The sequence below is a fragment of the Alphaproteobacteria bacterium 33-17 genome (genome assembly GCA_001897445.1).
Classification (GTDB): domain Bacteria; phylum Pseudomonadota; class Alphaproteobacteria; order Rickettsiales; family 33-17; genus 33-17.
In genome coordinates, this window is the sequence record MKSX01000024.1 from 1 (window position 1) to 49,582 (window position 49,582).

At 33.5% G+C, this 49,582-nt stretch carries 37 protein-coding genes, 1 tRNA gene and 1 pseudogene; 15 read left to right on the forward strand and 24 right to left on the reverse strand.

Translation table 11 applies throughout. From position 1 onward, the window contains the following. From BGO27_02695 to BGO27_02725, 7 genes and pseudogenes are all read left to right on the forward strand, one after another. Positions 1 to 2,806, forward strand: a pseudogene (locus tag BGO27_02695) (hypothetical protein). A gap of 147 nt (positions 2,807 to 2,953) precedes the next feature. Then, positions 2,954 to 3,244, forward strand: coding sequence for a 50S ribosomal protein L28 (locus BGO27_02700; protein ID OJV13117.1), 291 nt, complete (start codon positions 2,954 to 2,956; stop codon positions 3,242 to 3,244). A 27-nt stretch (positions 3,245 to 3,271) separates the two neighbouring features. Continuing rightward, positions 3,272 to 5,197, forward strand: coding sequence for a 1-deoxy-D-xylulose-5-phosphate synthase (locus BGO27_02705; protein OJV13118.1), 1,926 nt, complete (start codon positions 3,272 to 3,274; stop codon positions 5,195 to 5,197). A 420-nt stretch (positions 5,198 to 5,617) separates the two neighbouring features. After that, a complete protein-coding gene (locus tag BGO27_02710; protein ID OJV13119.1) occupies positions 5,618 to 6,304 on the forward strand; it encodes a cyclase in 687 nt (228 codons plus the stop codon). 146 nt (positions 6,305 to 6,450) lie between these two features. Beyond that, positions 6,451 to 7,377 (forward strand): hypothetical protein, encoded by a 927-nt coding sequence (locus BGO27_02715; GenBank protein ID OJV13120.1) that lies wholly within the window; start codon positions 6,451 to 6,453, stop codon positions 7,375 to 7,377. Further along, positions 7,361 to 7,828: a hypothetical protein gene (locus BGO27_02720; protein OJV13121.1), complete on the forward strand. Its 468-nt coding sequence runs from the start codon at positions 7,361 to 7,363 to the stop codon at positions 7,826 to 7,828. The genes BGO27_02715 and BGO27_02720 overlap by 17 nt, the downstream gene beginning before the upstream one ends. 13 nt (positions 7,829 to 7,841) lie before the next feature. Further along, positions 7,842 to 8,882 carry a hypothetical protein gene (locus tag BGO27_02725; protein ID OJV13122.1) on the forward strand — a complete coding sequence of 347 codons (1,041 nt, stop codon included), beginning with the start codon at positions 7,842 to 7,844 and terminating at the stop codon, positions 8,880 to 8,882. A gap of 130 nt (positions 8,883 to 9,012) precedes the next feature. Here the strand turns inward: BGO27_02725 and BGO27_02730 are convergent, their stop codons facing one another. Next, entirely contained in the window at positions 9,013 to 10,041 is a 1,029-nt protein-coding gene (locus BGO27_02730; GenBank protein OJV13123.1) for a hypothetical protein, read from the reverse strand. 29 nt (positions 10,042 to 10,070) lie between these two features. Then, a complete protein-coding gene (locus BGO27_02735; GenBank protein ID OJV13124.1) occupies positions 10,071 to 10,502 on the reverse strand; it encodes a type II 3-dehydroquinate dehydratase in 432 nt (143 codons plus the stop codon). 130 nt (positions 10,503 to 10,632) lie between these two features. Here BGO27_02735 and BGO27_02740 point away from each other — a divergent pair, with 130 nt between their 5' ends. Both BGO27_02740 and BGO27_02745 read left to right on the forward strand, forming a co-directional pair. Next, the gene (locus BGO27_02740; protein ID OJV13125.1) at positions 10,633 to 11,985 is read left to right on the forward strand and encodes a hypothetical protein; all 1,353 of its coding nucleotides are present in this window, start codon (positions 10,633 to 10,635) and stop codon (positions 11,983 to 11,985) included. After that, positions 11,978 to 12,631 (forward strand): hypothetical protein, encoded by a 654-nt coding sequence (locus tag BGO27_02745; protein OJV13126.1) that lies wholly within the window; start codon positions 11,978 to 11,980, stop codon positions 12,629 to 12,631. The genes BGO27_02740 and BGO27_02745 overlap by 8 nt, the downstream gene beginning before the upstream one ends. Positions 12,632 to 12,723: 92 nt before the next feature. On the opposite strand, the gene BGO27_02750 is transcribed toward BGO27_02745, so the two are convergent. The 10 genes from BGO27_02750 to BGO27_02795 form a co-directional block, all read right to left on the reverse strand. Beyond that, positions 12,724 to 12,990 carry a hypothetical protein gene (locus BGO27_02750; GenBank protein ID OJV13127.1) on the reverse strand — a complete coding sequence of 89 codons (267 nt, stop codon included), beginning with the start codon at positions 12,988 to 12,990 and terminating at the stop codon, positions 12,724 to 12,726. Between the two features lie 93 nt (positions 12,991 to 13,083). After that, a complete protein-coding gene (locus BGO27_02755; GenBank protein OJV13128.1) occupies positions 13,084 to 13,566 on the reverse strand; it encodes a GNAT family N-acetyltransferase in 483 nt (160 codons plus the stop codon). Between the two features lie 4 nt (positions 13,567 to 13,570). Beyond that, complete coding sequence (locus BGO27_02760) at positions 13,571 to 14,074, reverse strand: hypothetical protein (protein OJV13151.1); 504 nt, start codon at positions 14,072 to 14,074, stop codon at positions 13,571 to 13,573. Next, the gene (locus BGO27_02765) at positions 14,067 to 15,266 is read right to left on the reverse strand and encodes a hypothetical protein (GenBank protein OJV13129.1); all 1,200 of its coding nucleotides are present in this window, start codon (positions 15,264 to 15,266) and stop codon (positions 14,067 to 14,069) included. The genes BGO27_02760 and BGO27_02765 overlap by 8 nt, the downstream gene beginning before the upstream one ends. Before the next feature lie 6 nt (positions 15,267 to 15,272). Further along, a complete protein-coding gene (locus BGO27_02770) occupies positions 15,273 to 16,064 on the reverse strand; it encodes a hypothetical protein (GenBank protein ID OJV13130.1) in 792 nt (263 codons plus the stop codon). After that, entirely contained in the window at positions 16,048 to 17,052 is a 1,005-nt protein-coding gene (locus BGO27_02775) for a phosphohydrolase (GenBank protein OJV13152.1), read from the reverse strand. The genes BGO27_02770 and BGO27_02775 overlap by 17 nt, the downstream gene beginning before the upstream one ends. Positions 17,053 to 17,197: 145 nt before the next feature. Further along, the gene (locus tag BGO27_02780; GenBank protein ID OJV13131.1) at positions 17,198 to 18,277 is read right to left on the reverse strand and encodes a hypothetical protein; all 1,080 of its coding nucleotides are present in this window, start codon (positions 18,275 to 18,277) and stop codon (positions 17,198 to 17,200) included. Between the two features lie 180 nt (positions 18,278 to 18,457). Next, the gene (locus BGO27_02785; protein OJV13132.1) at positions 18,458 to 19,081 is read right to left on the reverse strand and encodes a chloramphenicol acetyltransferase; all 624 of its coding nucleotides are present in this window, start codon (positions 19,079 to 19,081) and stop codon (positions 18,458 to 18,460) included. 105 nt (positions 19,082 to 19,186) lie between these two features. Continuing rightward, on the reverse strand, positions 19,187 to 21,340 hold the full coding sequence (locus BGO27_02790) for a hypothetical protein (protein OJV13153.1): 2,154 nt from the start codon (positions 21,338 to 21,340) through the stop codon (positions 19,187 to 19,189). 105 nt (positions 21,341 to 21,445) lie between these two features. Next, complete coding sequence (locus BGO27_02795; protein ID OJV13133.1) at positions 21,446 to 22,765, reverse strand: hypothetical protein; 1,320 nt, start codon at positions 22,763 to 22,765, stop codon at positions 21,446 to 21,448. 188 nt (positions 22,766 to 22,953) lie between these two features. Here BGO27_02795 and BGO27_02800 point away from each other — a divergent pair, with 188 nt between their 5' ends. Further along, on the forward strand, positions 22,954 to 24,243 hold the full coding sequence (locus BGO27_02800) for a sodium:proton antiporter (GenBank protein ID OJV13134.1): 1,290 nt from the start codon (positions 22,954 to 22,956) through the stop codon (positions 24,241 to 24,243). Then, the gene (locus tag BGO27_02805) at positions 24,236 to 25,063 is read left to right on the forward strand and encodes a hypothetical protein (GenBank protein ID OJV13135.1); all 828 of its coding nucleotides are present in this window, start codon (positions 24,236 to 24,238) and stop codon (positions 25,061 to 25,063) included. Before BGO27_02800 ends, BGO27_02805 begins: the two co-directional genes overlap by 8 nt. A 421-nt stretch (positions 25,064 to 25,484) precedes the next feature. Here BGO27_02805 and BGO27_02810 read toward each other — a convergent pair whose 3' ends face one another. The 3 genes from BGO27_02810 to BGO27_02820 all read right to left on the reverse strand — a co-directional run bounded on the left by BGO27_02810 (position 25,485) and on the right by BGO27_02820 (position 30,026). Beyond that, a complete protein-coding gene (locus BGO27_02810) occupies positions 25,485 to 26,861 on the reverse strand; it encodes a hypothetical protein (protein ID OJV13136.1) in 1,377 nt (458 codons plus the stop codon). Positions 26,862 to 27,212: 351 nt separating this feature from the next. After that, entirely contained in the window at positions 27,213 to 28,433 is a 1,221-nt protein-coding gene (locus BGO27_02815; protein OJV13137.1) for a hypothetical protein, read from the reverse strand. 135 nt (positions 28,434 to 28,568) lie between these two features. Beyond that, on the reverse strand, positions 28,569 to 30,026 hold the full coding sequence (locus BGO27_02820; GenBank protein OJV13138.1) for a hypothetical protein: 1,458 nt from the start codon (positions 30,024 to 30,026) through the stop codon (positions 28,569 to 28,571). A gap of 185 nt (positions 30,027 to 30,211) precedes the next feature. Here BGO27_02820 and BGO27_02825 point away from each other — a divergent pair, with 185 nt between their 5' ends. After that, positions 30,212 to 31,132: a hypothetical protein gene (locus tag BGO27_02825; GenBank protein OJV13139.1), complete on the forward strand. Its 921-nt coding sequence runs from the start codon at positions 30,212 to 30,214 to the stop codon at positions 31,130 to 31,132. Between the two features lie 90 nt (positions 31,133 to 31,222). On the opposite strand, the gene BGO27_02830 is transcribed toward BGO27_02825, so the two are convergent. The 7 genes from BGO27_02830 to BGO27_02860 all read right to left on the reverse strand — a co-directional run bounded on the left by BGO27_02830 (position 31,223) and on the right by BGO27_02860 (position 42,018). Then, positions 31,223 to 35,086 carry a hypothetical protein gene (locus BGO27_02830; protein ID OJV13140.1) on the reverse strand — a complete coding sequence of 1,288 codons (3,864 nt, stop codon included), beginning with the start codon at positions 35,084 to 35,086 and terminating at the stop codon, positions 31,223 to 31,225. Then, complete coding sequence (locus BGO27_02835) at positions 35,086 to 37,404, reverse strand: hypothetical protein (GenBank protein OJV13141.1); 2,319 nt, start codon at positions 37,402 to 37,404, stop codon at positions 35,086 to 35,088. The genes BGO27_02830 and BGO27_02835 overlap by 1 nt, the downstream gene beginning before the upstream one ends. 215 nt (positions 37,405 to 37,619) lie before the next feature. Next, entirely contained in the window at positions 37,620 to 38,153 is a 534-nt protein-coding gene (locus BGO27_02840; protein ID OJV13142.1) for a hypothetical protein, read from the reverse strand. 188 nt (positions 38,154 to 38,341) lie between these two features. Then, entirely contained in the window at positions 38,342 to 39,598 is a 1,257-nt protein-coding gene (locus BGO27_02845) for a hypothetical protein (protein OJV13143.1), read from the reverse strand. 84 nt (positions 39,599 to 39,682) lie between these two features. After that, the gene (locus BGO27_02850; protein ID OJV13144.1) at positions 39,683 to 40,120 is read right to left on the reverse strand and encodes a hypothetical protein; all 438 of its coding nucleotides are present in this window, start codon (positions 40,118 to 40,120) and stop codon (positions 39,683 to 39,685) included. Beyond that, entirely contained in the window at positions 40,083 to 41,210 is a 1,128-nt protein-coding gene (locus BGO27_02855) for a succinyl-diaminopimelate desuccinylase (protein OJV13145.1), read from the reverse strand. The genes BGO27_02850 and BGO27_02855 overlap by 38 nt, the downstream gene beginning before the upstream one ends. Further along, positions 41,203 to 42,018 (reverse strand): 2,3,4,5-tetrahydropyridine-2,6-dicarboxylate N-succinyltransferase, encoded by an 816-nt coding sequence (locus BGO27_02860; protein ID OJV13146.1) that lies wholly within the window; start codon positions 42,016 to 42,018, stop codon positions 41,203 to 41,205. Before BGO27_02860 ends, BGO27_02855 begins: the two co-directional genes overlap by 8 nt. Positions 42,019 to 42,079: 61 nt before the next feature. Between BGO27_02860 and BGO27_02865 the strand changes: the two genes are divergently transcribed. Next, on the forward strand, positions 42,080 to 45,490 hold the full coding sequence (locus BGO27_02865) for a DNA polymerase III subunit alpha (GenBank protein OJV13147.1): 3,411 nt from the start codon (positions 42,080 to 42,082) through the stop codon (positions 45,488 to 45,490). 68 nt (positions 45,491 to 45,558) lie between these two features. Further along, positions 45,559 to 46,626 carry a hypothetical protein gene (locus BGO27_02870; GenBank protein ID OJV13148.1) on the forward strand — a complete coding sequence of 356 codons (1,068 nt, stop codon included), beginning with the start codon at positions 45,559 to 45,561 and terminating at the stop codon, positions 46,624 to 46,626. Positions 46,627 to 46,805: 179 nt separating this feature from the next. Here the strand turns inward: BGO27_02870 and BGO27_02875 are convergent, their stop codons facing one another. Together BGO27_02875 and BGO27_02880 are read right to left on the reverse strand one after the other, a co-directional pair. Next, complete coding sequence (locus BGO27_02875) at positions 46,806 to 48,332, reverse strand: apolipoprotein N-acyltransferase (GenBank protein OJV13149.1); 1,527 nt, start codon at positions 48,330 to 48,332, stop codon at positions 46,806 to 46,808. Then, complete coding sequence (locus BGO27_02880; protein OJV13150.1) at positions 48,322 to 49,338, reverse strand: hypothetical protein; 1,017 nt, start codon at positions 49,336 to 49,338, stop codon at positions 48,322 to 48,324. The genes BGO27_02875 and BGO27_02880 overlap by 11 nt, the downstream gene beginning before the upstream one ends. A gap of 93 nt (positions 49,339 to 49,431) precedes the next feature. On the opposite strand from BGO27_02880, the gene BGO27_02885 reads away from it, so the two are divergent. After that, positions 49,432 to 49,523, forward strand: a tRNA-Ser gene (locus tag BGO27_02885). The last annotated feature ends 59 nt before the right edge of the window (positions 49,524 to 49,582 follow it).

The following is a 49,582-nucleotide window of genomic DNA, read 5'->3' on the forward strand; positions in this document are numbered from 1 at the left end:
AGTATTGCCATCTGTTTGGAATTCTATTAGGACTGAAGCTGGTTTAACGGCACTTACAAATATTATTGCACACCCTAATTTACGTGAAAAATTGGACTGGAATGCAATTGGTTTTGATGCCAATATTATTGATCATTATGCAGCCGAGAATTTTATTGCAAATGAAGCAGATATTATAAGCAATAGTTTAACTGAAAATGCGGTTAAAGATGCAGTTATCCTGTATAAAAAATCAAAAGGTCTAAATAAAATAAGTGATCTGAATGACCAGGATATTGAAAAGCTTACAAATCTAATCTCAGATGTTTGCAGAAATTTTGCAAAGCCTCAGTTAGAATATATTGTTGGTAATGATGAGGCAGCTAAGCAAATCTCTAATATATTTGTACACTATTCAGATAAATTTAGCATTGCTTTTGATAAGTTAGGTTTAACTGATGCAGCTTCATTTAAAGCAGCTTTTGAAGCAAATCCTGAATTTGTGAAAAAGCCTTTAAAAGTATTAGCGCAGCTTGCAAGTAATGTTTATAACAGAGTTGAATCTGATTTAAATACACCTGAAAAGATTGATAATTATAAAAAGGCTTTAGACTTTATTATAAAAACATATGCTGAATATCAGGGTGCAAGTGCAAACAACGCTGGATATAGTTTTGATGTTAGCAGCTTAACGCCAGAAAGAATAGCAGCGCTGTATAAAGTTGTGCCAGTACTATGGTCAGCACTGACTACACAAGGAAATGCTCAGCTATTGTCTACGCTGCTTACAGATCCGGTTATTACATCGTCAATAAACTGGGATTCTATTGGTTTTGATCCAAGAATTGTTGATAATGATATTTTAACAAGCTTTATTAATAGGCAAGCTGATATACTGCAAAATATTATTACCGAGGATCAGTTAAAAAAAGCGCTTGATATCTTTAAAAATTCTCAGGGTCTTGGCAATATTGAAGTCCTTGGACAAAATGATATTAATATTGCGACCGAAGTTATAGGGAAGTTACTAAATTCCTCTATTAGAGCAGAAATAAACTACGTACAAGATAACGATCGTTTGATAACCCAGCTTGCCGATATATTTGTCCATTATGCTGATAAATTCGGAATTAATTTTGCAAACTACAATTTTAGAGATGTAGCAGATCTTAGAGCTAAGTATGCGGCAAATAAAGACATTATTAAAACCCCACTTAACAATTTTATTAAGATGTTTGATAATTTCTATGCAAATTTTGAACAGGTTGTTGCTAAGGATGCTGAATCTAAGTCTAAATTTGATAGATTTGTAGGATTTATTGTAAAAAATAAGGGTCTCAAGTTTGGTGACTGGACTCAGGATTACTCGGATACGTTATCTGACATTATAGCTAATATTGCTCCGGAAACTTTTGCAACTGATGTTGCCAGATTCTTTATGGATCCGAATGTATTAAACAGACTTCCGCTTAAATCACTTGGTATTGATCCAAGGAAAGTTACTGAACAAGATGTTAAAAACCTTGTAAATACTATTGTGCCAACAGCAAAAGCTATTGTTACACCTGATTTTATTACACAAATGGCAGGGTTACTTAATGAATATGATGCAGCAAAAGCATTACCAAATGCAAATTTACTGCCTGTTCAGCTAAAATTTGGTAAGTTACTTGTAGACAAGGTGCTTATAAATAACTCTAAGGAAGTTCCTCAGCTTATTGATAACTTATATAAAGTTATGGCTACTTCTAATAGTTTTGGTGCGGTACTTACATATTTCTTAAGCCCCGCTGCTGGTGAGTATGTTCTTCCAAAAACATCCTTCCAGTATTCGTTTGATTTAATTGCCGATCAAATAGAAACATATAAGCGCGACTTTTTTGTAAAAATAAATACCATGCGTGATAATGCTAAGGCTTCTATCAACAAAAAGTTAGGTGGAAACTTTATTACGCGTAATTTGTTTGCAAAGCCTATGAATTTCTTTGTTAAATTTAATGCAAAAATTGCTAAATCTATCATAAATATGGTTCCTAAGAGTGTAGATTTACGAAAAATTACAAGTGCATTTTCTCATTTTAACCAGAAGGAAATGGTATTTGTATATAAAAATCTTGGGTTAGTGGCAAATTCAGCGATTAACGTTGCAAACGCAGCTATGAAATATAATAGCAGAGGATCAATCTGGTCTAAGATTAAAGTAGTATTTGATGTTACATGGCAGATGACAAAGTTTAACTTTAGGCTATTTGTAATTACACCACTGAAATCAATTCCTTATGCATTTAAATTTATGCGCACCGCAATTGAAATTACTATGAACATAGTGATGTCGAGGCTTTTAAATGTAAAACCATTTAGGGCTATTTTCAAAAAGCTATATAAAGGCAGAATTAAGAAAATAGTTGAGGAAGTCAATAATCAGGCTCAAAACGGCTCTGTATCGTTTGCAGAGGTTCTATATAATGAAAACTCTAAATATTCGGTTATGTTCTTCTGGAACTGGGCGTTTAAATCGTATTTAGTAACAGCTAGTGTAGATGAGTTTACAAAAGAATTTGGTCTGGATAAAAACATTAACTTCAGAAACTGTCAGATCGATATGCTTTCTTACGTTGCTAAGTTAAAAGATAACCCTAATGGGGAAGCGCTTGAACTCAATTTTGATGGCTCAAGGATTGATGTTACTAAGCTTTCTGATCAAAAAATTACTGAACTTCTAAACATTGCAAAACAAAAAATGGATCCAGAATCGTTCAGAAGTTTTGAAGATAATGTTAATAAACAAAGGCAAATATATAAATCTAAAGATTCATTTCTTGGTTAAGTAATATTTCTAAAATTAACAATAATTTAGGCGTAAGTTTTATAAATTTATATATAAAATTTGCGCCTATTTACTTGACTAATTACTCGTTTGGGTATATAAAGCCATGTAATTGTTGAAAATTATAATATTTTGAAGGGCTAAATCATGGCAAGACGTTGCGATATTACAGGTAAAGGCGTACTAACAGGTAACCTTGTTTCTCACTCTAACCGTAAAACAAGAACAAGATTCTTACCAAACATTAAACGCTTAAGCTTTATTAGTGAAGCTACAGGTAAAACATATAGTTTAGCAGTTTGCATCAGCACGCTCAGAACAATTGAGTCTCATGGTGGCTTAGATGGTTTCCTTATGAAAACTTCAAGCGCAAAGCTTACTGAAGTTGCTAAAAAAATTAAAAAAGAGATTGTTTCTAAATTAGCAGAACAAGCTTAAGTTTATTATGTATCAAGGGTAGGGAACATGCAGTACAGTATCCTTGATAAAGTAAAATTTCCAAGTGATATCAGAAGTTTATCAATAGATGAGCTAAAGATATTGTCAAATGAACTAAGGCAAAAAACAATAGAAGTAGTATCTGAGACCGGTGGACATTTAGGCGCCGGTCTTGGTGTTATAGAGCTTACCATTGCTCTTCATTACGTATTTGACACCCCAAATGACCGAATTGTTTGGGACATTGGTCACCAAACTTACCCCCATAAAATTATTACAGGTCGGAAAGCAGAAATGCTAAGCTTACGCCAAAAAGGTGGTTTAAGCGGATTTACTAAGCGTAAAGAAAGTGAATATGACCATTTTGGGGCGGGGCATTCTTCTACATCAATTTCTGCGGCACTTGGTATGGCTGTTGCTCGTGATATCGAGCATAAGAAAAATCATGTGGTAGCAGTTATTGGTGATGGATCAATAAGTGCAGGTATGGCATATGAGGCTTTAAACAATGCTGGTTATAGTAATACCAAAATGCTTGTTATTCTGAATAATAACGACATGTCTATTGCAGCGCCTACTGGTGCTATGAGCAAGTATTTATCAAGAATTTCATCATCTAAGCCGTATTTATCAATCAGAAACGTTGCAAAACATGCTCTTGAATATTTGCCTGAAAGTGTTGAAAATTTTGCCAAAAAAACTGAGCAGTTTATAAAAAAACTAGGCGGCGAAAATGACATATTTGAAGACCTTGGATTTTATTCAATAGGTCCTATAGATGGGCATTCAGTTGAAACTTTAGTAAGTGTACTTACCAATATTCGTGATGATCATACTGTAACTTCACCTTTTTTGCTGCATATTGTCACAGAAAAAGGGAAGGGTTTTAACTCACCTGACTCTAACAAAGAAAAATACCATGCTGTTCAAAAATATTCGATTGATACTCTAGAGCAGACAAAAGTAACTTCTAATAAGCTAAGTTATACTAAGGTTTTTGCGGAAAGTATGATTAAGCTTGCCGAGACCGATGAAAAAGTTGTAGCAATTACAGCTGCTATGCCATCGGGTACGGGGCTTGATTCATTTGCTAAGCATTTTCCAAAGCGTATGTTTGATGTTGGTATCGCAGAGCAGCACGCAGTAACCTTTGCAGCAGGTCTTGCTTGTGAGGGTATTAAACCATTTTGTGCTTTATATTCAACTTTCCTTCAGCGCGGCTATGATCAGGTTATTCATGACGTAAGCATTCAGGATTTACCAGTAAAATTTGCTATAGACAGGGCAGGATTCGTGGGGGCAGATGGTCCAACCCATGCAGGAAGCTTTGATATGGCATTTTTAGGGGCGCTACCGAATATGGTGATTCTTTGTCCAAGTGATGGGAATATGCTTATTGATAGTGTATACACAGCCAATGAATATAACGAAGGCGCAATTGCTTTCAGATACCCACGTGGAAATACAGAGCTTGAGCATTTTGTGTGGGCGCCAAAGTACTTAGAGATTGGCAAGGGCAGATACATTAGAAAAGCAAGTGGTGACACTAAAATTGCCTTAGTAACAATAGGTACAATACTTGATGAGGCTGTGAAAGCTGCGAAATTTCTAGAGGATCAAGGACTTCAGGTAACTATCTTTGATGCAATATACGCAAAGCCAATTGATAAACTTGAAATTTTAGAAATTGCCAAAACCCATGATGTAATTATCACTATTGAAGAGGGTTCTATTGGTGGATTTGCATCTCAAGTAAGTAAATTACTTACTGACGAAGGGTGTTTAGATAACGGTAAACTTATTTTTAGAAGCCTTATGATGCCAGATGCATACATAGACCAGGCAACCCAAAGCGAAATGCTTAAAGAATCAGGTTTAGATAGTCAGTCTATTGCAGAATTTGTTGTTAATATTAATGAAAAAATCGCTAAATTGAATTTGCAAAAGGCATAATTAAATTTAAAATTTATTGCGAAAAACGCCAAAGTGTTTATTCGCTTAAAAATGGGTGTTAAGTAAAAAAATAATTCCCTGGATTATTTTTTTACTTCCCCCAGCACACCCATTTTTAATCTCATAACGCCACCACTTCAAAAATTATTTGCATTATTAAATCTATGATTTATATGTTTTAATATAATAAAAGGATAAAAAATAGCCAACCACCCCCGGGCGGCTATTTTTTCTTCAATTTACTTGGGGGATTAAATTGACATATAAATTACACCCCTCGCCATAAATGGCTCCCCCCCTGGGCGTAATTTATATGAACTTAATAATCTTTCTAATCTCATAATATGTCTACCTACATAATTTAATTTGCATTACTAAATATATGATTTATATGTTTTGATACAATATAGAGGTAACCTTATGCTAGACTTTCCTTTTGAAATTATAGATCTTACACATACTTTAATGCCTAATATTCCTACGTGGGACGTGTCATGTGGGTTTTATCATAATTTAAAGTATGATTATGATATGGAAGCTGAGTTTAAATTCAAAACCCACCAAATTAATATGCAGGAAGGAATAGGCACGCATATGGATAGCCCGGCTCATTGTTTTCCAGGAATGCAAACCATAGATCAGATTGATTTAAATGATTTGATAGCTCCTTGTTATGTAATAGATATTAGCAGCATAGCTAATAAAGATTATGCTTTAAGCGTAAGTGATATCAAAGACTTTGAAGCAAAATATGAGAGTATTAAGCCTAACAGTTTTGTGATGGTTTATACAGGATGGGATAAGTATTGGAATGATGCAGCTAAATATCGTAATAACCATGAATTTCCATCTATTTCAAAAGAAGCAGCAGAATATTTATTAAGCCTAAATATTAAAGGTATTGGTATTGATACATTATCACCTGACAATCCTAAAAATGGCTTTCCGGTGCATAATATAATGCTTGGTAATAATAAATACATTTTTGAGAATGTTGCAAATTTAAGCAGCATGCCGCAAGTCAGTAGTTATATTTTAGCAGCTCCCATGAAAATAGAAGGTGGTACAGAAGCGCCAATAAGGCTGATGGGGTTGGTAAGGAAGTAATATATGTATTTACCGGAAGGTAGAAAAAGCTATGGCCGGGGGGGAAATTTGCGTAGCAAATTTAGCCATAGCTTTTGACGCCTGCGGCGTAATTATTGTATATTACTTATGTACATTTTTTACATATAATTAGGAGAAAGCAAAAAATGTTAAAACAGATTTTAAAACCTAATGGAGAATATAATATTGGGATTTCTAAGCTTGATATTACAGATAATTTTAGAAATCGCTTAATACCCCTCCAAATTTATTTTCCTTTAAGTAAAGGCGAACATGTACCGTTTGATAAATTATATGAAACTAGAAGCGGCAATAAATTTCCACAGCTTGAAACGCAAGTTTTTGCAAAGCCTTGTGATATATCTGAAATGAGCGAATATTACCCTTTAGTGATTTTTAACCATGGTAATAATGGCTTAATGACAGACTATGCTATAATATTAGAGGAAATTGTTTCACATGGGTTTATTGTAATTACCATTCAGCATCAATTAGGATTAGATAAGGAGTTGCCAGAATATCATAGCGGTAGATCTATCTCAAAACATGCAAATGTTATTGATAACATACTTTGTGTTTTCGACTGGTTAAAAAATCATAATATTCTATCTAAACATTGTGATACTAGCAAAATTTGCCTTATCGGTCATTCTATGGGCGGTAATGCATTACTTATGCTTATGTCTAGAATATCAGGTCAGTTTAGAGAGGGAGGAGATGCAATGCTCTCTAATAGTACTTATGTAAAAGAGTGCGTTATTTTTCTTGATGGCGAATATGAAGTACCAACATCTTCAAATATACCTATATTATTTTGCTTATCAGAAGAAAGAAAACATTACCATGAACAAAGTGGTGTTTTAAAATTATTAAACAAATTAGGGTATAAATATATACATTATCCAGGCAGTAAGCATATTAGTTTTATGGATCATGCTTATGTTCACGCTGACAATAATTTGTACTTTAGTGGTGATTTTGACAAACGAACAGAATTTTATATAAATTTAAGACGAAATACATTAGACTTCATACATAAACATTTAGAGATAAATTATGAAAAAGCTAAGTAATCCTCTATATTTTGGTATAATGTGCCTTCTTCTGGGGATGGTTTCAGGGTATGTATCAGGAAGTGGGGATGAGTGGTATCAAAATCTTCAAAAACCAAGTTTTAATCCACCATCATATGTTTTTGCGCCAGTTTGGAGTATCTTATATATTATGATGGGTGTGGCACTTGGTTATTTATATAATAATAAGAAAAAGAACAAATTCCTCATAAAAATATTTAAAATCCAGCTTGTATTGAATTTAATCTGGTCTCCACTATTTTTCTATTTTCACAGAATTGATTTAGCACTAATCGATATTATTATGCTTTGGCTATTTTTGGCATTATTTATAGCTTTTTGTTTTAAAAAACGCGAAACTAAATCTGCATGGCTATGCGTTCCATATTTTTTATGGGTTAGCTTTGCAGTTAGTTTGAATTATAGTTTGTATAGGCTTAATATAAGTTAAGAGATTTAATTAAATGCTGCGACAAATAATTATCGTAATAATTTTCTTATTAATAAACCAAAAAACATATGCAATTCATGATGTAGATAATTATCTTAAAAATCATTTAAAGTCTGGCGTAGCACTTGTTGTAAATAATAATATACTTTACCACAAAGCCTTTGGATTTATAGATTGCAAACAAACTTTGCCAATGCAGTTAGACAGTAAATTTCCTATAGCATCCCTAAGTAAAAATTTTACTGCAGCTGCAATTTTAAAGCTTTCCGAAGAAAAACTGTTAAGTATTGACAATATAATATTGATTTATTTACCAGGCTTCAAAGCAGATTGGGCTGATAAAGTTAGTATCCATCAGCTACTTAATCATACTTCTGGTGTACCTAACTATTTAGAATCTAAGGATTTTGAGCTTTTTTATAAACAAGTTAGAAAGACTTATGAATGGTTAAAACTTATTGAAAATGAAAAATTAGAATTTGAACCGGGAACAAATTTTAAGTATAGCGGTTCGGGTTATAACTTGTTAAGTGCTATACTGGAAAAAGTGTCTGGTGTTTCTTATGGTAAATATCTTAGAGATAATTTTTTCATACCTTTAAAGCTTAATAATACTTTTTCTGCAGCTAATAAAATGCTGACTAGTTTGCAGCAGAATGATCAAAATATAGCTCAAGGATGTATTATACAGGATAATAAAATAGAGGAAGCTGGCGAAATAAATTTTAGTAGTCCTTTCGGTGAAGCTTCAATAATCTCAACTGCTATTGATTTATATAATTGGCAAAAGGCATTATATGTTGATAATAAAGTAATAAATCAAGATAACCTCAAAAAAATGCTTACAAATTATGGTAAAGGTAATGGATATGGCATTTTTATAAAACAAATTTTACAGCAAAAAATTTATTATCATCAGGGCAGAATTAATGGATTTGAGACATATATGCTATATTCACCAACAAACAAATTGCATATAATACTGTTAAGTAATAATCAGGGAATAAATATAAATAAAATTATAGAATTTCTTCTGAATTATAATTTCAAATAGTAGTTTATTCAAAGTTTATGAGGTTAAAAATGGGTGTGCGGGGGGAAATTATAAAACAATCCGGGGAATTGTTTTATAATTTAGCACCCATTTTTAAGTGAATAAACGCTTTGGCGTTTTTCACATAATTTTATGCCTCAGCGCCAGTTGTATACCTAAACGTATAAGGCAATTTCTTTTTAATCCTTGCGCCAATATATGCCATTGCCCATGCTTCTATAAAGTCACCGTCTATATTAAAGTCATCAGTGTTTATAACTCGAATGTCAGTATATTCAGCTATAAGCTCAAGCAGAAACTGATTTTTTCTGCCACCTCCGCCAACCATAATACATTTAGGCTTTTCAGGAAGTACCCTAATTCCTTTTGCTATGCCGCGCGCTGTAATTTCGGTAAAAGTCCTAACAGAATCAGAAGCTGGTAATTTTATAATATCATCATAATATTTAGCAAATGACTCACGGTCTAACGATTTCGGGTAGGTATTTTTTCTAAAAAACTCATCTGACAGGAACTTTTCAATAAGTGGCTCAATCGCTATGCCTTTTCTACCAACTTCGCCCATGTTATCATAATTGCGTCCAAAGAATTTACGCATCGCATCGTCAATATAAGCTCCGCCAGTTCCTACGTCAAAGGCAATAAGCTCATCTGTAGCATCAATATAGGAAATATTAGCAACCCCGCCAATGTTTAAATATACGCAAGGTAATTCAGTTTTTGCCATACCAGCCAAAGCCTTATGAAAAATCGGTACAATTGGCGCACCAAGACCACCCCTTGCCATGTCACTTCTGCGAACATCGCACATAACCTCAATTCCTAAGTTCTCACGGATTATATGAGGGTTGCAAAGCTGTGACGTAATACCACTTTGTGGCTCATGAAAAATAGTTTGTCCATGAATAACCGCAAAATCTATGTCGTTTTTATCAATATCATATTTATGTAAAAACTGTTTTATAGCGTTCAGGTAAATCTCTGATAGCTCTTTCTCTAAAAGCAATATATCTCGGAAACTTTGACTAGCTGCGGTTTTTAGCTTTGTACGCAGACTGTCAGAATATGGAACAAAAAATGTTTCGCAGAGTATTACATCATCTTCACCATCTGTTTTTAGTCTTGCAACATCTACACCATCAAATGAAGTGCCGCTCATTAGACCGATTATATCCAGCATAAGGTTTCTTACTCCGTAAGTTCAAGTGCGCTATTAAGCGCCATAATATAACCATATGCACCAAAGCCTGATATTACCCCGCTAGCAACCTTGGAAACATAAGAGTTATATCTAAAACTTTCGCGCTTATAAATATTTGACATATGAACTTCAATAACGGGGATAGTAAGTATCTCAAGTGCATCCATAATAGCAATAGAAGTATGCGAATATGCGGCTGCATTTATTATAACAGCATTAAAATTACGTGCTTCATGAATCCAGTCAATTATTTCACCTTCACTATTAGACTGTCTAAAGTCGATTGCCATATTGTTTTTATCGGCAAAGTCTTTACACTGCTCTTCAATATCAAATAGTGTGTCATAGCCGTAAATCTCTGGGTCACGCTGACCAAGTAAATTTAAATTGGGGCCATTAATTATCATTACTTTTTGCATATTTTGCCTTTCTTGAAAATATCTCTAAGATAATAAAATAAACTACATAATAAAAAATAAAAAGTCTTAACTTGCAAAATACCCAACATAAATGTAAAAATAGCCTGTTTTAGTTTTAAATAGATAGAAAATGACAGAATTTTTAGATAAGCATTTTGGTAAGATTTTTTTAAGCCTGCTAGTACTTAGGTATATTATTTTATATACCAATAACCTTAATTTATATGCTGATGAAGCTCAATATTATTACTGGTCACAGAATCTAGATTTTGGCTATTATTCTAAGCCTCCACTTATTAGTTTAATCATAGCGCTTTCAACCAAGATATTTGGAACTAATGAATTTGGCGTAAGGTTTTTTGCACCGCTTTTTCATGCACTAACAGCTTTGATCATGAAGCAGATTGCAGGTGAGTTTTATAGTAAAAAGCTCGCAAAAACTATAGCTATAGCCTATCTTGCAATCCCAGCCCTTGCTCTATCATCTATTATCATCTCAACAGATGTTTTGCTTCTTACATTTTGGTCTTTATCTATATATTTGTTCCTAAAAGTTATAAATAGTAGCCAAAAACTACCCGTCACTATTTTACTAGGAATAAGCCTTGGACTCGGAATGCTTAGTAAATACAATATGTTTTTGTTTTGGGTTGGTGGATTTGTATACTTAATTTACACTAAAAAACTTAAAGAAAATTTTTGGTACTGCGCTATTGCATCCTTTGCTGCCTTAATAATTTTCTCACCAAATTTTTACTGGAATTTTGCAAATGATTTTGTAAGTTTCAGGCATACAAAAGACATATCAAAACTTGATCATAGTTCGTTTAACATTCCTAAGCTTATAGAATTTTTAGCTGGGCAGTTTGCGCTAATAGGTCCAGTATTGTTATGCATCATAATTAAAAGTGCTCGTAAATATAAAGATCCACTATTTATGATATCAGCTGCGGGAATACTACCGTTTATAATTTTAAGTCTAACGTCTGGTGCAAATATCAACTGGGCGTCAGTTGCATATCCTGGGCTATTAGTTCTTGGTATTGCTAGCTATCAGGGCAGATTTTTAAATGCGGCAATATTAACAAACATTGTTTTATCATTTGTTGTTATAACACTTGCTCATGTGAATTTTACAAATTTTGACCCACTTTATAGAACTAAAGGGTGGGATCATTACGGCGATGTAATAACTGAAACCTATTATGAAAATAAAGCTGAAAATGTTTTAATTGATGAACGCAAGCTACTTTCATGGGCGCTTTACTATACCAAACTTCCAAATAGCGTTATATACAAAATTAGTGATTATAAGGATATTAAAGACCACTACGACTTAACCAAAAGATTTGAGGGTTATCATAATAATAGCTTGATTGTTACCAAAGATTGTAATAAAAATTATGGCAAACTTGTTAAGCGCTTTAAACCGCTTGAAAGTGTAAATAAATCACCAGATATTTGCCTGTATTTCTATGAATAAAATCAATATTGCTGTTATAACATGTTTATTAGTTTTAGCTTTTTTAACAGTTGTGCTAGATGATTTAGATATACTGGTATCGACATATTTTTATGGTAGTGGTAACTTTAGTTCTCACTTTATTCTTAAGGTTATTCATAAGCTGGTTCCTGTATTTATAACGTCATTGATTATAGGTTTGCTCATAACTTTGGCTTATAGTCATTTTAAAAAACAATATAAGTTAAGAAAACGAATTTTATATTTAATTTTATGCCTTGCCATAGGACCAGGTCTTATTGTAAACACTATTTTTAAAAATAACTTTGGCAGAGCAAGACCAAATCAGGTAGTTTATTTTGGCGGAGAGAAAAACCATTCCCAGCCATTTATTCTATCTAAAGAATGTTCCAAAAACTGCTCGTTTGTATCAGGTCATGCTGCAGCAGGGTTTTATACTACAGCTTTTGCTTATGTTATGAAAGGTGGCTTTAATCCTAAAATATATTTGGCGGGTCTTTTACTTGGGTTTATCACAGGAATTGCCAGAATCATCCAAGGTGGTCATTTCTTAAGCGATATATTATTTAGTGGAATATTTGTAATAACTGTAAACTATTTCTTATATAGAAGAATGTTTAGGGATAAAGAAGGCATATATAGTTAAGTATTTATAATTCTGGTATGCGTTATTTCCCTACTTTACCGAAGCATTACTAGGCTTCGCTCGTCATTCCTGCACCATAATTCAAATACTAACTATAGATCTCTAACATGGTATTTGACTTCATCTATACTTAAACCACCTCTATAAAGTTTATCACAAATTTCAGATATATCCTGACCATGCTCAACTTTATATTTTTGTATTAAATCTATAAATGGCTTTTGTTTTTGTAAAGGCTTTAATTTGTATTGAATCACATCAACCAGACTTTGTTCAGAATGATTGAATGAAGGATCAAAGCGCCACTCTCGTGGTTTTTTCGGCTCAATAAAGTCATTCAGCCAGAAATTAACTTTCATAAATAACTCGTTATAATAATATGTAACAATACTATTATAACGGGAAATTCATGAGGGAGCTACAACTTTTTAGGACCTAAAGACTATTGTAATTTAGTTATTAGCAATTTTTTCTATTTCTTCTTTATTTAACCTATATACTGTCCAGTCTTGCATAGGTTCTGCACCGAGTTTTAAATAAAAATCTATAGAAGGTTTGTTCCAGTCCAGGCACCACCATTCAACACGCCCGCAGTCACGCTCGACCGCAATTTTACAAATATGCTTGAAAAATGCTTTACCAAAACCGCGTCCTCTAAACTCTTCCCTAACATAAATATCTTCAATATAAATACCGTATTTGCATAAAAATGTAGAGTAATTATGGAAAAACAGTGCAAACCCAGCAGGTTTGTTATCTGCTTCTAATATTAACACTTCAGCTTTTGGGTTGTTGCTAAATAATGTTTTTTCGATATCTTCTATCTTAGCAGTAACTTTATCAAGCATTTGCTCGTATTCAGCAAGCTCTCTAATAAATGTAAGAATTAAATTGCTATCAGTTTTGTCTGCTTTTCTTATAATATAATTATTCATAAGTTCACCCTAATTTTTTCGTAAGCCATAAACATAAATCATCATCTAGCATAATATTATTACCAGGTTTTATCGTCTTATAATCATAAGTAATTCCATTTCCATCAGGAATATAACCTCGTTTTATATAAATTTTTTGTGCAGCCCCATAATCTATATACAGTCCTACACCTAATCCTACAATTTTATTGTAATCTTTGGCTTTATTTTCAGCTTTTTCAAGTAGAATATTTCCAATCCCTTTATTACGAAATGGAGGCAGAACGTTTAAATCTTGGATTTCAGGTATATTATTTTTTATAAAATCAGGATATTGAGATCTAAGGTTAAGTGTTATGTAGCCTGCAAAGTCATGATTAAAATAAGCTACCCAAGCATGTCTTAAGCCATTTCTTTGTTCCAAAAAATAATTACTAAATGTTTGTTTGGGTTTAAACCAGTTAAGATTATGGAATGCGGTAAAAATTTCCTCTATATGTGATTCTTTAAATTCCTGAATATCAATCATTTTTTTTCTCACTCAGCCTTAGCATAATTGCATTGCTTCTGGTAATTCTACTTAATAAATACGTACCCAATATAAAATAAATTACCATAATAATTCCTAAACTGCGGAAGGAATGGTCATAAAAATGCCCTGCAAGCTGAAGGCCAAGTGCAGACATTAAAAGCTTATATGCCTGAATAACAGCCGAAATTCTACCCTTAGCATTTGGTAAATAGTTCATAGAGGCAGGGTAAAGCAGCACAGATGGTGCAAGCTGCGCCATACCTACAAAGTTAATTACGCATGTTATGATAAGCGGACTTCTCACATCAAATATTGCAATAGCTAAAATACCAATAATGCTAACGATAAATAAATACATAGAAACAACTAACATGCTTTTTGGCTTGAATTTATGCATATACATTCCAAATATTACGCTAGCAATAGCAAATGTTCCAGCGAGTGCCCCCTGGTAATAGCCAAAATGGGTAAGCTCAACGTTTAAATCAACCATATAAAGAACAGGCGAGACGCCTACAAATATCCAATGAGGCGCAAACATGAATACCATACAAGAAATTAGTACCATAAGGCTTTTTGACCTGAATATATGAGAATATTTAGTTTTATCTTCTTGTTTTTCAATAGGAACGGGTTTCTTATCAGGTACCCATAAAATTGTCATAAGCATTATCATAACTCCAAACCATAGTAGGAAATGGAAATTACCATGCCAGTCAAAATAAAGTGTAAGATAGCTTCCTATAATTGGTGCAAGCCCAATAGATACGTTGGTAACACCATTAAGCATAGCCAAATAATATTGCTGCTTTTCAAGTGGGTATTCATCAGCAATAATTACAAAACTAAGGAGAGCAGGGGCGGCAATTCCAAGGCCTTGTAAAAATCTGCCTGCAAGCATCATATAGTAAGTTTCTGGGAAAATGCAAAGTACTGATCCTACTATAAAAATAGCCGTACCCCAAAGTATTACTGGTTTTCTGCCATAGTTGTCAGATAAAGTTCCAACAAACATAAGGCTTATACAGTAAGCAACAAAGTTTACTGAAAGTAAAAGCTCTACTTCAAATGTAGACAGTTCAAACAGTGATTTTAGTCTTGGAAAGCTTGGAGTGAATATATCAAATTCCATCCCTCCAAGAATATCCATTAGCACTACGGCTATAAGCATTAGTTTTTTTTGAATCATAAGATTTTACATATTATTAAGTTTATTTTGTACCTGATCATCATCAAGCCATTTTCTATAGCGAATTAAATAATCTACCTGATAATCAATAATTTTCTGATTCCAAGGTTTTGTTTTCGCGCCTAAATAATGATAACCAAAAAATTTAATATTTAATGGTTTTAGAGAAGTTTCCACAGATTCAAGGTAATCTAAGTTATCATCAAACATTATTACATTTTCAGGATAATAATTTATTTGATTAAGAAAAGCAACGAGTATCGGACCCTTTTTGTTTAAATCGGTTGCGAGTATTCCTTTGTAAAATAATGGTTTCCTGTTATGAAAGTTAACATTTAATATAATATTATTTCCAAAATTGCTTTCAAATCCTAAAGATTTTAAATGCTCGTATCTCCACTCTGCTAACTCATCAATAAAGTCTAATTTTCCTGTATTCATATGAGATAATGCAATAAACTTAACCTTTCTGTCTTTAAGTTTCTGTATCCGATTTATAATATTAGGTTCTAAAAGCGGTCTTTTACCATTTAAAAGCATTACTGCTGTTAGATTGTCCCAATTTTCAACATCTCTATATTTATTGATGATTTGATTCCTAAAGTTTTTACCTTGCTCAGTATGCTCGTTAATTAAATATGAGTCTAATGGTTGAATCAGGGTTTCATCAACATCGAAAATAACTAATGTATCTTCAGATATAATCGAGAAATCAGCTTCATTAAAAGATTTTATAGGTTTAATATGGCTACATCCTATGAGGCTAAAAGCCATTATAATTTTAAAAAACAAGTGCATATTCTTTCAGAAGCCTTACGCCATAGCCTTTTTTGCACCAGGCTTTGGTCATTTCAAAAAGGTTTTTATATTCTTTGTCAATTTCAGTTAGCCTGCGGTATTTTCCTTTTTTTAGCACCCAAGGGTCTACACCTCTAAATTTTGGTGTTGTATTAAATTCCCCATTTCCATATTCTACAACTTTAAATATTTGATGAATATTAGGTAAATGCGCTAAAGCCTTATGTATTTTAGGATCTTTAATTTTATAAAGTTTATCCAGTACTTCCTGGTCTACGCCATATTTTATATCATCAGCAGTAATTTGCTTGGCTGCAAACGTGCGCTTTAAAATTTTACTAAAATACTCATAGAAAACAAAATTCCATGGGCTGCTCCATAATTCTTCAGTAAATTCTAGCGATAATACAGCAAATTTTTTGGCAAGTAACTTATCGGTAAAATACCATGTGCCATTTTCAAAATGTAAATCCTGTATAATTTGATTAGCATCTATCTTATTAATTTTATTGAAAATTACGCCAGTATGAACAATATATTGTATGCGGTCAGCGCATAAATCAGGCTGCGGGCGCTCTAGGGCAGTATATTCATGTAAATCAGGGTCAAGTTTTGAAATGCCGATGTCATATTTGCCAGTTACTTCGTCAACATGATACTTTTGTAAAAACTGTAGGTGAATTAAGTCCTGATACGATTTTTCTTCATTATCTTTGTAAAATAAATGGTCACCTAAATGAGAAAAAGCTGTATGCGAAACATCATGAAGTAGCCCCGCAACTTGCTCAGCTATAGGAGCCTTTGCTTTTTGAAGCAATAGTAAAACCCCAATGCTATGTTCATAACGGCTGAATTTGGGAGCCAGGCCAAAATAGACAAGAGGACCCGACTGATCAATATATTTAAGTCTTTGAACAGGCTTAGTTTTTATAAGCTCCTCAATTAATGGGCTTGTAATTTTTTCCTTACCCCAGACGGTATCAACAATAGTTTCAGCAAAAGAAATATTAATATGTAAAATGAAACTAAAAAGAATGTAGCAGGCTGACTGCTTGAATTTCGGCATTTAAAAATCCAAAATTAAATTATTTCGTTAATTATTAGCTTTAATTTTACTTTTTGGCAAGTGGGGTTTAAAAAAATTTTGCAAGAGGAATGTCTTGAGGGTCGCTTTCATATCCATCTGGATCATCAAAAGGAGCGTCTGTATAGTTATTTTTCCTATAAAAATTTTCAGCTCTGGGTGATGATTCCATATGCAAGCTTTTAATATCAATAAATCTCAGCCACTCTTCTATTAAACTTAAGAATTGACTACCATAACCCTTATTCCTTATGTTCTCATTTGTTAGACTTCTTACAGAACCAATTTTTGTTAGGGAATTGTTAGGAGACTCGGAACGCAGAACCGGAGTGTACAATAGAGTACATGAGGATTCGAGTACTGAACCTGCGACAGAATTACCAGCAAAAATAGGGTTATGCATGAAGTCTATTGCCATAATACGAAGGGCAGCGCGCTTATTATCCCAGTGCTGGATATGGGAATATCCTATAACATCTGAACCTAAATAAAGCATTAAGTGCGTATGTTTATCATTTTCAAATGTCCATAAATAAGGGTCTTTAATACCAGCTTTATCAAAGAAATTCGTATTTCTGAATGATTTAGCGGCTTCAAACTCTTTAGGGTGAGAGCATTTTAGCATTCTAAGTCTGTTAAAACCAGATTTTCTGATTATATCGTCTATTAGTTCTCTTTTTCCAACGGTATATCCAGAAAACTTTCCTTGTTTATTATGTGCTTCTTCATTTGATATAAGATTATGTTTCAGGTTGCTATAAGCTTCTCTTGCGCCACTGTTTTCCCTCAAATAATCTCTAAACTTTATATTTAGTTCGATTTCAGGGTGGTTTTCTGGGTATACATGCAAGTGGAATTTATCTTTAGCAAAATAAAGCCGCATAGGAATGTTATATTCACCCTTATATTTATAGCCTAAATTTTCCAAAGCTGTAATTGTTGTTTTAGGATTTTTTACTTCTAAAATAATATCAATAATAGGCTTGGCATAAAGCCCTTGAACAGAAGTTGAACCTATGTGATATATGTTCATAATATTATCTTGCAAAGCTGTTGTAATCAAATTTGCTTCTTTTTCAAACATTTCGACCCAAGCAGGATTATAGGGTAAAATTTCAATCTTTTTCATGGGATTTGCAATATGTAATTTATAAAACTTATATACTAAATTTGGGCATACTTAGCAAATTTTTAACAGGTCATTGCGAAAAACGCCAAAGCGTTTATTCGCTTAAAAATGGGTGTTAAGTTTAAAAATAGTTCACTGGACTATTTTTAAACTTCCCCCCGCTCACCCATTTTTAATCTCTTAAACTTGCTTCCTCAAACTCTCAATATCCCCTGTAGCAATATACGCAGCATTTGCTGATAATTTTTCAATATCCCAGTCCCACCATTTAAGTTCTAATAAAAACTCTATATTCTTACTATCAAACCTTTTTCTGATTTCTGCCGCAGGATTTCCGCCTACAATTGTGTATGGTTCAACGTCTTTTGTAACAACAGAATGCGCTCCAATAATTGCTCGGTCTCCAATTTTGACGCCTGGCATAATGGTTGCAGAGTTGCCGATCCAAACGTCATTACCTATAACTGTATCACCTTTACTTTGGCTATTGAGTGGCACATTAGACCAGCTTTTGCCAAATATCATGAAAGGATAAGTCGATAAACCATTCATAGCATGATTACCGCCATTCATAATAAAACGCACACCCGTTGCTATTTGGCAGAATTTACCAATAATAAGTTTGTCACCTATAAAATCGAATAAATACAATACATTTTTCTCAAAATTATAAACACTCTCTAGATCATCGTAATATGTATAATCCCCAACAATAATTTGAGGATTTGTGATAATATTTTTCAGATAACAAGTTCTGGTAATATTAGGAATAGGGTAAAGAGTATTCGGGTCTGGATGCAGCATATTACAAATCCATTCTTAAGTAATTGAAACTTATATCATTTATATATCCAGGTCTTGAATATTCAAGTAAAATACAAAGGTATTTTACTTTATATTTACTCCAAATTAACTAAACCTTATCCAGCTAAAGTCTCGTTGCATCTCATATATATTATTACTAATAGGGTCGACTGATGTTAGATTAATCCACCCGCCGTTTACAAGTTGCTGTAACACTTCTTGTCTGCCTATAACATCGGATATAACGCCGTTCTGAGCGTATATAACAACTAAAAGCCTTACAGGTTCGTGGTATGCAGTATCGTCATCAAGATATATTGATTGAAGGGCAGGGCCATGCATAAGATCACTTGCATTTCCTTGCATAATCCCTATTTTGCTTGTAATATTTTGGGTTATTTTACTTCCACCACCATATGCAACGTTGTCAAGACTTGCAAATAGGTATTGCAAATTAATCCATTTAGCAACAATAACAGGGGCGGTAAGGATTTTCTCAAGCAAACTTCCGTCTTCATCAATTTCTGAGTTATATGAATGCAGGAATGACTTGCCAAGTAAATTAATATTCTTTGTAAAATGTCTTGGGGCAATAATAATTGAACTATTACCAGCTAATCCCCATTCTGGTCTTGTTTCAGCCCAGTTAACGCTTTTGGTAGTAATTGCATTATTTACATCAATTTTATCGGCATTAAGACCCATAGAACTTGCGCGCCAGATATTATTTAAATACTTAGCTTTAGAAAGGTCATGATTTATGTTGCGAATATTTTCACTAACTTCATTAGGATAGTTTTTATATATTTGTATATCGTCTGTAGTTGTATTATGTTCTGCTGCTATAAAATGCGTATCATCTGGAATACAAATATCCTGAGACTTTAGATATTCTCTAACTTTTGCCTCATTTAATATAGCCGCTAAAACTTTAGCATTTATGCCGCCGCTATGACCACCACACGCCCCACAATCAAGTGAAGCTGAATATGGATTATTCTGCGATTTACTACCATGACCGCACAAAAACACAAACTTTGCAAAATTCTTTGTAAAGCCTGTTTGCTTTAAAAAATTCTCCGCATAAGCACATTGTTCGGTAAGACTAATGCCGTAAATCTCTCTTTTATTGTCTTGTAAAGTATATAATGAAGGTACGGTATTTATATCTGGTCTGATATTGAGTATAAATTTGTTTATAAATTTAGATGTTTGAAGTGGAAAAAGCGTCTTGAAAAAACTATAGATTCCAAACCACCCGCCAAGCGCCTCAACAAGCGCGAAAGGTGCGGTAAATGCATATTTTAAAGCCTGATAAAATGCTTTAAAGGTATCTAAACACTTTTTCCCCCATTTATCGCGCAGGAATCTGCCTTGTGAACATACTGGTATTTCTTTAATATTATGCTTAGGGGCAAGCAGCACAGGGCAGTTAGCTGATTTTTGCTTATCATGAAACTTATCAACTATTACAGGCACACCAAAAAAGCCTGCATATCCAAGCGTTTCGTAATTACCCGTAGATTCAATAGCTCTTCTTAGTGGCTCAGATCTTACGTCAATACAAAAAACAAATTGTGCATCAGGAATAGTACTTGTAATATTATATTCCTGTCTAATGAGTGGATACAGAAAATCTTTATATTTTTGCTCAGAATTTGTTATTTTACTAATTACATTTGTCTGATCTTGAGTACTTTCAGATATTTTATATTCTGATGCATCAGACCATAAAACAACTGCCATTACAAGTCTCACAGCAAGATAGTCATTGAATGATACAGGATAAACAGGTGGGCATGCAGGATCTTGCCAATCCACCTGATTTTTAATATATCCAGCCCATCCAGGTAAGGAAGTCAGTAAAAACCTTAAAAAATCAGTGTAATTACTTTCATCAATCCCTAGTTTTTTAAGTGATAATGTAATAACAATATCAGGATTAGCCGGAAGGGATCTTAAAAACTGAATAGATTTTTTATCATTTTTATGAAATTCTTTGTCATAAACTGCTAGCATTTTCCATGCGTTAAATAAGCCTTTTTCTCTGAATGGCATTTTAATAGTAGCCTGCCCATTATCAAAATAAGCCTGAAGCCATTTTATGCTATGAATATTAATATCTTCTAATTGTTTAGGTATATCGGTATTCTGAAAATACGAGTTTGCAAGAGATAACGCATTTTCAAAAGGTATTCCTTCTAACCCCGATAAAGGATTCTTTGCGATAAAACTTTGCAAAGGCCAGAGTGGCGCTATAACCTGCCATGCTTCGTTAATAGCATTTAAAACGTGCTCAGGAGCATTATATTCTTTACGTGAGAATAGGTTTCTTGCTTGCATTTTTCTCATAGATATCCTTTTCTAATATTTATAATGATTATGATGAGCAGTAATTGTTTTATGCATAGGCTGGCTTGCATTTAAACCCTTAACATATAGTTTTAAGAACCATGAGTTAAGCAAATTAGATGAAATTTTGTTACCAAATAATGTCAAAAGCCATGACGCGATTAAAACCGTAATGCCTATTATATGAAGGCTATTAAGTTTAGAAGGCATATCTATGTTTTGCGCTGCTAAATATTTGTATATAATACCAACGCTTATTCCATAAATGAAGGCAAATATACTACTTGCAAAAATTGCATCAATCATATGCCTAACATTTTTATTTTGCAAAAGTGGCAATGTAATTTGCGTGCATGCAATATATGCTATAACGACTAACATTATATTAGTATCAAATATGAATATATTTTTATCACTTGTTATGCTGAAAATATATGCGCCTAACATGCCGCAAACAGATGCTAACAAGAAGCCACTTAAACTAACATTCTTTATCTCGTTTCTGTTTTCTTTAGCAATACTTCCTGATGTAAGGAGCAAATATGCCTTAAATAATCCATGCCAGCATAAATGAGCAATTGCAGCCGAGAAAAGTCCAAGTCCGCACTGAACCATCATAAATCCCATTTGTCCCATAGTAGAGCAAGCAAGCATGCGTTTGTTATCGTTTTGTAACAGTTTCCAGAATGTGCCTAAAAATGCGGTAAGCATTCCAAATACGAATATTATATCTAAAGTCCATCGATTGGCTAAATAAAGTGGTGCAAGCCTTGCTAATACAAAACCACCGCCATTAACTAAACCTGCGTGCATTATAGCAGAAACAGGAGTAGGGGAATTGAGAGAGCTTATAAGCCATTTATGCATTGGCCATATTGCAGATTGTGCCATGCTTCCAAAAAGAATAAGTAGAATAGGTAATGTAATATTATGATTTAATGCATTAGCATTAATTTCACTTATTAAAAAACTATCACTTAAATCATATAATAAATATAAACCTATTGAAATTGATACACTCGATAAAGCGAAGTTTTTAGCTGCAAGTTTGCCTGATTCATAAGCAGCATTCCATTCTTTTTTATGAACCATTAGGTTTACTAAAATGCCATTGCTTACAATCCAACTTAATACGAACAAAATTATATTATCGGCAGAAACCAGTGAAATAACGGAAAGAATAAGTAAACTTAAACGAATAAGGAACTTTGAATAATTCTTATCGCCTTTAAGGTATGTTTTTGAAAAACTCAATATAGTAATACCAACAAAGCTAACAAGCGTAATCATTACTATAGCAAGCCTATCAATATAAAATAGCGTATCTACCATTTTAAGCTCCCTCCATTTATAGTGATAAATTTCAGCTTGGATAATATTAGAATTTTTTTTATAAGAAAACACTTAAGTTTATTTTTTTGAATTTTTTTATAAAAACAAAAGAATAAAGCCATTTTATTTGCATTACTTTAATTAACTAATTATAGTGGTTGTTTAATTAGCTAATATTGGAGGTTGTCATGGCTTTTTTATCTGCTTTTACGCCTATTTTGATTTTCGTTTCGCTATTTGTAGGAAGTGGCATTTATTATACATCTATTGGCACTGAAAATGCTTTTTATCAGCTGTCTCCTTTAGTGGCTATTATTCCTGCGATAATGGTTGGTTGGGTTAATTATAAAGGAAATTCTGATGCAAAAATGAATGCTTTCTTAGATGGGGTAAGGCATAAAGATATTATAGCAATGTGCATAATATTCCTGCTTGCGGGGGCTTTTAGTGAAGTAACTAAAGCTATAGGCAGTACTGATGCAACAGTAAATCTTGCCATATCTTTTATACCTTCAAAATTTTTACTTATTGGAATATTTCTAACGGCTGCTTTTATTTCTACGGCAATAGGAACTTCTATGGGAACAATAGCAACAATTGCGCCTATTGCAGCGGGATTAAGCGCTCAGGCAGATATAATGCCGGCTTTAGCAATCGGTACCGTTGTTGGTGGAGCTATGTTTGGTGATAACCTGTCACTAATATCAGATACTACAATTGCTTCTATCATGTCACAAGAGGCAGATTTTAAAAAGAAACTCAAACTAAATGCTAAGGTTGCAATAGTTGCTTCCATCATTACAATCATATTCTTATTAATGCAATCAGGAACAGGTGCTGAAATACAGCCAAAAGATTATAATTTTATTTTAGTAACGCCTTATCTTTTGCTAATAATTCTGGCGCTTACTGGTATAAATGTTTTTGTTGTATTAATTGCGAGCATTATTTTTAGCTGCGCGCTCGCTAATATGCAAAACCCAGACCACGCTTTAATGTTTATCAGTAGCCATATTACCAAGGGCTTTTCAAGCGTTCATGAAATCATGCTCTTATCGCTTATGGTTGGTGGGCTTTCAGGTTTAGCTGGTAAAGCAAATCAGCATTTAGCTGAAAAAATATCTGTCTGGATTAAGGCATCGGGTGGGGGCATGAAAATGTCGCAGTTTTTAATTGCTAAAACTGTGAGCATATTTAACTTGCTGCTTGCTAATAATACTATTGCTATCATTTTTAGTGGTGAGATTGCAAAAGATATTTCCAGAAAACAATCTTTGCCTGCCCATTATAGTGCGGCATGGCTTGATATATTTTCATGTGTGATTCAGGGAATTATTCCTTATGGTGCGCAAATACTACTTGCAAGTACTGTTGCTAAAGTCTCCCCATTATCAGTAACGCCATATGTTTATTACTGCTTTATTTTAGGTTTGGTAACCATAGCTCATATTTTATATTTTAAGCCAAAAGATGAATAAATTTGAACAGAATATAATTAGTATATATGGTGATAAGGGCAGGGAGTGGTTAAACAATCTGCCTGGTATTATAAGCAATATATCCTATAAATACGGCATCTCTAATATTCAGCATGTTGATAATCTATCCTTTAATTACCTTGTTAAAGGCATTCAGAATAATAATCGCATTGTTATTAAGACGGGCTTAGATGAAAAAGCTTTATCAAGAGAAGCAAAAATACTTAATTTTTATGCTGGTAAAGGGGCGGTTAAACTTATTAGCTATGAAGATGGCGTTTTAATATTGGAAGAGGCAGTACCAGGGGATTCTTTGTTGCCATATGCAGATACTGATAATAAATCAGCAATCGATATTGCTTGCATGATTATAGATAAACTTCATACCCAAGCAACTGTCCCCAAAAACCAGTTTACTTATATATCAGAGTGGTTGAAGGTTTTAGATAAAGATTGGAATATTGACCATAACTTGCTTGCTAAAGCTAAAGATTATAGAGACGAATTAATAGCATCAGCAAAGCATGAGGTTTTGCTGCACGCTGATTTACACCACGATAATATTATCAACAACGGAAATTCTTGGCTTGCAATTGATCCCAAAGGAATAATTGGTGACCCAGCTATTGAATACTGGGGCATTATAAGAAATGTGGATGCTGATTTTGATTATATCTCAGCTAATGCAAATATACCTGCTGACAGACTAAAAAAATGCTCGTTTGTTATGGCAATTCTACATGCGATTTGGTGCATTGAAGATAATATGAACCCTAGCATATTCATAAATTTTGCCGTCATGTCATTGCGGGGGATGTAAAAACATTCCGTATTAATCTAATTGAATGTAATCAAAATCCATATAAATTACGACCAGGGGGCGAGCCTTATAAAATAAGGCGAGGGGAGTAATTTGTATGTTCGATTTAACCCCCCATTTATATAGAAGAAAAAATGAGTTCCCGGGGGTGGTCAGCCATTTTTTACTTTTTTTATCATTGATGACGTCTATTGCCAAACCTTTTCCCTCAAAATTCCGTCACCGATACTTTGAACTTCTACAGTAATGACATGGAGGCATCATCTGTCGTCATTCCGAGAGGCACAAAGTGCCTCGTGGGAATCCACTTAAGATTTTGCGTCATTTATGGATTGCTTCGAGGTAGCTCTCTCGGAATGACATTTCGTCGCGTGATTGTCATTACGAAAAACATATTATGTTTTGAAGTAATCCAGGAAAATTATTCAGATCTCTTCATAATGCTAACTAACGATTTCAAATACGATATCCCTTGTGACAAGCTATCAACCATATCATCATGTTCGCTTTCAGGGAAGCTTGTAAGCTCATTAATAAAATCAACAATTAGGGGATGGCTTTTTGGAAGCACAACTTTTTTAGAATCAAACATTCCGCTAATACTTAAAAAACGTGTAACCTTATCAATCTTTGGATCAACCCCGCTTACTGGCATTAAATATTCCTGAAGCAGCTCAGAAATAAGCGCATGACCTGACATTTTATTTTCAATTAGCACTATTAAAGGCTTATAATCCTTGTATTTTTCAACAACCATTGCCTTTAGCTGGCTATAACTAAGTCTTTCGCGGAATATATCTATTACATATATCATCTGATTAAACACGCCCAGCGTCACGCATGCGCTATAATCTGCTTTACTTGATACAACAGCCGCAGGATCCCAGCTTTGAATTATAACATCAAATTTAATCGGCAAATGATCATAATACACAAGCTTATCAGGCTTAATAATATTACCCGAGCTTGAAACTGGCTTTTGCATGAACTGCGTTGTAAATACAATGTCCCCAAGCTCACACTGCATATCATTTATAGCTTCAAGATTCATAAGTTTTTCATTAAGCAGCTCACCTTTTTGCCTGCTATATTGATATTTGCCTACTTTATATGTTTTATCATCTTCCTCTATAATGGGCAGAGCAAAAACGTTCCATTTAGACTTTGGCTTAGCTAATAAATACCCGCTTAAATCGTTTGCATGAAGACGCTGCATTACAACAATAACAACGCCTTTTTCCTGATTATTAAGACGGGTTAAAAACGACTTATCAAACCAGTCAAATAGCTTGTCTCTTTGGTACTTTGACCTTACTTGCGCAGGATGGTGCGGGTCATCTATAATCAAAAAATCACCACCTTCACCTATGATGGTTCCGCCACTAGATGTTGCAAAACGAAAGCCATTTTTTGTTGTCATGAACTTCTTTTTTTCGTTTTGCTTTTTATAAATTTGCGTATCAGGGAACATGGCTTTATACCAATCACTTTCCATAATCAGCTTTGTATCTACTGATAGTTTATTGCTAAGCGCCTGACTATAACTTGCCGCAATTATACGATTGGTTGCAGATATTCCAAGAAGCCAAGCAGGAAATGCGGTTGTAATAATATGGGATTTTAAAAATCTTGGAGGCAGATTTATTATAATTCTTTTAAGATTACCCCTAACTGCCTCACATAATATTTCGGAGAGGTAATCTATATACCAGCTATCCAGGAATTCCGTTCCTGGATTTAAGGTTTCAAAGCTTTGTATGACAAATGCCTTAAAGCTTTGCGCGTTTATATTTTTCAAATTTTTACCTGTTTTGGGTTTTGAGAAATTTAGATGAATGGATTGCCGCGCAGAACTCTATTCTGCTATCAATGACTTGACGATGATGCTGTTGTCATTCCGAGAGGTGCGAAGTGCCTCGTGGGAATCCATTTATACCTTAGATTAAAAGTGGATTGCTACAGGATGCTTTGCATCCCTCGCAATGACATTACGTCTATATCTGGAGTTATTTCGAGATACTTTAGAATCCACAATGAAACAATAAGCCTATAAATAATATATGTATTTTCATTTGGGAAGTGGGAGGGTATAAAAAAACGCCCTGAAAAATTAATTTAAGAGCGTTTTTTTATTAAATTCAAAGGATTATTAGATTACAATCCCGTCTTTCACATATTGACCTGCTTCGTGTATAAAGCTTCTGAACGAATATGGGTTTTGATAATAGTTATCACCATAAGCTTCTTTTGCAATTGCATCTTTTGCAGCTTTATAGTTAGGATCTGCCTTAGCTGGATTTAATGTATTATTTAATGTAACGAGAGCATTTTTATCAAAGTTACTATCAATAATCTGTTTGCCTTCTTTTACACCAACAACTCTGATTTTATCATTGCCATCAACATTAACAACAGTAAGTGTATAAGTAATTCCTGAGTCTTTATCCACAAAAGTTTTAGAGTTTCCAACATTTGCAAGTTCACCTAAGATTTTTGTCATACCTTTAAGTTCAGCTTTATTTTTAAAGTAAGCTGATGATTTATCGGCATTCTTTCTAGATCTCATAAAGCCCTGAGCCGCAGTGATAAACGCACCAGTAGCAACACCTGCTGTTGCGCCACCAATAATCACTGATGATGCAAGTATCATCGCTTCAGGTAAGAATCTCCAGAAGCTATATCTGATGAATTGCCAGAACTTTGGATATAATTCAGCCATAGCAGTTGCATCTTTACCTTTTGGATTAAGCATGGCTTTTATGGTGCGTCCTACAAGTCTGAACATCTTAAATTTAGCATCTTTATACTGATCGATATCTTTCTGCTCAAGCTTTTTAGTAATCATTTTGCCATTTGCATCTTTTTCACCAGTTTCATATTTTCTTTTTGATTGTCTTGCTTCATCCTTACCATAAGCTCTAAGAGCATCCATAAGTGGCGCAGCATTATTAGACTCAACATATTTTTTAACGTACTTTACTTTAACTTCTGTATCTTTATGTTTTAGTCTGTAACGTATAGTAACGATAAATTCACCAAGGAGTTTAAGACCAGAACCAATTGCAGTTGTAAGACTTGCAAATTTTCTTATTCCGTCTAATCCACCTTTTGCCTTTAAATAACCTAACATACCTACAGCAAGCTTATAAAGCTTTTGCATCCAGTCAATCACGTCAGCTTCAAGAAGCCATTTTGACGCATAGTTTGTTGCTTTACTAATTCGGCTATCAGCTCCAAAAAGTTGCTCTACCATATAAGCAGGCATTTCTGTAAGCATTGTATAAAACTTTAAATCCCTGTTTTCAAATAGAAATGATACTGCATTATCAACTACTTCTTTGTTTACTAAAGCGCCATTAGCTTCTGCCATGATTTAACTCCAATTTTTCCTATAATTCTGAAATTTACTTACCCTTATAAATAAGCTCTCGCATTATAACACAAGACTATTTGACTCTCAACAAAAAAGATTAACCTTTTTTTAACTAATAGCTGCAAATTTTAACTACTTTTTCCAAAAATTCTTATTTATCAACACCATAAAGGTAATAATCTCTAATCTACCTATAATCATAAGTACAATCAGGTTCCATTTTGCAAAAGTTGGTAAGTTGTTAAATGATCCGTCTGGATTAATATGCTCTCCAAGACCAAATCCAGCATTAGAAAGTGCTGATATTACAGAACTTATTATGGTAATGCCATCAAGATTACTAAGTGACATTATAAGCATTCCTACCATCATTACTATAAAATAAGAAACCACCATAATAACTGCGCCCATAGCGACCTGATCATTGAGGTATTTGCCATTATAATGGATTTTAAATACCCCATGAGGATGAATTAGCGTATTAATATAATTACGAATCACTTTAAATAAAATTACAATTCTGAATACTTTTATACCGCCTGTGGTGGATCCTGTCATCCCGCCAATTATAGCGGCGATTATAAGGCAAAACTTAGGAAACATATGCCAGTTATCATAATTAGTGTTGGCAAAGCCAGTAGTTGTGAGTACAGAAATAGTATTAAAAAACGAATAATGAATTGCATTCACCAGTTCATAAGTTTTGGTTAGGTAATTATATAAAAATACAGCGGTTCCTATAACTAATATAGTGCCTAAATAATATTTAAACTGAACATCCTGTCTGATTTTATCAAATTGTTGATGCTGTAAGTGATAAAAATGGATAAATGAAGTAGCGCCGAATAACATTAATACCATTAAAATTATATCAATTTTGAAGTTTTTAAAATACGCAACTGAATTGTCATAGTTTGCAAATCCGCCTGTTGATATAGCGGTTAAAGTGTGGCATATTGCATCAAAAAAACTCATTCCAAAACTATATAGCGTAAATATACCAATTGTAGTCATGATCATATATATTGTAATAATAATGATCGATATACTTTCCACTTTTGGCAGGATTTTATCTGATTTTTCGGTGAATTCCATATTGAACATCTGCATTCCACCAATTTTAAGGTTTGGTAATATTGCAACTCCGATTACAACAATTCCAAGACCTCCAACATAATTAAGCAAACTTCGCCATAATAATATACCTGGGGATTTATGCTGAAGATTGACTACAACAGAAGCCCCACATGATGTTAGCCCTGATACAGCCTCAAAAACCGCGTTTGTAACACCTAAACCTTTAATGCTAAAATAAAGGGGCAGGGCTGTATAAATACAGGCAAATATCCATATCATTATAACAGTTAAAAATCCATATCGTGGTGCAAAGTATGCTGCTCCCTTAGTAGTAAGTATAGAAAATATATTTAGTAAAAACCCAATAGCAATACCAACAACGCCAATTATCACAAAGTAATAATAATGATTATTATTGTGGCAATAATCCCAAACCCCAGGAATAAGCATTAAAAGCCCAAAAAATATAAGAACAAAGTTTAAAGCTTTAATGGTTGATTCTCTTCTGGTCATGACAAATACTTTCTAGGATTTTTTTAAATCTTCGCAAAAATATAGAGTTTTGTAAAATGATAATATTTCCAAAAGCACTATTTAAATTTCTTAAAACTCAATAATTTATTTAAAATTTTTTATATAGGCTGCAAGTTATTTAATAAAATGCTAATATCCCCGCGCAATTAGAGTTGGGGAATAATATGCTAACAAAGGAGCAGCAATTATATAGTGCTGTTAAAAATTCAAGTATTGATAAGGTACGGACACTTTTAAATAATGGTGCAAACCCTAGTTGTTTGATAATAGTTCAGACTGAAATAGCATCGGGAGAACTACACCGTGAAACGCCACTCCATTTAGCTGCTACTCTTGGTGCAAACGATATCATCCAGATTTTGCTTGATTTCAAGGCAAACGTTGATGTTTTAGACAGTTTCAAATGTACGCCGCTTATGGCAGCAGTTTGTTCCAACCATGTTGAGGCTGCGGCATTGCTGCTAAAAAATCATGCAAATGTAGATTATAATAATGAAGGTTATACGGCGATCGCTTATGCTATTATGTCTTCTTATGATAAAATGGTAGAGTTGTTAATTAAACATAACGCTTGCGTAAACTTTACGCAGTCTCAGATAACTGAGCTGCTTATTTGCGCCGCAAGACATCATGATAGTAAAATAACAAAACTTGTATGGCAAGAAACGTATTTATCTAATAAATACAGGCATGTAAACGCTACATCTTTAATAGATTATTTTAAAGAAGAAGAGGAGGAATTTTCAGGCTTTTTAAAGAAAAATAATATTCCTGAAATACCTCTTAATTATTTTAAAAATCTTCCATTAACTTACATAGAGCTTATCAGGTTTTTACAAGTTATTGGTAGTTTTGTAGCTTGGGATTATATTCAAAATAATAGGAAAGGCGAAGTAATCAGTCCCCAAAAATTTTTTAATTGCCTAGTAGTATATAGGGGGGCTGTAAATAAAGCTGCATGTACAATACTACCCAGTGAAATAATAGAAGAAATTTCCCAATATAACTATATAGACAGTGCATCACTTCATAGCTTTAGATTACAGTTAGAAAGAAGAATTGAAAACAACACAAGATCATTATAAAAACTTGTTTAAATATACAATGAATATGTATCAGCAAAATCTTTAAGAGTTATGCCATGTACATCACTCAAAAAGACCTTGCTGAAATTTTTACATATGCTGCTGAAACAAACTTTTTTTAGCATTGCTAAGAGCATTAGCATGATCACCTGATATTCTTGATACTGAGTTGACTCTTAATGGCGAGTCATTAACTTCTTTGATATCAAGAATAGGAACAAGTCCACCAGTAGGTTCTAATAATGATCTGAAATGCTGAGACTTTCTTTCTACTTGTATAGTAGAATCCATTATTTTAATATTTTGATTTTTAATAAGCTTAATAGTAGCATTAATAATTTTTTGTTTTTCACCTGCACGGTTAATATCATATCGTGAGTCATCAAGATCGACCGTTCTGCCAGTATCTTTAATTAATTGGTTTTGATAATGATATATAATTGCATCTTCAATTTGAGTTTTCGTAGAATTATCAGGTATATTAATGCCTCTGTTGTCTGCAAACATTCTTAGATACAGCTCACTTCTGTTTAGGAGACCGCCCTTATTTAAAATATGATATCTAACATTCAAATTATGAACATCAATAGTATTTTCCGATAGATCCTGATCGCTTGGTCTTAGATTCCACATTACATCAGCAAAACCTGTAGATAAGCTTTCTACAACTGCATCTTCAGGCATATATTTAAGCGGATGTTTTTCTTCCTGGTGTACAATCGAAATTACTGAAGCATTACAGTTTACAGCAAACTGTTTAATTTTAGACATTACAATATTTTTAACAGACATATGCATTTCAGCATTAATTCTGTCTATTTCATTGATATCATCAGGAACACCATAGGAATCCTTAAATCTTTGTGACATCTCTAAAATATTGCTTGAGCTGCTAATATGGTCATCGTATTCTTTATTAAACGGAGTGTTAAAAGTTGCGCACAAAATATGATGAATCTCTGATTTTGTCAGCATTCCAAATTGATCTGGAAGTGATGAAATAGATTCATCTAATATGAGCAGCCTTGTTTCCAAATTCAGCATTGCCCTTACTAAAAGAACCCTCATCTTCTGACCGCCCGACATTCCTCCGAAGCTTTCATTTAATGGGTCGACACCATTATCAACCTCATAATATTTATTATCTAGTGCAACACCCGCCATAAGGCTACGTATTTTAACTTTAATTTCGTCTGATTTTAGGCTGCCGTTTTCATTAAAATAAACCTTATTATCACCTTCATTTTTAAGGTCGGCTGTCATAAATTCATATACGGTAAGGTTGCCTAAAATTGGTGGGGCTTCTTGCGGTATATAAATAATGCTTTCGGGTTTTAAATTTTTGTCTCTTTCCATTTTTCCACTAAATAAGCGCCAGAAATCAGAAAGTATTGCAGTGGTAACAGATTTTCCACCACCTGTCTGACCAGAAAACTGAATAACCTTTCCTTTTAAAACTTCTAAATTGGAATTAAGTCTGATTAAGGTTTTCGTATCTTTAGAATCGCCAGATGTTCCAAGTATACCTGTCATAGTTTTGGTTATCATATCTGCAACAGCAAACCCACTGTGCGCAGCATATGGTATCTTAATTTGCATGCCTGCATTAAGTTTCACCCATGCATTTGGTATTTCATTCGCAACATCTACTTCAGACTTGTAAATATTAGCAATTGCATTTGTGCTGTAATTATCAAGCCTGATGCCTGCAACCAAAGTATCAAGCGACCCTGAAAGCTGTTTAGTTATGCTATCGCCTTCTTGTCCTATAATACGGTTGTCTGGTCTGCTTTGATCAATAATAAACTTACCTAAAAACTGTGCTAAGAACGAATTTGTATCGATAAGGCCGTGTGACATGCCGATAATTTTAACTAAAACATCCGCAACGTCCTTGAATGAGAAAGCGTATTTTTTTAAAGCTTCTGCAACCCTTGACTTATGAGCGGTTTTTTTCCTTTCATCTTCCAGGATTTTGCGGGTTTTATCATTAGCCTTTCTATATGCGCCTTCTAAGCCTGCCTTTTTAATAGTCACTGCTGAAGTATCAGATTTTTTCTGGTCAGATTCTAAAACATCTGTTTTTATCATTGCATCGATAACTTTAACTGCATTAATTTTCAATATAGACTCAGAAGAGCTGTTAATAAAACCAGCAATATCACTTGCATATTTTGCAGTTAGTGCTGGTAGAGTAAATATTCCGCCGATATACTCCCATATATCTTTGAGTGCGTTATATTGTGGTGGTAGGTTCTCAGATTTGCTTTTAAATTCTTTTGAAATTTCAGGGTTAAATTTAACAATATTTCCAAGGTTAATAAGCAAGTTTTGAAGTTTAACATTACTCGCGCCATTTGAAACATTATTAATTACTTTCGTAAACTTTGAGGTGGCAAATTTTTGAATAGTATCTTTAATAAAAATATCAGAAGAGGCATCTAATGCCTGTTTAGCAAAAGTATCAATTGAATTGATAAAATTATCATTAACCAGATGGTTTTCTATCATATTTCTAATATCGATATGATCTGATAACAGAAGCGCAGCTAATTGTGGAACAATAATTTTTGCATCAAGTTTTTTTAAATCTAAAATTTTAGTAATTTGATTTTTAGCGCTTACAATATTTTTATCATCGGGGTCATTTACTAATTTTGCAAAAACTTTATCAATAACTTCTTTGTTGCTTGCGCATGTAGAAAAATCTTCATTAGCAATCTGGTTAATAATAGGTCTTAAAAAATTGGTAACAACAATTTCGCTAATAATATCAACCAGTAGATTTTTATTATTTTTAAGGTTTGCAGTAACTTGACTAATAATTATTTTTAATGATGCAACATCGCCTGCTTGCCATAAATATCTCATAAAATCAGACAAGTTTTGTTTAGACGAGAATTTATCCTGAATACTAGCAGCAAGAGTTGAATCTTTTGGAACGATATTTGCAATAATTGGGTTGTTGATGCTTAAGCTTGCAGCTATTTGCTGGGTAATCTGAGGATTGTTGCCTGCAACTCTGAAAAATATATCGGCAACATTAATATTTGATTGTACCTTTAAATCTGAGAGTACAGCTTTAATGTTAAGGAAGTTACCCAGGTCTTGATAATTGCTATAAGATCCTCTAATCATTTTGAATACGGTTTTAATATCGTTAAATGATACAAACCTTGAACATTCGATAAACTTAGAAATATAATTCAGTAAAGTAGGCAAAAAGTTTATCAGATAACCAGCGCCATAAACAGTAGCTGAAGAATATGGATTGGATATAATTCTGTGTAGAGTAAAAGCTAGTCTTATTGCCTGAAAGCTAAGATCACAAGCGCCATGCATAGTGTTGAAATAAAAGTCAAAATTATAGCCAATACTGTTTTTTATGGTTTCTCTTGAAACAGAATTACCTGTTGCAATTGTATAGTTAAGCATCGCTTCTTCAGAAGCCTTAAACTTATTATCATAAAACTGCTCAACATATTTTTCTTTAATTTCAACGGCATATTGTCTTGATTTCACATCAATTACGCTATTTAAAGCTATGCAGCTTAACATACCAAATGATGCATATGAAAAAACTGACTTTACAGCAAAAGCATGAGATGCAACCATTGGAAAAATTGTTTGAATTACATATTTAAGCGATTCACCTAATAATAGTTTTGCAGTTGTTTTTTTGTTATTTCTGGCAACATCAAAAACATCATTAACTCCGACTAGTCTGGTATATTTATATAGCAAAGCCGCGCCATAACGCATTTTTTCCATGCGGGAGGTTTTCTTTACAGTAATATACTGCGCGTATTTTGCATATTCAGATTCAAAGTAAATATTTAGCAAATCACTTTGGAACTGTTTTACTGATATTTCAATAGGTTCGCGGTTATTTTTAATAAATGCGGCTTCTAAGTCTTTGATTCTTCTATCTATTATTTGCGCAGGCTTTAACATTATACACCAGTTATAAACGGATTATTAAACATATTTTCTCTGGCATTGTTTATATGTGCATCCCGAAAAGATTGCAAATCTTTATTGCAACTATTGGTTTTGTTATGGGAAATTTTGTCTTTAGATAAAAAATTCAGTTTATCTGATCCAAATATATCAAGCCTTTCTACCTCATTAAGTTCCTGAAATTTCAGTCTTTGTTCATCAAATTTCGCTAATTTACCTAAAAAACCATCATGAAAATGTGAGGTAAGGGGCTGATAATACATATTTTTATTCTTTCTGTCATTTTCAAATACAGCATTAAGTGTAATAAGCCTTAAAAACGGTATATGGCTTGTAATAATGCTAAAAGCCAGCATTAAATATTTATCAATAAAAAAATTCCTAAAATTTTTAGGTTCATTTTTAATTTTAGATTCATATGCATTAGAAACTTTTATTAATTCTGGGGGCATGAACTTACTTTTCCAGAGGCTAATCTTTGATAACGATGAATTTTTAACCCTATTAAAATATTCAGATGCGCTATTTTTCTTATCCTCATTTAAAAAATAATGATAAAATGCGTATATACTAGCAAAAATAGGTGCTAAAACTATAGTATATACCATAAAATTCATGGATAGATTTTTTAAAGTATTCAAACTTACTAAAGTCTTTGCGGTATGCAGCACTTCATTTCCAGCCATCCGCAATGCATTGTTAATGCCTAAATCACTTTTAATAAGCCCATAAATCCAATAATTTGATAGAAATACTGTAAGTAACGCAGATAAATCTTTCGATACAAAGCTTGCTCCAAATGCAGCGCTGTAGATCGCTATATATGGCAATATAAAGTTACTTGCAACAGATATAGCAAACTTAGGAAGTATAAATGAAACTAAGGCGCAAATGCCAAATGCCAAGCCTAAATTATAAATATTTATTTTTTTCCTAAAGTTAGTATCAAAGTTATATTTGTACTTAGTCCAGTTACTAAAATCACTTGTAATGCATAAAAAAGTATAGCCAATGAGCATAGATCTATTAGCGCTCAAAACTAACATATGGCTAGCTATTAGATTAATGATAGTTTGTATTTTTGATGGGCGATGAACATAAAGACCATGTTTTTCACCAATAAAGATTGATTTAAAATCACTGTATGCGCTTTTAATTCTGGATTTATTCAGAGTTAATACACCTCTGGTGAGATTATAGATTGATCTAAGAATAATCTCGGAAATTTCTAGTACATTTAATAATATCAAATCATAAAAAATCCTAAAAGGGGTAAAAAGCTTGATATTAAAGATTATTGAAAGCCCGCCTGCAAGATTAATAAAATTATACCACCATTTTTTTGACAGATAATTATACAATCTTTTAGAATAAGTTTCGGGATTATTTGCAATGTATAGGCTGCTAAAATAAATATCGTTTGCAACCTTTAAATAAGCCTTTCTAATCTCATCTTTTGAGAGGGATGGGTTATTATTAATCACATGAAATAAGGCAACAATCTGAGGGTAGGTTTCTATCTCAAAATCATGGATATATCCAGCTAAATCAAAATAAAATTTTTTATTATTTTTGCTAATCTCTTTTAAAATTAGCTGTTTATTTTCGTTAGCTTCATCATAATTTTCTTTAATATTTTGCAGAGTAACGTTTGACTCACTTTCAAATAGAATTCCTAAGGCAATGTTAATTTTACTTTTATAATTATTTTCTATGAGTTTAAAACTATTGTTCAATTTCTCAATATGATCTGTTGGTAAGTTTATTTCAGCTAAAATATTGTCTAACAATTGTTTTGATGAATCTTTATTAGTTAGCGCTGCAATAATTTTTGTATCAATAACGTTACTAATTCTTAAACTTCTGGCTATTTTTGCTGCTGTCAGAACCTTCATTGCTGTTATAGAATGACTAACGATATTCTCAAGCTTAGCGTCTGATAAATTTAACTCTTTCTGTTTGTTACTAAGTTTTTTTAATGATAAAAAACCGCAGTTTTCAATAGTTTTAATATCATCGTAAATTAGCTTGGTATTGCTAAAAATTGAATCAAGTTTATTTGAAAAACCTGCTATTACATTATATATTTCTGATTCGTTAAATGTAACTCCGTTTGAAGATAAGATTTTGAAACATGTTTTACTTAAACTATTCTCATCAAAAAAGATGTGGTTGTTTTTATCGCTATTTTCATTAAATCCATTAAAATCAACTTCTTCTAAGATATCTCTTAACAATAAATCATATTTTTCCTGAGATAATGACTTTATAAGTGATTCTTTAACGGAGTCTTCTAGCAAGCTTGCAACCATTGATATACCGTGAAATTTTCATGCATTATTAATAAACGCTGAATTATACTCATAGATTCAACTTAGTCAATATTTGACTGGATACTAACGGTTTGGGAATAATAAGTAAACCATGATAAATGGTATAGTGAATTGAGTTGTGTTTTGCACAGAAATAATGAGCGATATGTAGAAAAATCTACATAAGCAAGGAAATGACGCATGCACATCTCAACTTAAAAACTATAGTCAGTTTCAAATGTATGGATATCAATATCGTAATTGCTTGAACTATAAGTAGTTATTTCACCATGATTATCATGAGACATGTCCAGTAAGTTTTTAATATCAAAACCCTTATCGCAGACTACAACATAATCTTCGCCGCTAAAAGTGCCGCCTTTGTGTGCTATGCCATTATTATATTCAACAAACTTTATAGCAGTAAATACTTCATTATGAAAGTCAGAGCCTTGTTTTGTACTATATATAAAAGGCTTTAGCATTTCGGTTCTTTCCTTGTGAATATCTGGCTGAATGTGTTTAAAAACATCTTTTAGACCTTCGCCTTTTAGTTCTTCTAGTCTTTCCTTAGTTTCTTTATGAATATCTGGCTGCTTTAAATGATCAGGTATATCAAAGTCAAACTGGCGAACTTCTAAAGTTTTGCCATTGGTATCGGTAACAGACAGGAACTTTTGAGACATGAATTCATTGTCACCGCTAACATCAAACTCAATTTTTTCAAACTTTATGTTGTATTTACCCATAATATCACCTGATTTATTTTTTAATAAATTTAGTATAGCAATTTGATAAGTCTGTGTAAATATTAAAGAATTATTATAATAATTAAAGCTAATTTAAAGAAAAGTTTGTTTGAATAAAAGGGTTCGGCAAGCTTATTTTGCTAGGTTGCTATATCGCATTTACCAGCTTAAATCCCTATTAAAAGTCGCTATTTGTGTCTTTTTCGATTATCCTTATTTCTAGAGTTTTTAGCATTTTCAAGTCTATCAATAGGCTTGGCAGGTGTTCTTTTCTTTACAGTAGAAGATTTTTCACCTTCTGCAACTGGAAGGTTGTTTTTTGTAAATTTTGCGGTGTTATTTGCAGGTAATTTTGTATTTTTTTGCTCCTTAACATTATTATTCTGTTTATCTACCTTTGCGCTGTTATCAACATCATTAATATTATCTACGTTCAGTTGCTTGGTTTTTATTCTTACAGATTCAACGGCGTCTTCTAAGCTTAATGTATTTGTACTTACTGAATTTATTATTTCAGAAAAGTGGCTATTTAAAAAAACAGATAAATAAGGCTTATCCTTTTCTAACTTAACAAAATCTTCAAATTTTAGCTGACCAGATTCAAAAAGCGCATTTATATTATTTATATCATTTAATACAGCGCAATAAGTATCGGGATTTATAATCGCTAAATCAATAATATCTTTGAAACTTGCTTTGCCAGAATCAATCAAATCCTTTATGGTTTTAGCTTCTTTTAGCATAACATAATAAATATTGCGGCTCGTAGTAATAAGCTCAAGAATATCTTGAAAACTTGATGAATTATCCTCAAGAAACATTTTTATTTTAGGAGTGTCATTAATTATAAGATTATATATTTTAGGGTTCGTAAAGGATAGGTTAGCAATCTCTGCAAATTTTATGTTACCAGACTCAAGTAACGCTTTTATTTGATATCTGTCTTTTAAAATAAGACAATAATTTTCAAGGTTTGTGCTTGCTAGCTTAACAATCTCTGCAAACTTTACCTTATTAGAGCCAAGAAGAGTGTTTATTTCAAAGCTAGTATGTGATATATAGTAATAAGTCGGAAGTTTGTTGGTTGCTAGATTAACAAGGTCTTCAAGCTTTACATGACCAGTCTCAAAAAGCGAATTTATTTCATAAATATTATCTAACATAATATTATAAATTTCAGGTTTATCAGTAGCAAGCTTTACAATCTCACCAAATGTTACATGATCATAATCCATCAGCGTTTTTATTTTATCGATGTTATTTAACACGTCGCAACAAACTTCATTGTTGGTACGAGCTAACTGAATAATCTCATCAAAATTTACTTTATCAGTGAACAATAAAGTTTCAATAACCCATGCGTTGCCATAGAGTATCATACAAGCTGTGTCGCCTAAATCAGTTCTGTTTTTTTCAACAAGTTCTTTGAATTCTGTCATTTTCATAAAGAGTAACCATTATCAAATTTCATTAATAATGATAGCATATATAAATGGTTACCAAAAATAAAAATTGCGCTTTTATTTATTTTACAACACAAATCCCTCGATAAGTTCTAAGCTAAACCGTGGAGAGGTTATTATAGATTTTCTGTAAATAATATCATCACAATCCGCCCATTCAATAAATCTTCTCTCTATATCAGGGTCGTTGAAAAGAATATTTCCTATTGGTCTATTTCCAAGACTTCTTAGCTTATCTGTAATCTCCTTACTAGATTTGCCAATATCATAAATAAGCGACGCTTTTACAATTAAATTATCGTCCAAATATTCATCTACAGAGCGATAGATAAAGCCATTGTCTTCATACTGCTGAACATTTCTAAGGCTTAAGGTTTTATCAGGAAAATTATCCTGAATATACTTTGTAAGTGAGCCTTCCCATGTAAATGCCTCAGCGTCAAATTTAGGCGGGTTTTGCTCCCAGTCATGCCATATCATAGAATCTTTTAATAATTTCAGCATATGATTCCGTAAGATTTTTAATATCAGCGATTGGGGTTGCTTCGTTTACCTGATGAGCAGTCTTATTAACCAATCCATACTCAATAACAGGGAAATGCTGAGCAATAAACCTAGCGTCAGATGTTCCGCCCGTTGTACTGAGCTTAGGGTAAAGTCCGTTCACCTTAAAAAGCGCCTCATTTATCACATTAATAGCTGCCTGATTATTAGTAATAAATGGCCTTGCTGAATCTAAACTTTCAATAGAGTACTTGCAATTACCTATATTATCCTGAACAATTTTCTCAACAATATTCTTTAAAGACTCAGGGCTTTGCTGCGGATTATATCTAACATTACATTTAAGGGTACAGCTTCCTGGAATAGTATTACGTGATTCATTGCCTGTTTCAATTGAAGTTACTTCTAAATTAGATGGGCTAAAATTTTCATCCCCATTATCTAAAATAAGTTTAGACAGTTCATAAGCTATTTTGCCAGATGCCGCCATCGGATTAATAGCATTTTCAGGATATGCAGCATGACCCTGCTTTCCTATAATTTTTATATCAAATGATGCAGAGCCTCTGCGTCCAATTTTTGCCATTTCTCCCATGATATTAGGGTTTGTCGGCTCACCGACAATGCATAAATCAATATTAATGCTACTTTTCGCTAAATAATCAAGTATCGCAGGAGTACCGTAATTATTGGTGATTTCCTCATCATTTGATATTAATAGCGACATTTTGTATTTGGTAGCATCTGCATCTTCTATAAACTCTCTAGCTGCTGAAACAAAAGAAGCAATAGCTCCCTTCATATCTACAGCACCACGACCGATTATAGATTTATCTTGCTCTAGTGCCTCAAATGGGCTTTGAATCCAGCCATCTCCTGCTGGGACTACGTCCATATGTCCTGCAAATGCTAAGTGCTTAACACCTCTGCCTATTTCGGCATATAAATTAAACCCTTGTTTTGATTCAATTTTCTTACAGTTAAAACCTAAATCTTCCAGATAATCTTTTAAAAAATCAATAGAATCTTCGCTACTTGGAGAAACCGTATTAAAACTAATTAGCTTTTTTAGAAGCTCAATATCATCCATTTCTTAAAATCTCGTTAAGTTCAGTTTTTGATAAGGTTTTGCTATCTACTTGCTTGATAATAATTGCAGCATATTTAGATGTTTTGCCGTCACCTGACATAATATTACCCGGAATAACAACTGATTTTGGCGGAATATAGCCATAAGTAATTTCACCTGTCATTTGGTTATATATCTTGGTGCTTGCCGCAATGTATACGCCCATAGAAATTACCGCTCCGTCACCAACTCTAACGCCTTCTGCAATTTCACTTCTTGCTCCGATAAAGCAGTTGTCACCAATAATAACAGGGGAGGCTTGTAATGGCTCTAACACACCACCAATTCCAGCACCACCAGATATATGGCAGTTTTTACCAATTTGCGCGCAGCTTCCAATTGTTGCCCAGGTATCAACCATTGTACCCTCACCAACATACGCACCAATATTTATAAAAGATGGCATAAGCACTACGTTTTTCGCAACATAACTTCCGTACCTAACAATAGAGCCAGGAACTAACCTAAAGCCTGCTTCTTTAAAATTATCTTCTGTCCAGCCTGCTGTTTTAAGAGGTATTTTATCGAATGCTGAATAGCTTGTCATATCATATGGTCTGCTTGTCTTAACCCTGAAATACAAAAGCACAGCTTTTTTCACCCATTCGTTAACCTTCACATCTCCGTTTTCTAAAGCCTCTGCTGCCCTCAAAGTACCATTGTCTATAAGCTCTATTGCTGTATGTATAGGGGATTGATCGCTATTTGCTAAATCCTTTATTTCCCAAAGTTCTTTAATTTGTTTTTGTAAATTTTCGATATTCATGATAACTATATCCTTATATTTATTAAATCCAATCTATGACGTTTAGTTATTTTTGCAAGTTTTTATGAAAGATTTTGTTCATTTACGCGCCCACAGTGCTTATTCTTTGGCTAAAAGTATGCTCAAAATTGAGGATATGATAAGCCTTGCCAAAGCAAATTCTATGAATGCACTGGCAATTTGTGATGAGCATAACCTCTTTGGATCGCTTGAATTTTCAGAATATGCTGTAAAAAAAGGCTTAAAACCAATAATCGGCGTGCAGCTTAGGGCAGAATCCCCTTTCGGATATGGCGAAGATGAAATTTGCATTTACGCTAAAAATGATGCAGGACTTAGCAATCTTATTAAAATAGTAAGCGATAGCTATACTAACCGCCCTGATTTTAGTAAGCCACCGATTGTTACATATAATCAGCTTATTCAAAATAAAGAAGGTATTATTTTACTAAGTGGTTTTGAAAAAGGCTCAGTTGGCAAACTATTGCTTCAAAACCACGAAAAAGACGCTGCAAAATTTGCAGGCAATATTGCCAAATCATTCGATGGGCATTTTTACATCGAGATCACAAGGCAAGACGATGACCTGCATGATTTTGAAGAAAAAATGATAAACCTTGCATACGATCAGCATATTCCGCTTGTAGCAACTCACCCTGTATTTTACCCACAAAAATCAGCTTATGAGGCATTTGATGCTCTAAACTGCATTGCCAATGGTGAATATATTGATGCAGAACATCGTAAAAAGCCAAATCCTGAAAAGTACTTCAAAACCAAAGAAGAGATGAATGAGCTTTTTAGTGATTTGCCAGAAGCACTTGATAACACTGCAAATATTGCAATTAGATGTACGGCTCGAATGAAAAGCCGTCAGCCGATGCTACCAAAGTTTAGCGATGACCAAACCACCAGTGAAGATGAAATTTTTGCAAACTTCGCAAGAGATGGACTTAGAGACAGGCTAAAGGTTAAAAAAGAAATTGAGAAAATCAGCGACGTTGACTTTATAAACGTCACTAAAGAATACTTCGACCGCCTAGAATTTGAAATAAACGTTATCACTTCGATGAAATTCTCAGGTTACTTCCTGATAGTCTCTGACTTTATGATTTGGGCAAAAAAGAATGACGTACCCGTAGGACCAGGTCGTGGTTCAGGGGCGGGATCACTTGTTGCATGGAGTCTTCAGATCACTAACCTTGATCCTATCAGATTTGGACTTCTTTTTGAGCGTTTCCTTAATCCCGAGCGTGTATCAATGCCAGATTTTGATATCGACTTTTGTCAGGAAAAACGTGAGAAAGTTATTAATTACGTAAAAGAAAAATACGGCGAAGAAAGAGTTGCCCAGATTATTACATTCGGTAAGCTTCAGGCAAGAGCAGTAATTCGTGACGTTGGGCGCACTATGCAAATGCCGCTGCCTCAGGTTGACCGCATTTCTAAAATGGTACCAAATAATCCTGCAAACCCAGTTAATTTATCTCAGGCTATAGAGCTTGAGCCAAACCTTCGTGAAGCAATAAACAACGACCCTCAGGTTAAGAAGCTTATAGATATTGCGCTTCAGTTAGAAGGTCTTTACAGGCACACATCTGTACATGCGGCAGGTATCGTTATTGCTGACCAAAATTTGGTGAATGTTGCCCCTCTTTACAGGGATGATAATTCAGACATGCAGTCAGTTCAGTTCTCCATGAAATATGCAGAAATGGCAGGTCTTGTTAAATTTGACTTCCTCGGACTTAAAACCCTTACTGTTATTAAATGCGCTCTTGATTTGCTTAAAGATCAAGGAATTGTAATTGATATTGATAATATAAGCTTTGATAACCCTGATGCATATAAAATGCTTTCTAATGGTGAATCGGTTGGCGTATTCCAGTTCGAGAGTAAAGGAATGCAAGATGCGCTTCGCAAGCTAAAGCCTGATACCATCGAAGATTTAATAGCACTTGGTGCATTATATCGCCCAGGGCCTATGGATAATATCCCAACCTATATTGCACGTAAGCATGGATTAGAAGAGCCTGATTATATTCATCCTACTTTAGAAGGGATTCTTAAAGAAACATTTGGCGTTATTATCTATCAAGAACAAGTAATGCAAATTGCTCAGGTTTTATCGGGTTACTCATTAGGTGGCGCTGACTTACTAAGACGTGCGATGGGTAAAAAGATTAAAGCCGAAATGGATGCCCAGCGCGACTTATTTGTAAACGGCGCCAAAGAAAATGGTATTGACCCCGCGTTTGCTAGTGAAGTATTTGATTTAGTAGCAAAATTCGCAGGCTATGGCTTTAATAAATCACACGCTGCTGCATATGCCGTAATTGCATATCAAACCGCATTCCTAAAAGCAAATTATACAGCTGAGTTTTTAATTGCATCACTAAACTATGATATTGATGATACAGACAAAATCATGATGTTTATTCAGGAAGCAAAAAAATTTGGCATTACAGTTCTTCCGCCAGATGTTAATAAATCCCAAGCAGTATTTTCTTTGGAGATTGATAACGAAGGCACAAAGTATATTCGTTATGGTTTAAGCGCCCTTAAGAACGTTGGTCGAAATGTTGCTGACTCAATTGCAATAGCTCGCGGCAATAAACCATTTAAGTCGCTTGAAGACTTTGCACAGAGAGTTCCCTCAGAAGCTTTAAATAAAAGGGTTATTGAAGGTTTTGCCAAATCAGGAACAATGGATAATTTTGTACCAAATCGTCGCAAACTATTTGAAAATGCCGAAATTATTGCTAAATCATCATCTGGCAGCATTAATACTTCACAAATTAGTTTATTCGGCTCTCAAAAGCAGCAAAACAATATTGAGCTTGTTGAGTTTGAAGATTGGCCGTTTACTAAACGTTTAGCCTTAGAAAACGAAGCTTTTGGCTTTTACTTTTCTGATCACCCGCTTAAGGCATATCAGTATTACCTTGATAAATATAAATTTAAGGATTACAAATACATTCAGGAAAATTTAGAAAAATCAGGTATTTACAAGCTTGCTGTTGTTCCTTCTGAACTTAGAATGAGGGTATCTAATAAAGGCAGGTTTGGTTATTTAATGGTGTCTGACCAAACCTTTAACTATGATATTGCTGTATTTGAACAAGACTTACTTGATGCAAAACGATCCGTTATGGAAAGTGAGCTACCTTTATATATAACAGTTGAAGCAAGAAAAGATGAGGGCGGAATAAGGCTTACGGCGCAAGATATCGATTTCCTCGATAAATTCCTTATAAATCAGTCACAAATGTTGCTTCTTGAGACTGCAAATATTGACCTTATAAACTATCTAAAAAAATGTGAAGCAAATGACGGTATTAAGGTTAAGCTGAAGTTTTTAAATAAAAATCAGCTGGTTACAATGGACTTAGGGTCATATTTTAACCCAAGCGTATTCGACCTTGAACTTATAAGGGAAAATATAACAGACGTTAAAATTGAATTTGTAGAGTAAATATATCTTTACTATTTGTTAACTTTATTGTATTAATTCCTTTATAATTATTTTAAAGGATTTAGAAAATGAAATTAATCATAGAATATGCTCATAAAAAACAATGGCAGGCATTATACGATACACTTTTATCGCCACACCAAGAATATAAACAAGAAGATCTAGATACCACATTATCACTTATTGCTCAGGTTCACCCTAAGCAAGTTCGTAAATCTAGCATAACTGAAGTTTTAGAAAATATTTCTTTAAACAACAACCCTAACACTGTTGATGCTTATGATGTTATCGTAGAGTCTGCAAAGATTTTAATTCAAAAAGGTGCAAATCCTAGCTTTAAAAATGAGGCAGGGCAGTCACTTGTACATTTGTCGATTGCTCACGTATATATCAATCTTGCATTAGAGATGATGAAATCACCTAAATTTCAACCAAATTTGGCAGATAATGATGGTAAAACACCATTACATTTAGCAGCTAGCCTTGAAAAATTAGATTTAATTGTAATGTTAACAAATTTAAAAGCTAATGTTAATGCAGCTGATAATGATGGTTATACACCACTTCACAATGCAATTAATGAAGGTAATTTAGAAATCACAAAATACCTAATTAAAAACGGCGCTGATATAAACAGAAAACCAGCAAAAAACCATGCCGATACTCCTTTAAATGTTGCTGCACATAAAGGGCATTTTAATATTGCGGTTTTATTATTAGCATTAGGTGCTGATAGTAAAGGTATAACAACACGCAATGAAGAACTTGCGAAAATATTGGTTACATCTAATCCAAAACAAGCTGCAATTAACTGGATTAAAGAGTATAACTGGGATATTGCATCTAAACTTGAGCCGATTAATAAATCCCCTGAAATTGAGAAAAAAGTAAATGCTACATGGACAGATAGCGTGCAAAGAAGCAGAAGCTGCAGCAGTAGCAAAATTACACTTAATAAGTCTCAAATAATTAGAAATACTGTTGAGCAAGTAAATGATGTTTATGATGATATCTTAAGAAGCAGTACAAAATATTTCTGGACTGGAAACGATGCAATTGATCAAATCTTAAAAGACGACATCAAAGACAGATTAGCTAAGCAAGTGTCAGAGTCAAAAGACAGAGGCATTGCATAATACTTGGGTTATAGTAAATTAGGTTCAATTTGACACAGGAATAACGAACGAAATGTAGATATGCCTACATGAGTGAGGAAATGACGCATATCAAATTGAACCTAAAAAAACTATATCAAAGTTAGAGGTCTAGGGAATGCTTTACGCACTCCATAGTCCTCAATTTTAAGCAAAATCTGCTATTTAGACTTTACCCTGCGTACAGTTTTATCACCTACTAAAGAAAGCATTACTATAATTAGAAATGCAGCAAATAACTTGCTTTTATCAAGCTTTCTCGCATAAAATCCTTTGTTAGCTGATTTTGGAATATTACTATCTAACGCTTCTTGCTTGTTAAGCTGAGATATAGTAACTTCCCTGCCATAACTATCTGTCACTGCTGATATTCCAGTTCCTGCGGCTCTGATCAGTGGTAAGCCAAGTTCTACACTTCTGGTTTTTGCCATTGCATAATGCTGATAAGGACCCGAACTATCACCAAACCACGCGTCATTAGTTAAGTTTAAAATTGCGTCATAATGTTTTTTTCTATTGTAATTTAGCTTAGGAAAAATTGCCTCATAGCAAATAAGCGGCAATATATTTAACCCATTTACTGTTAAACTAGAATCGTTTCTATCTGAAAACTCAAAATTTTGTGAGCCATGAGTAATTTTGGGAAGAGGCAGAAATTCTTTAAACGGGATAAACTCACCAAATGGTACAAGCTTTACTTTATCATAATAATCAACTATTTTTCCTTCTTTTTGAATCGCAATTATTGAGTTCCAAATTTTAAATTCTGGGCTGTCCATCTCGGTTCTAACTGCACCTGTTATTAAAACCCCATGCGGCTCAAGTGACTGCGTAAGTGATGTCGACAAATTACGTTTAATATCAACAAGCTCTGGGAAAGATGACTCAGACCAAATTACAAAGTCAGACTTACCACCCTGAGAAAGCTTTATATGTTTCATAATATTATTATAACGCTCAGATTCACGCCACTTCATTTTCTGTTCAATGTTAGCTTGAATAATTTTTACAGTTTTATCTGTAAATTCTGGCTGATTATTTTTAAGCCTAAAGTAGCCAAAAGAAGTCATAATTATTAGTATAATAATTGGTGCTACAAGAAATCTTTTAAAGCCAGTAGTAATATATTTTGCAAGTAGTAAAAATACAAAAACAACTACAAAACTTAAGCCATATACACCAATAACATTAGCGCTTTGCAGTAATGGCAAGTATCCAGAAAAAGTATAACCAATCATATTCCATGGGAATCCCCAGAATATTATTTCTCTAAACATTTCAAACATTACCCAAACACTTGCAAAAGCCAGGGTTTCTAAATAAGGATTATGAATTTTAATTTTATTGCATATTGATACAGCTAGGGCAGGGTATAAAGCAACATAAGCAGGCACAGAAAATAATGCAAACGGAACCAAAAACCAGAATGATTCAATATCTGTAAAAAGCGATATGCAAATCCAGTAAAGCCCTACAACAAAATGCCCTAAAAATAACCAGAAACTTAAAGTGAATATTTGTTTAAATGTATGTGGCATTTTCAGCATTAAGCTAATAACCACAAAAAACGGTATTAGTAGCGGCAAAATATAATAAGGCGCAAATGCAAAACTACTTAGTCCACCTATTGCAAAGAGTAAGTAGGGCGCAAAACGAGAATGTATAAAGTTATTTAAATTACTCAGCAATTTCAAACTCCTGTCCTGGAAGTGGCGCTATAAAGCTGGTTTTATCAATATTATGCCTTGTTAAACTTTCAGCAAGTTCTTCTACTGCCTGATTGTATCTATCTTCTGCTAAATTTGCGAAGCAATTAAAATGCATACCGATAGAAAGCTTAGATTTCATGGTGATATGCGCCATTACAGCTTCTTCTGGGTTGATATGCGAGTTTTTCATAAACCATCTTGGCTCATAAGTTCCAATAGGTAAAAGTGCAATGTCAAAGTTTCCATATTTTGATGCAAGTTGCTCAAAATGAACGCCCCATGCTGTATCTCCCGCAAAATATAATTTTTTGCCTTTATATTCTATAACGAAACTACCCCATAAAGTTTTGCTTCGGTCAAATAGTCCACGAGCAGACCAGTGATGTGCGGGAGTATACGTAATTTGAATTCCTTTATTTTCCATAGTTTGCCACCAGTCCATATCATGTACTATTTTAGCATCAGCATTCTTTTTAATATATTTTCCCAGCTTAAGTCCTGTATATATTACTGGGTTATCGCGTTTAACAAGCATTTCAATTGTTGGAATATCGAGGTGGTCATAGTGACTGTGCGATACTAAAACTATATCGATTTTAGGCAAACTTTCAAATGGAATCCCAGGAGCGTGTACTCTCTTAGGACCAGCAAAACTAACAGGGCTTGCTCTTTCTGAGTAAATAGGGTCAGTTAAAATATTAAGCCCCGCAACCTGAATTAAAAAAGTTTCATGGTTGATGTAAGTTACCTTAATTTTACCTTCAACTTTTGGCTCTATATTTGGCTTTAAATTATTTTCAACCCACTCTGGCCAATCAGGAGTATTTCTTTCCCATCTCCATTTTAAAAAGTCCATAAAAGTATTGGTATGTGGTTCCTGGTTATAGAACCTTTTGCCGTCGTAATGGGCGGGTTTTAATTCCATATTTGCATAAGACTCGTTAATAATTAAAGTAAAAAGAAAAATGATGTAAAATATTTTCATAAAAAAGCTGAAATTTTATTTGTAAAATAGTAATTTATGTTATAAAAGTATTCAGTACAAAGCGCAAGATTAATATGCGTGTCTATTTTTCATGGAGAAGTGGCCGAGAGGTCGAAGGCAGCGGTTTGCTAAACCGTAGTACGGGTTAAACCGTACCGGGGGTTCGAATCCCCCCTTCTCCGCCAGACTTATTGGTTCTCGTCATTGCTGTATGGGTTCGGAGTATCGGTGACGGAATTTTGAG

Bases quoted from the DNA above. Each gene is read 5' to 3' on its own strand.
- BGO27_02880 (OJV13150.1), bottom strand. From the start codon at position 49,338: ATGAAAATATTTTACATCATTTTTCTTTTTACTTTAATTATTAACGAG.
- BGO27_02850 (OJV13144.1), bottom strand. From the start codon at position 40,120: ATGCTGAAATTATTAAAAGATTCTATGATATGGCATGACTGGGAGCAA.
- BGO27_02785 (OJV13132.1), bottom strand. From the start codon at position 19,081: ATGCTGCATCCAGACCCGAATACTCTTTACCCTATTCCTAATATTACC.
- BGO27_02740 (OJV13125.1), top strand. From the start codon at position 10,633: ATGACAGAATTTTTAGATAAGCATTTTGGTAAGATTTTTTTAAGCCTG.
- BGO27_02710 (OJV13119.1), top strand. From the start codon at position 5,618: ATGCTAGACTTTCCTTTTGAAATTATAGATCTTACACATACTTTAATG.
- BGO27_02815 (OJV13137.1), bottom strand. From the start codon at position 28,433: ATGGCAGAAGCTAATGGCGCTTTAGTAAACAAAGAAGTAGTTGATAAT.
- BGO27_02840 (OJV13142.1), bottom strand. From the start codon at position 38,153: ATGGGTAAATACAACATAAAGTTTGAAAAAATTGAGTTTGATGTTAGC.
- BGO27_02770 (OJV13130.1), bottom strand. From the start codon at position 16,064: ATGCACTTGTTTTTTAAAATTATAATGGCTTTTAGCCTCATAGGATGT.
- BGO27_02830 (OJV13140.1), bottom strand. From the start codon at position 35,086: ATGTTAAAGCCTGCGCAAATAATAGATAGAAGAATCAAAGACTTAGAA.
- BGO27_02745 (OJV13126.1), top strand. From the start codon at position 11,978: ATGAATAAAATCAATATTGCTGTTATAACATGTTTATTAGTTTTAGCT.
- BGO27_02755 (OJV13128.1), bottom strand. From the start codon at position 13,566: ATGAATAATTATATTATAAGAAAAGCAGACAAAACTGATAGCAATTTA.
- BGO27_02805 (OJV13135.1), top strand. From the start codon at position 24,236: ATGAATAAATTTGAACAGAATATAATTAGTATATATGGTGATAAGGGC.
- BGO27_02865 (OJV13147.1), top strand. From the start codon at position 42,080: ATGAAAGATTTTGTTCATTTACGCGCCCACAGTGCTTATTCTTTGGCT.
- BGO27_02820 (OJV13138.1), bottom strand. From the start codon at position 30,026: ATGACCAGAAGAGAATCAACCATTAAAGCTTTAAACTTTGTTCTTATA.
- BGO27_02870 (OJV13148.1), top strand. From the start codon at position 45,559: ATGAAATTAATCATAGAATATGCTCATAAAAAACAATGGCAGGCATTA.
- BGO27_02825 (OJV13139.1), top strand. From the start codon at position 30,212: ATGCTAACAAAGGAGCAGCAATTATATAGTGCTGTTAAAAATTCAAGT.
- BGO27_02735 (OJV13124.1), bottom strand. From the start codon at position 10,502: ATGCAAAAAGTAATGATAATTAATGGCCCCAATTTAAATTTACTTGGT.
- BGO27_02700 (OJV13117.1), top strand. From the start codon at position 2,954: ATGGCAAGACGTTGCGATATTACAGGTAAAGGCGTACTAACAGGTAAC.
- BGO27_02795 (OJV13133.1), bottom strand. From the start codon at position 22,765: ATGGTAGATACGCTATTTTATATTGATAGGCTTGCTATAGTAATGATT.
- BGO27_02835 (OJV13141.1), bottom strand. From the start codon at position 37,404: ATGGTTGCAAGCTTGCTAGAAGACTCCGTTAAAGAATCACTTATAAAG.
- BGO27_02705 (OJV13118.1), top strand. From the start codon at position 3,272: ATGCAGTACAGTATCCTTGATAAAGTAAAATTTCCAAGTGATATCAGA.
- BGO27_02845 (OJV13143.1), bottom strand. From the start codon at position 39,598: ATGAAAATGACAGAATTCAAAGAACTTGTTGAAAAAAACAGAACTGAT.
- BGO27_02730 (OJV13123.1), bottom strand. From the start codon at position 10,041: ATGAGCGGCACTTCATTTGATGGTGTAGATGTTGCAAGACTAAAAACA.
- BGO27_02855 (OJV13145.1), bottom strand. From the start codon at position 41,210: ATGGATGATATTGAGCTTCTAAAAAAGCTAATTAGTTTTAATACGGTT.
- BGO27_02725 (OJV13122.1), top strand. From the start codon at position 7,842: ATGCTGCGACAAATAATTATCGTAATAATTTTCTTATTAATAAACCAA.
- BGO27_02715 (OJV13120.1), top strand. From the start codon at position 6,451: ATGTTAAAACAGATTTTAAAACCTAATGGAGAATATAATATTGGGATT.
- BGO27_02765 (OJV13129.1), bottom strand. From the start codon at position 15,266: ATGATTCAAAAAAAACTAATGCTTATAGCCGTAGTGCTAATGGATATT.
- BGO27_02800 (OJV13134.1), top strand. From the start codon at position 22,954: ATGGCTTTTTTATCTGCTTTTACGCCTATTTTGATTTTCGTTTCGCTA.
- BGO27_02760 (OJV13151.1), bottom strand. From the start codon at position 14,074: ATGATTGATATTCAGGAATTTAAAGAATCACATATAGAGGAAATTTTT.
- BGO27_02780 (OJV13131.1), bottom strand. From the start codon at position 18,277: ATGAAAAAGATTGAAATTTTACCCTATAATCCTGCTTGGGTCGAAATG.
- BGO27_02720 (OJV13121.1), top strand. From the start codon at position 7,361: ATGAAAAAGCTAAGTAATCCTCTATATTTTGGTATAATGTGCCTTCTT.
- BGO27_02750 (OJV13127.1), bottom strand. From the start codon at position 12,990: ATGAAAGTTAATTTCTGGCTGAATGACTTTATTGAGCCGAAAAAACCA.